The following is a 44403-nucleotide window of genomic DNA, read 5'->3' as shown; positions in this document are numbered from 1 at the left end:
TCAGAAAGAGCGATTGCTCATTTTGAAACATCTGACGAGAATTTTCATTCTCTTGATGAAATTTCAAAAGCGTGAAACACGCTGTGAAACTCATCCATTTTGGATTTTACTCTCGTAAAATCCCACTCACTCGTTGTTCAGTTTTCAAAGATCAATGTCTCGTTTGTCGCTCATTTTGTCTCAGCAGCGACCTTTATAATATATCACAGCACTCTCATTCTAGTCAAGCGTTTTTTTAATTTAACTTTTCGCTTTACCATCTCGGCAAGATATTCGAGAACATCTTGTCCAAAGGGCCGAAAACTAATATATCATATACTTTAAACTCCCGTCAACCCTTAAAACAATGTTATTTTAAGTCCCATAAGCATAATGACACCTGGTAAGCCAAGTATAGTTACTGTGCCGATGGTTACCGGGTTCAAAGGTACATGCACCCCACTGATTAATCCTGAGAAGTTCACTACATAAAGAGCTAATGCCGCCAGAACCAAGTGGGTGCCAAAGAGGCTGATCCAGCCCCACCCCAACCTTTTTTTCATCACTATAAATATTAGTAAGGCCGCTGATATAATCAATACACCCATCGCCGCTAGCTTCACGTTGTCCCCTCCCTTAAATAACTACCCTTCCTCCGACTGCATTTGACTGCGGTTCAACCCTAACAACTTGGCATGCTTTAAGTGGATCTGATATTTTCGTTCTGCCGCCTCAAGAATAAAGATGGCGTAATCAATCTGATCCTCTCCTGAAGCTTCATCAAACATTAGACGGGCTCTTTCCCACTCCCCTTGAGCTTTGCGCACTTCTAAGTATGCCCCCCAGTTATCGTCACTCATATGCTTCTGGGCTTCCCTGCTACTTCTACGCTTATAACTCCACCAGCCCATTTCGATACCCCCTTCAGATTGAACTCAACGATACTTGCATCGTTAATCTCATTCATATCGGGAAAGGGACAAACTTAGAACCAAAAAAAGAAGCCCCAATCCGGGCTTCTCTTCACAATTGATACTGCAAGCATTGTAAGAAATATATCTGTCAATGAATTCTAAGTAGCTAGATACTATTACGCTATCCGGTAGCACCTATTAAAAAAGCTCACGGCGACCTTCCAATGCCTTGGACAATGTAACCTCATCTGCATATTCAAGATCGCCCCCAACGGGCAATCCATGAGCTATTCTGGTAATCCTAATTTCAAAAGGTCTGACAAGCCGGGAGATATACATAGCGGTAGCTTCGCCTTCAATGTTAGGATTAGTCGCCATAATAAGTTCCTTCACCCTTTCATCACTTAGACGGGTCAGTAGCTCCTTTAGACGGATATCATCAGGTCCGATACCCTCCATAGGGGAGATGGCTCCTTGCAGAACATGGTAGTACCCGTTAAATTCCTTAGTTCGTTCTATGGCTACAAGATCTTTGGAATCCTGAACCACACAAATAACGGAAGGATCACGAGTTTTGTCCTGACACACGCGGCAGGGATCAGTGTCTGTAATGTTACAGCAGACCGAACAATAGTGGAGATTACGCTTAACACTTACGAGAGCCTTGGCAAAATCAATAACCTCGTCCTCTTTCATGTTCAGCACATGAAACGCCAGCCGGGCAGCCGTCTTTGGACCGATTCCCGGCAAACGTGTGAATGCATCGATCAGCTTAGCTAGCGGTTCGGGATAATACACTGTGGTGGTTCTCCTTTGGGTATAGCTTTATTGAGTACGGACTAGAATAAGCCGGGGATTTTCATGCCGCCGGTGAATTTACCCATGTCATTATTAGCAAGCTCTTCCGCCTGGGTAAGCGCATCGTTTACAGCGATAATTACTAGATCCTGCAGCATTTCTACATCTTCCGGATCAACAGCCTCAGGCTTAATTTGAATAGAGAGCAGTTTTTTATGACCATTTACTTGAACGGTTACTACTCCGCCGCCAGAAGTGCCTTCGATTACCTTGCCACCAAGCTCTTCTTGGGCCTTAAGCATTTGCTCTTGCATTTTTTTGACCTGCTTCATCATCTGGTTCATATTATTCATACATCATCTCTCCTCTGGAATACGCATTCGCGTGATAATATATTTTTCACTCTACTCTTTTATGATAACAAGGTCTTCCCCAAACAGCTGGATCGCCTCATCAATCCAAGGTTCTGATGTTCCGCCTGCCGCTTCATGCTCATGTTCCAGCCGCAGTTCTTCCTTACTTACTTGACTCACAGACTTAAGGGCAGCCTCATTCCAATCACGAAGCATTATTGTCACAAGTCTGTATGGCTTGCCTAAACGAGCCGCCAACACTCCTTCAATAACCTGTCTGTTGACAGGCTTCTCTGTAGTGTCACGGTGAATCGTATTTTTGAAGGCAACAAGAACTGCATCCTCTATAACAGACACTGGTTCCCCATCCACAAACCATGCATGAACGGTTACTTTCTCCTCTTTCACGGCTTGAAGCACAAGACTCCACTGCTTATAGACCGCTGCAAAATCAGTGCTGTCCTTGCCGGCAATGAAAAGATCCATATGAGGCGGCATTTTGCCTGGTGCCGATATACGAGGAGCAGGGGTTTGTGCTGCCCCGGATCTCGAAGGAGCCCCCGCTTCACGCCCGCCGCTAGAAATACTGCCGGATTGCATAGCTTGTTCCAGCTTTTTCTCCAGCGCAACGATCTGTCTCTTCAGGATAACCAACTCACTCTGATGAACAGCCGGAAGGCCGGCCGAAACAGCGACAGAGGCAGATGAGTCCATAGTAACAGGAAGATCACCCTGCCGCATACTGCACAGCTTCATAAGGGCTACCTCAAACAAGGTCTGCGGATGAGTCGCATATTTCATCTCACCAAGATAACGGTTCAGCGTATCAACGATCTCAAAGAGCCGCTCCCGGGAGAAAGCTGCCGCCATATCCTTGAACTCTGCTGGATTTAAGACTCGGTCTGTTAGTTGATCTGCCCCCGGAACCATTTTGATCATTAGCAGATCGCGGAAATAATGGAGCAAATTCTCTAGACATTTGTCGGCACTTTTACCTTCATGCATAAGCTGCTCCACCAACTCCAGAAGCAGCCCCATGTTACCTTCCAGTATGGCCGAAGCCAACCGGGCAAATTGCTCTGCAGGTATCCCACCTGTCATACCGAGCACCTGCTGATAAGTTACATGCCCATCGGTAAATGAGGATATCTGATCCAATATACTGAGCGCATCACGCATACCGCCATCTGACAGACGGGCAATATACTGTAATGCGTCAGGGTCCGCTTCAATTCCCTCTTTTTCGCAAATCTCACTAAGCAGACCTGTCTGCTCTTCAAGCGATACTCTACGAAAATCAAAGCGCTGACAACGCGAAATAATCGTTGCCGGCAATTTGTGGGGTTCGGTTGTAGCCAGAATGAACATTACATGCGGTGGCGGTTCCTCAAGAGTCTTCAGAAGAGCATTAAACGCTTCTGTAGTCAGCATATGCACTTCATCAATAATATACACTTTACGGCGTACCTCGGTAGGGGCATATTTGACCTTGTCCCGTAAGTCGCGAATTTCTTCTACACCCCGGTTGGAGGCTGCATCTATCTCCTGAACATCCATTACATTCCCCGCAGTAATCCGCAGACAAGAGGGACATTCATTACAAGGCTCTGAACCTTGTTGGCGCTCACAGTTGACCGCCTTGGCCAGTACCTTCGCAGCACTAGTCTTACCCGTTCCTCGCGGACCGCTGAACAGATAGGCATGCGAAACCCGCTGTTCACGAATAGCATTCTGCAGCGTTTGGATAATGTGCCGTTGTCCTACCATGTCTTTAAACGACTGTGGCCGCCACGCACGATACAACGCGATATGTTCCACTATGCTTTACCCTCTTTCAACTGCCGCATTCCCGGCGTTAATCGCTTATTTATTATACTATAATCCTTAGGCTTTGACCAAAAACAAAAAGCATCTTCGCTTATCGCAAAGATGCATTAATTATAAGTATAAACCGTGCACCTGTTATTGATAGCTGCGATCCAAGCGGCAACCCTACGCGACTGCTCGGACTAGGCAACCCTCCGGCACAAGAGTAACTTACTTATGGCTGCTTCCTTCCGGACCTGACCAGGTTCATAAGCACTCATTGCGGAGGACCCAATCGTCAACACAGCACGTAGGGACCAAGGCCTCACATCGACAGCACCTCTAACAGGAATTCAACCTCGCTACAGCGGATTGCGAGTTACAGGGCACCGCTACCTCCCCGTCTAGCACGGCGAACTCAAGTATAGCTCACACCTAAATAAAAATCAACCATATTGGGGAATCCAAAAACCCCCAACTATAAAAGTCGGGGGTTTGTGTTATTAAGCCGCAGAATGGCTAATTAAATTAGATACCGTATTTCTTCTTGAATTTATCGACACGACCACCAGCATCCAGGAACTTCTGCTTACCAGTAAAGAAAGGGTGGCAGTTGGAGCAAATTTCGACGCGAAGCTCTTGTTTAACAGAGCCGGCTTCAAAAGTATTGCCACATGCGCAGGTTACCTTAGTCAAGTTATACTTTGGTTGAATTGCTTCTTGCATTTGAATTTCACCTCTTTTGCCCTGGGCCTCATGCGGGCACAGAGTTATAATGAACAGATATTCACATTCTACCACGAAATAAATGAATCGGCAATATGTTTCAATTTTACATTTTTCGAGTGTTAAATATGGACGCTCCCTGATTTGATACGTGCCATATTTGCAGGCGGAATATGAGTATATGAGCCGATAACAACTTCCGGCAGTTCCTCACGAAAAATATCAAGCATCGTTTTCATGCCAAGTATTTCACCTTTGGCAGGAGGAATTAATCCCAGATAGCTCTCCGGGTCAATGTTCAGGTTACGCATCTGGATTAGCCTCAGTCCTGTACGTCTAACAAATTCAACCATAGCCTCAACCTCTTCTTCCCGGTCCGTTACTCCCGGAAACACCAGATAGTTAATTGAAGTATAGACACCTTGAGATACTGCGTACTTCAGGGACTTCTCGACATTAGCCAGTGTGTATCCACGCGGCTTATAATAAGCGTTGTAATGGTCATCCAATGCACTTATAGTGCTGACACGCATTAAATCAAGACCTGCATCAACAATTCCGCGGATATGGTCATTTAAGCCGGCATTTGTGTTGATATTGATATATCCCATATTTGTAGTGGCACGAACTTCACGCATAGCTTCAATAATGATCTTGGCTTGCGTAGAGGGTTCGCCTTCACAACCTTGCCCGAAGCTGACAATGGATTCCGGTGTCTTCAGATGCTCCAGCATAACTTGTACTAGCTCATCGACTCTTGGACGGAAGTCCATCCGTGTCTGCGGAGAGACAAAGCCGCTATCCTCCGGCTGATCGGAAATACAACCAAAACAACCCGCATTACAGGAATGGGAGACAGGTACAGCACCCTCCCAGCGGCCTAAAAAGCTATTGGAAGACGTAAGACATTCATACTCAAGCGCACAATTGGAGAGATGCTCGTAGAGGCGGTTCTCCGGGTATTTGGCCAAAAGCTCGCTAACACCAGCTTTTACACCCTTAGTATCACAATTGAGCGGATTCCATTTCTCTGGGTCATCCGTAAGTTCCGCACCTACGTAAAAACCCCCGTCCTTCCACACAACCGCAGAGTATCCGAACAGTGGAAGCTTATAAGATTTATCTGTCTTTACGTAACCGGGAAGGCACAGGCGTGTAAATCCTTGCGGCAAAAGCGCACCCACAGCCTGCGATCCTTCCGGCAAGGGCAGCATTTCACCCGTCTCAGGGTTCATGCCCGCCGCCCGTGTATTCGGCAATCCTACAAGCGTAGCGCCTTCCGGCAGCGGAATCAACTCTTCTTCTAATATTTCAACGATCATATCTCCACTGCGGGCCAAGCCGTACAGTTCGGGATGATCATAGACATTTCCTTGCTCATCAGCATATACCAAATACATGGTTAATCACCTCTTATCATTCTAAGTTGTAGGTATGGATGGGGTCTTTGGACGTGTTGTGCGCCGTGCCGCAGCACCGCTATTGGAGGTTCCTCCATTGCTGGCCGTACCGTTTGAAGATTCCTTGGAACCGGCAACATCAAAAGATGCCAAGAATTCAGCGTTCGTCTTAGTGTCACGCAACTTTTTGATAAACCCTTCCACAAAATCGTAGGATTCATTCATATTTTTACGAATAGTCCAAATCGTATCGAGCTCTTCCTTGGTAAGCAATACCTCTTCACGACGCGTACCTGAGCGACGAATATCTATAGCAGGGAAAATCCGGCGTTCGGCCAGTTTGCGATCCAAGTGAAGTTCCATGTTTCCTGTGCCTTTAAACTCTTCATAGATAATATCGTCCATGCGGGAACCCGTATCGATCAGTGCAGTCGCCAAAATCGTCAGACTTCCGCCTTCCTCAACATTCCGAGCCGATCCAAAAAACCGCTTGGGCCTATGAAAAGCTGCCGGATCAATACCGCCACTTAGTGTCCGGCCAGACGGCGGAACCACGAGATTATAAGCACGGGCTAAACGGGTTATGCTATCAAGCAGGATTACGACATCCTTTTTATGCTCTACTAGACGAAGTGCGCGTTGTAAGACGAGTTCGGCCACTTTGATATGGTTCTCAGGAAGCTCATCAAAGGTCGAAGCCACGACTTCACCCTTCACAGAACGCTGCATATCTGTTACTTCTTCAGGTCGCTCATCTATAAGTAGCACAAACAATTCAATCTCAGGATTATTAATGGAGATACTGTTGGCAATTTCTTTCAGCAGGAGCGTTTTCCCCGCTTTGGGAGGTGCTACAATTAAACCGCGCTGCCCCAGACCTACGGGAGCAAGTAAATCCATTATTCGGGTAGATAAATGGGTAGGGGATGTTTCAAGCGGCAGCTTAACTTGCGGATAAAGAGGTGTTAGTGCTGGGAAATGGAGACGTTCCGCTGCAGTGGCAGGATTCTCGCCATTTACGGCATTGACCTGTAATAGTCCAAAATATCGTTCATTTTCTTTGGGTGTCCGGCATTTCCCCGAGACAAGATCCCCGCTTCTGAGATCAAACTTACGAATTTGAGAGGCTGATATATAGATATCTTCAGCACTGGGCAAATAGTTAATCGGTCTTAGAAAACCATACCCTTCAGGTAGAATTTCCAGCACACCTTCCATAAACATGAGCCCACTCTGCTCGGCTTGCGCCCTTAGGATTGCAAAGATCAGTTCCCGCTTCTTCATCTGGCCGTAGTAGGGAATCTGGTATTTTTTAGCCAGTGTGTACAGATCGGTCAGCTTCATTACTTCCAAATCGGAAATTTGAAGATCCATGTAATAACCACCTATTCAATTTTTTATATGAGTTCATCTAGCAATCAATACATATGGTATATTAAGAGTCCAGTAAAATCCTCATTAGGATAGGATTACCCAAAAAAGAAGGAGATATGCAGTAAGTATGCAAATAAACTCCTCCTTTCTTGGGGGTATACGAATTTATTCGTTCTCACGCCATACTTCAGCGCCTAGCTGACGAAGGTTAATGACCAGGTTGTCATAGCCACGATCAATATATTCAACACCCGTCACCTCAGTAATACCATCCTCAACCGTCAATCCCGCAATAACAAGTGCAGCACCAGCCCGCAAATCAGTTGCTTTAACCTTTGCGGCATTAAGTTTATTGCCCTCGATGATCGCAGATCGGCCCTCAACACGGATCTTAGCGCCCATACGTACTAATTCAGGTACATGCTTAAAGCGGCTACTGTAGACAAAATCACTTAGTACACTAACACCTTCCGCCTGAGTTAGCAAGCTTGTCATAGGGGATTGCAAGTCGGTGGGAAACCCTGGATAAATTAGCGCTTTTACATCGACATGACCATATCGAGCCTTACCGATCACACGAATGCTCTCGTCTAGCTCTTCAATACCCACACCCATCTCCAGCAGCTTTGCCGTTAATGCTTCCAAATGCTTAGGAATTACGTTATCTATAACCACGTCACCGCGCGTCGCTGCAGCGGCAATCATATATGTTCCAGCTTGAATCCGGTCAGGAATGATAGAGTGACGGCAACCATGCATCTCCGTGACACCCTCAATTCGGATAGTTTCAGTACCGGCGCCTTTAATAACAGCGCCCATAGAGTTTAATAGGGTAGCTACATCTATAATCTCAGGCTCTTTAGCCGCGTTTTCGATAATTGTAGAGCCTTTGGCCCGTGAAGCGGCCAGCATAATGTTAATAGTGGCACCTACGCTGGATACGTCCAAATAAATCTTCGCACCGCGCAGTTCTTTTGCATAAAGGTGGATAGAGCCGTGTTCATTGGTAACTGTGGCACCCAGCGCTTCAAATCCCTTGATGTGCTGGTCGATCGGACGGGGCTCAAAATTACAGCCGCCGGGAAGACCTATGGTTGCTTCCTTGAATCTTCCAAGAAGTGCTCCCATCATATAATAAGAAGCCCGAAGTTTCTTGACAGGCCCGTTGGGCATAGGAATCGATAAAATACGTGAGGGATCAATTCTCATTTGGCTGCCTGACCAGGATACACTTGCGCCTAACTCTTCAAGGATCTCGGAATAGACGGCAACATCGCTAAGGATTGGCAAATTATCCAGAATAACTTCAGATTCGGCTAAAATCGCCGCAGGAATAAGCGCGATCGCACTATTCTTTGCTCCGCTGATGGTTACAACACCCTGCAGTGGACGTCCACCGTCAATCATTAATTTTTCCATATATTATCTGGTTCCCCCTACGTGTATTGCAACTGATCGACAATACGTGCTGTGGCTTTTTTGGTGATGAAAATGGAAAGACACCGTCTAGGCGGTGTGCTTTCCAAATGATACTATTTAATTAGACTGAGTTAAAGGACGTTTCCTGTGCATACAGACAGTTCTGTGTATGTATCCTGTGAGTATGTTCACTAGGATTAATGTGCAATTGGTAAAATCTATTACGCTTTGTTGTTAGAACCAAACTCACGAATTTTGCCAATAACGGTTTGTTTGATCGCTTCACGACCTGGTACGATGAATACGCGTGGATCATAAGCATCTGGTTTTGCAGCAAGAACTTCACGAACGGTTTTAGCAAACACGATTTGGTTCTCAGTGTTTACGTTGATTTTGGAAGTACCCAGGGAGATTGCTTTGTCGATATCATGTTTAGGAATACCTGTACCACCGTGCAGAACGAGTGGAACCTTAACAGCATCGCGAACTTCTTCCATTTCCTTGAATCCAAGGTTAGGCTCGCCCAGGTATGGTCCATGAACGGAACCAAGTGCAGGAGCCAGAGTGTCGATACCTGTTTCTTTAACGATGCGTACGCATTCGTTCAGGTCAGCATACATGATGCCGCCGATAACGTCGTCTTCCTGGCCGCCAACAGTACCTACTTCAGCTTCAACGGAAACGCCTTTAGCGTGTGCATATTCAACCACTTGCTTTGTCATTTCGATGTTCTCATCAATCGAGTGGTGGGAACCATCGATCATTACAGATGTAAATCCAGCGTCAATCGCAGCTTTACATTTGTCGAAGCTTGAACCGTGATCCAAGTGAATGGCTACTGGTACAGTGATTTTCATATCTTCAATAAGGCCTTCTACCATCTTTACAACAGTGTTAAAGCCGCCCATGTGACGAGCTGCTCCTTCAGAAACTCCAAGAATTACTGGTGACTTCTCTTCTTCTGCTGCACCAAGAATCGCTTGTGTCCACTCCAAGTTGTTGATGTTGTACTGACCTACTGCATATTTTCCTGCAAGTGCTTTGTTTAACATGTCTGTCATAGATACTAATGGCATGGTTTCAATCCTCCTAAGAATGTTGGGTTAACTCTATTTTTAAGCCGACATCACATACAGGATTATTATAGCACATCCTGTCTCAAATACTAAATAGGGTAAGCAAAAAAATGTCCCGGTGGGACGTTATTTACCCAACCCTTCCCGGAACTAGCCTGTATCAACGCAAATCCTCCTACTTGATAGCCATTAGGAGGATTTAATCGGACATATATTTCATTAAGTCGCAGAAACCTCAAAGATCATACTCCTAATTATAAAAAGTCAAAAGGACTCTGAGAACAACAGAATCCTGACTTAGCTGCACTGATCAGCCGGCTTAGCGTGGAGATGCATATTAACAGCTACCCGCATTTCATCGATATCAAAGGGTTTGGTGAAATGCATAAGAGCCCCTAAGTTTGTTGCTTCCTTTATCATATCGAGCTCTCCGTAGGCAGTCATCATGATGACCTTAATAGCAGGGTCAATTTCCTTCAGATGCTTCAAGATCTCCAGCCCATCCATTCCGGGAATCTTCATATCAAGAAGAACCAGGTCAGGTGACTCAGTACGCATAATCTCTAATGCCAATTTACCGTTAGCTGCTTGGAAAGTCGTGTATCCCTCACTGTTGAACACTTCCATAAGTAGAATGCGAATTCCGTTTTGGTCATCAACAATTAACACTTTCTTTTTCATACGCTAAACCCCCTAGAAATTTACGGCAAATTGATTACACCGCGCTCCCCACAGCAAACGGCTCTTCGGCAATTAAATCCATATCAGACTATAATTCGTGATTTGTATGCATATTCCTCCTATTTGGATAAAATTGCATAAATAAAAAGAGCCTCCAAAAGGAAGCTCTTCAAGGTGCAGTATTAGGAGTTGTTCAAAAAATTACAACTGTTCGGAATGTGTCAGCGAAGCCTTGACGAATTCACGGAACAAAGGCTGTGGACGGTTTGGACGGGATGTAAATTCTGGATGGAATTGAACGGACAGGAACCACGGATGACCCGGTAGCTCAACAATCTCCACCAAACGTCCATCCGGGGAAGCCCCCGAAATAACCAGGCCAGCTTTCTCAATTTCGTCACGGTATGCATTATTGAACTCATAACGGTGGCGGTGACGTTCGTATACAAGCTCATCTGCATAACATTCCATAGCTAAGGAATCAGGCAGAAGTTTACAAGGATACAATCCTAGACGCATCGTTCCGCCCATATCTTCAATATCTTTCTGCTCTGGAAGCAGATCGATTACAGGATACGATGTTGTCGGATCAATCTCGGAGCTGTTCGCACCTTCAAGGCCTACAATAGAACGGGCATATTCAATAACTGATACTTGCATACCCAGGCAAATCCCAAAGAATGGTATAGACTTCTCACGTGCATAACGGATCGCTGAAATTTTACCTTCAATTCCCCGATCACCGAAGCCTCCGGGAACCAGAATACCGCCAATACCGCGCAGCATCTCATCTACATTCTCATCGGTAATTTCCTCAGCGTTCACCCAGCGGAGTTTGACCTCAGCATTAGCGGCAAAACCGGCATGAGATAGTGATTCCACTACACTCAGGTAGGCATCATGCAGGGCTACGTACTTACCAACAATTGCGATCTCAACTGTTTTTTCAAGTTTTTGGATGCGTTCAAGCATACTTTCCCATTCCCGCATATCCGGTGCTGGAGTAGTAAGCTTCAAATGATTGACGACAATCTCGTCCAATCCCTCATCACGCAGGTTCAGCGGCACCTCATACAAGGTCGCAGCGTCACGGCATTCCACTACCGCATTAGCGTCAATATCGCAGAAAAGGGCTATCTTTGCCTTCATATCAGCAGATAGCTCATGCTCTGTACGACAAACAATGACATTCGGTTGAATACCGATACTGCGCAGCTCTTTAACGCTGTGCTGGGTCGGTTTGGTTTTAACTTCTCCAGCAGCCTTAATGTATGGAATCAAGGTTACATGGATGTACATAACATTCTCGCGACCAATGTCACTCTTGATTTGGCGAATAGCTTCCAGGAACGGAAGACTCTCAATATCGCCTACGGTTCCGCCGATTTCAGTAATCACGACATCAGAGCTGGTTTCGCGTCCAGCACGGAATACGCGCTCCTTAATCTCATTGGTAATGTGGGGGATGACCTGAACGGTTCCACCCAGATATTCACCGCGTCTTTCTTTGCTAATTACTGATGAGTAAATTTTACCCGTTGTTACGTTATTACTTTTTGACAAATTAATGTCAATGAAACGCTCATAGTGGCCAAGATCAAGGTCGGTCTCCGCTCCATCGTCTGTCACGAATACTTCTCCATGCTGATAAGGGCTCATCGTTCCCGGGTCAACATTAAGATACGGATCGAATTTTTGAATCGTAACCTTTAAACCTCTGTTCTTAAGCAACCTGCCCAAAGAAGCGGCAGTGATGCCTTTGCCAAGAGAAGACACAACGCCACCCGTTACAAAAATATACTTTGTCACTGTAAAACCCTCCTAATAAAGTTCCAGAAATTCAGGCGACGTTTGAGAAAACCGCGGCTACATGCCATTTAAAAAAACAAAAAAGTGACACCCGTAGACCCGGGGCACTTTTTATTGTTAGAAAAAAATATTAATCTTCATCATAAGCCCATGCAATAGTTTACTCTGACGCTTTCCCTCTGTCAAGGGCAGAATTATGCCATTGGAAATCTGCTTAATTATAGGTCGTCTTCGTCTTCGGCATTCTCATCGACGCCTTCGTCCGAATCTTCCTCATCGTCTCCATCTTCGTCAATGTCATCATCATCAATAACGACATCTTCGTCAACTTCCTCTTCGCTGTCGTCGTCAGAATAGAGGTCGTCACGATCGTCATCGATCACGTCGAAATCCTCTTCTTCAGCAGCGTAATTCTCTTCTTCTTCAGCAAAGTCGTCATCTTCTAAATCGTCATCTTCGTCATTGATAATACGCGGACGTTTAGAGTTACCAACTGGATCGTCGGAGCGTTCCAGAGGATACCAGCGTTTCAATCCCCATAGGTTGGTGCCGACACAGGCAAAACGCCCGTCAATGTTAATCTCGGTATATAGCTGGGCGATAGTATTGTTAGTTTGTTCTTCAGTCATACCGCGCAGCTTGGCCACCTCGACCATCAAATCACGGTAATAATACGGCGTATTTGCCGCCTTGAGCACCAGAAAAGCCAGATCCACCATCGGCATTTCTTTAAGTTTCTCCGGATCAAGCTTTAAATTGAGTGGCGTACTCACTAAGGACACTTCCTCTCACACAATGTTCACATTACTACATTTTAATTCAATATATCCTTTAACAAACCTAAGTAAAACCTATTTGGCTGCAAATTGCAAGTCAAAAGCAATAACTAAAGAACTGAACAAGGCTCACTGTTATCATGTTGTAAAGAACAGAACGGCTTGATCCGGCATTCAACACCTCGCAACAAGAAAAAGGCGGAGGAAAATCCTCCGCACATGACTGTATCCACGCCAAGGATCGGCTCCTTACGGGATTGCAAAGAGAGTAATTGATCTCTTCTGTTTATTTTATGTGTTCCGCTGTCTTTTGACACGATGGGGTGCCTATTTCGTTAAAAAAGGGCAAGTTCCCATTCGTCTCCTCCTCTTCATTCATACAATATGGCACACGGCACCAAGGAGGGGACGGCGAAAAACATGGATTATTACGGATTCTGGCAAAGTCTTCTGGAGGAGCTGTCAGTTGCCCCCAAACGTGGAGAGCGGCGCATCGTTACATTTTATGATGCCCGTGAGTATGCCGCAGCGCTCTCAAAGTGGAAATCCTTAAAAACAAAACAACCAGAGCTCCGAAAGGTACAAATATCCCCGATGATCCGGGCCTTCTTTGTACCTGCTGCAGGAGCTGAGAAGCTGATACGAAAATTCTCAGACACCATAAGCATCGAAGATGATTTAAGAATGCAAATCCATACCCTGCCTGGGGAGAAGACTGGAACGGTCATGCCTTGGGGGGTGAAAGCGATTCATGCTCCGCAGGCCTGGTCGAAATCAACAGGTGTCCATGTCAAAATAGGCGTTATTGACACCGGTGCTGATTACCGCCATCCAGATTTACGACACTCGCTAGCATCAGGTATAAACCTGCTTCATCGAGGGATGCTGCCCCTTGATGACAACGGACACGGTACCCATATTGCCGGCACGCTGGCGGCCGCTGGCGGCTCCCGAGGGATGATGGGCGTGGCTCCACGGTCGCTTCTGTATCCTGTCAAAGCGTTTGACCATACCGGCTCAGCATATGTCTCCGACATCGTACTTGGTATCGATTGGTGTGTTCAGAATAAGATTGACCTTATCAATATGAGCTTCGGGATGAAAACCAGAAGCAAAGCCCTGCACAATGTTGTTCTTAAAGCCTATCATGCAGGCATTGCCATCATCGCCTCATCAGGCAATGACGGGAAACGTGGCGGTGATTACCCCGCCCGTTATTCTGAAGCCATAGCCGTAGGCGCTGTCGACAAAAAACGTCAGGTCGCCGGCTTCAGTAATCGCGGCCCGTATATTGACGTATACGGGCCCGGTGAGGGCGTTCCCTCCTGCTGGCTGAGGGAAGGGTATAAAGAAATGAGCGGCACATCCATGGCGACCTCCCATGTTACGGGAGCCGCTGCTCTGCTGCTCGCCCTGCGACCGGGCCTCACGCCACGGGAGCTGAAGCTGCTCCTGCGGCGCACCGCCTCCCCAGTGCGGCTGCGCAAAGGTCAGCGCCGCGCTACGCTAGGAGGCGGAGCAGCGGACGCGCTGCGCTTGCTGCGGGCAGGGTCGCGAAACCAGCCACTCAAAGCAAACTCCGCCCCCCGATAACGGGAGGCGGAGGCCTTAGTTGCTGGATTAGCTGCTGATTCAACAGCCGCTTACATTTTGTCCGGTGAAGTTACAGCAATCAGACGCAGCACATTGGCGATCGTTGTACGCGTTGCGCCAAGCAATGCCAGACGCGCTAGTGTCTGGGCTCCATCCTCAGTAATTACACGCTCTGCTTTGTAATAGCTGTGGAAGAGCGCAGCCAAATCATAAACATAACGGACCAAGCGGTGCGGAGCATAACCCTCTGCCGCAACGGCAATCTCGGATGGAAGCTCACCGATTTTGCGAAGCAAATCATATTCATGTACTGCTGTCAGCTTGGTGTAATCTACCTGTGATAAGTCCGGCAGAGTTATGCCTTGCTCCTCAGCCTGACGGAATATGCTGCAAATACGCGCATGCGCGTATTGTACATAGAAGACAGGGTTCTCATTGGACGTCGAAATCGCCAAGTCCATGTCGAAATCCAGATGAGAGTCCATGCTCCGCATTGTAAAGAAGTAACGGATGGCGTCAATGCCAACCTCTTCCATTAATTCCTCCATCGTTACGGCTTTACCAGTACGTTTGGACATTTTAACTTTTTCGCCGTCCTGAAACAGACTTACCATTTGGGCAATCAGCACAACCAACTTGTCAGGGTCGTTACCCAGTGCAGACATTGCAGCCTTCATCCGCGGGATATAGCCGTGATGATCCGCACCCCATATATTAATCATTTTATCGTAGCCGCGGCCGTATTTATCGCTGTGATAAGCAATGTCCGGCGTAAGGTAAGTGTAGGTGCCGTCATTCTTGATCAGTACGCGGTCCTTGTCGTCGCCATATTTAGTGGTCTGCAGCCAAGTCGCGCCTTCTTCTTCATACACTTCTCCGCGTTGACGCAGTTCGTCCAGCGAGTTCAATACTTCTCCATTCTCATAAAGCGAGGTTTCGCTGAACCAGATATCGAAGGAAACGCGGAATCGACCCAAATCACGTTTGATTTTATCGAGCTCCTTCTCCAGTCCGTAGGTGCGGAAGAAAGCAGCACGGTCTCCCGGAGTCATAGCTAGCAGGGAATCACCCTTTTCAAGCACGAGTTCCCTCGCAAAGCCTTTAATATCCTCGCCATGGTATCCGTCTTCAGGCATTTCAGCCGGTTGACCAAGCTCCTGCAAATAACGCGTCTCTATGGATCTGCACAGATTAGCCACTTGGTTACCCGCATCATTAATGTAATATTCACGGCTAACCTTATATCCGGCAAAATCCAGTACGTTACACAGGGCATCACCCACCGCCGCACCGCGAGCATGTCCCAAATGCAGACTGCCTGTAGGGTTAGCACTTACAAATTCAACTTCTACCTTTTGTCCTTGTCCTATGCTGACACGACCATAATCTTCTCCCTGTTCGGCCACAAGGCTGATGACAGGATATAGATAATGCTTGGACAATGTGAAGTTAATGAAACCCGGTCCGGCAATCTCCGCTTTTTCAATCACAGCATGGCTTGAATCCAAATGTTCTACAATGGCCTCGGCAATTTGGCGCGGATTACGCTTGGCAATCTTGGTTAGCTGCATGGCAGCATTTGTTGCCAGATCTCCATGGGCTTTATCCTTAGGGACTTCCAGTGTAATCGCTGGAAGCTCTTCGCGTGTGACCAGACCGGCAGCAATTACTGCATCGGCAATAGCCTCTTTCACCCGTTCATTAACTAGCTCTAACGGATTTTGAATCGTTGTCATGATTTTGGTTCCTCCTGTATATGCAAACTAATAGCGAACTTTCCAGATAACTCTTCGTAAACGTACAGATCATAATCCAGCGATACCTTCAGGGAACGTCCATCACGTACAATATCAAGCTCCCGGGTTTCAGTCGCAAGATTAAATTGGGTATAGGGGGAACGGTAAAATCCCGGCAAACGCCGCCCTTCTTGAAAGCTCTGCTCGGATTCTACACCACCATGTCGGATAATCTTCAGCTCGTTACCTGCTATCTTTAGGGTTGTTCGAATAGAAACGTCTTCTCCCTGTGGTCCCTGCCCCGGTTCAACATACCGGATGTACAACTGGGATCCCTTGGCTATAACTTCCCCGGAAACGTTCAAAACACTCTGTTCGCCTTCATGAAGGCTTACGAGCGAAACGGAGACGCTATATTTGTCAGACGATAATTCAGGCATACTATGCTCCTCAATTCTGCAAGCCTCTGCACAAGAAGAAACGGCTGCACCATCCTATACAAGACGGCATCCGTTCTCGGAAAAATATACGGATACAAGTATATTTTTGAGCAAAGGCGTATTCGCTTTCCATTGTACTACTATATCCAGTTCAAGAGAGCAATTCAATTCTTATTGTTGATTTTCCTGCTTTTTGAAAGCGAACTTGATGTCTGATTGAATATCCCGACTCTTCCTTCCCCATAATGAAAGTAAAAAAGACAGACCGGTCTCTGCAAGTTCATACCATTCGTTGTCAGTTTTGAAAAGCGAGAAAAGGAGCATGGTGCCATGACGCGTCAATCAAATTCACCCATACCGAAACGCCGCTTCCCGCGAATACTCCGGCTGCTGGCTACCTTGATCGTTCTATTCCTGCTGGCAGCGGGGGGCTTGTTAGGGTACTTGTATCAAAAAGAGCTCCCGCCTGCCTCGGACGATATCCGCTCCAAGCTGTTAGACTCCAGAGGCAACGTTCTAGCTACCTTTTCCCCGGATGGCAGGAGTCGGGAGCCGGTAGCTCTCAAGGATATCTCTCCGCTAGTTATCCAGGCAACACTGGCTGTAGAGGACCGCAAATTTTATGAGCACTCTGGATTCGATCTTAAGGGCATGGGGCGTGCCGTACTGGTTAATCTTGAAAATGGAAGCCGCACACAGGGAGCCAGTACGCTAACCCAACAGCTAGCACGGAATCTCTATCTCTCCCACGAGAAAACGTGGACCCGAAAAGCTAAGGAAGCAGTCTATACACTGCAGCTAGAGATGAAATACAGTAAGGATGAAATTCTACGCATGTATCTGAATGAAATCTATTACGGTCACGGTGCCTACGGAATCGAGGCGGCATCCCAGATGTACTTTGGCAAATCAGCCGCTGATTTGAATCTGGCTGAAAGTGCTATGCTGGCCGGTATTCCGAAGGGTCCCACCTACTATTCTCCTTACAGCCATTTGGACAACGCTAAAAAGCGCCAACGAATTATTTTATCAGTCATGGCTGAGCTAGGGGAAATTACAAAAAATGAAGCAGAACAGGCCTCACAGGAGACACTGAATTTGAAGCCTCAGGGGAAGAAGGACACCCTTGTTACTGCGCCTTATTTTCGCGACTATGTCCGCACCCTTGTAACGAATCTTCTCCATATCACCAGCGATGAGCTGGATCAGGGCGGACTAAACGTATATACAACGCTAGATCAAGATATGCAGCGCGCAGCGGAAACTGCAGTGGAGAAAGAGATGGATGGGGATGGAGAGCTGGAAACCGCCTTGGTATCCGTAGATCCTCGGAATGGTTATCTGAAGGCTATGGTCGGGGGTAAAAACTACCGGACGAATCAGTTTAATCATGCTCTCTCTTCTACACGTCAGCCCGGCTCGTCTTTTAAACCGATTATGTATTTGACTGCTTTATCTACCAAGACAATGACAGGCCTATCGGTCTTCAACAGTCAGCCGACGCTTTTTCATTATGATAACAACCGAAAGACCTATCAGCCCCGCAATTTTGGGGACAAGTATCTTGGAGAGATTAATATGCGCCAGGCTATAGCAGCCTCGGATAATATTTATGCTGTAAATACGATTATGAAGGTAGGTGCGGATAAGGTAGCTGAAATGGCTGCTAAAATGGGCATCGACAGCCCGCTCCAAAGCGTACCCTCTCTCGCACTTGGCACTTCACCCGTCAGCCCGCTGGAGATGGCCTCAGCCTTTGCAGTGATCGGAGGCGGGGGGGTCCAAACGCCCATAACTGTAATCTTAAAGATTACTGATGCCAGAGGGGATACCCTCTACGAAGCCCCTAGGCCTCTGGGTAAGACTGTAGTGGAGCCGGCAGCGGCCTATGTACTGACTCGATTAATGGAAGGTGTGTTCGAAACAGGCGGCACCGGGAATCGTGTAGCTTCCATTATCAAACGCCCCGTAGCCGGTAAGACGGGAACTACCGACACCGATGCATGGATGGTGGGCTTCACCCCTGAACTCTCCACTGCAGTGTGGGTTGGCTACGATAAAGGTCGAAATATTACTACAGCTGATGGGCGACGTGCGGCCCCTATTTTTGCTCAGTTCACAGAAAAGGCACTTGAGAATGTACCGCCTAAAATCTTTCCCATTCCTGACGGCGTTGTCAATGTATATATCAATCCTGAGTCCGGTAAATTGGCCACATCAGGTTGCCCTACCAAGGAGCTGGATACCTTTATCAGCGGCACGGAACCCACTGAATATTGTGATCAGCATGGAAGTGACAGCTCAAACCCTGAGGGAGAAGGCTCCTCTACACCTATCAATCCCACCAAGGAGGATGGTTCCCTCTGGGATGATATTAAACGCTGGTGGTTGAACTAGCCTTTGTTGCCAATCGCATCTGCCATGGGATACCATGAGACCAACCCATGACTGGGTCATCTTATACCCATGCCCGAAGGGGGACCCTGCCATGAATGCTGACAACCATCCTCACCGTAAAAGATCTGCTTATCCCGACCTGCCACTCCCACGCCCATTCTATGACTATACCGCCCTGGAGGCCGCTCCGCGTCTGTTAGGGCAGCATTTAATCCGCCGTACAGAGGCGGGCGACATCGTCTGCCGCATCGTAGAAACCGAAAGCTACGGCGGGATCGAGGATAAGGGGAGCCATGCTTACGGGGGCCGACGCACAGCCCGCACGGAGATTATGTTCAAAGCCGGTGGCGCAGCCTACATCTATCTAATTTACGGGATGCATTACTGTCTTAATGTGGTGACCGCTGAGCCGGATAATCCCCAGGCAGTACTCATTCGGGGGGTGCAGCCACTCACTCCCGTTGATGCAGAATATATGGCCGCAAATCGCAATATCAAGATTAAGCGACCTTCTGACTTGTCCGGTGGGCCGGGTAAGCTCTGCCGGGCACTTAGAATAGATAAGAGTCTTAACGGCACACGTCTTGATGCTCCTGGAGGGGCGCTGTGGCTTGAACAGGGCGACGATCCTGTAAGTCTTGATATTGTGCAGTCACCCCGCATCAACATTCCTTATGCTGAAGAATATGTCTCTCAGCCTTGGCGTTTCTATATCAAAGACAACCCCTACATTTCTGTAAAAGAAAAGAATGAACAGGCTTTTACATGGACTTAAATATCCGCTTGGTGGTTTCATGGCTTAATAATTGGGTATAAAAATATAGAACCCTAATCAACCTCTCTCGCTGGAACTTATGAAGCCGGAGAGGTTTTCTTTTGCTAGTTAGAGTATCAGAATATTTAATATATGTATGCGCTTTCCCCTATGCTTTAAATTACATTTACTGTATACTTTATAATCGTAACGACCATCAAATCTTAAGATTAAATGAGGGACATGGAATGAAGGATACAGGCATGATCCGGAGTTTAGATAGTCTTGGACGAATTGTGGTTCCCGCTGAAATCCGCATGACACGCAATATTGATATTGGGGATCCTATAGAATTTTTTGTTCTGGATGAGAGTATTATTGTACTAAGAAAGTACACATCGACCGAATGTACGTTTTGCAGAAGTCTTGATAATGTCTCTTATTACAAGGATCAATTCATTTGCAGCCATTGTCTGAGTGAGTTGAGTCTTCCTGAGCATCATCTAGAGGATTCAGCACCGCTTAAGAACACCGGAGAACCTGCCTATGAGGCCAACAAGAAGAAAAGAGCTAGAACTGAAGAGATGAGGGTTCGGCTGGAGCAGGCCATAAAAGATCATCCCCACGCCAATCAAAAAGAGCTCGCCAATAGGCTCGGCATCAGCCAAGCAAGAGTAAGTCAGCTTAAGCGAAGGTTTACCCTTTAATACTATAGAATGATCTACTGATATGTTAAAAAAGGCTACGTTCTTCCTTCAGCAGGAGAGCGTAGCCTTTCTATGTTCTATTCTTCACTATTCTTTACTCTGAAAGTGCTGCTTTCAGTTCTTGAGGTGAAGCTGCCCACCATTCTGCATTATGAGCAATAAGCAGAGATTGCAACGCGGCTTTCTCTACGGTGCCCAACCCCTCTACGATTACCTTCCTCTTTAGGGAAGCATCAAGCTTATTCACATGATCGGCAAGAATCTTCCAGCCCCGCCGCGCCTCTGTATCTATCCACATTTCACAAGCAGTCAATCCGGCATAAAACTGGCCTTCCACTGTGCGATCGACAGCTACCCATACAAGCCACACTTGTCTGCCTGCAGGAACATCTTCTCGGTTGGTTGAGAATTTAATACCCTTCTCTACCTTACTTTTGGCGTGCATAGCACCAATATCAATTACTGCCTCTCCGCCATCAATAATAACAGGTGATACATTGTTCAGATCAATAGAGCCTGCTCCGAACCCTTTATGCTTGCTCTTGGCGTTCACAATATTCAAAGCAATCTGCTTTTTGCCCTCCGGCTGTACGTTATCCATGCTGCACGTCCCTTCTCCTGCGAATAATTTAATTTTAGCTAATAATACAGTGATTGCAAACATATACATCCCGTAGATGCTTGTCAACGGGAGGAATCACTGTATGAAGCTATGGTCACTACGGTTCAAAATCATAACAGGGACTCTGGCAGTCCTCTGTCTGCTGGGAGGAGGAATGTGGGCATTCTCCGGGCATAACCCCTTAAATGTAACCACCCTTGCTCCAGAAAAGGCCAAGTCCCCCATTACCGCTAAAGAAGGAACTCCTGCAAGCCCAATCACTCCGGAGCGCATACCACCTAAGACAGCCCAAGCCATGAGCCATAGAGTTGTAGAATATCACATTAATGTACGGTTTGATCCGGACACAAGTGTTTTAAAAGCATCTGAGACGGTGACCTGGACTCACCCCGGCTCAAAACCAGTCAATGATCTGTACTTCCATTTATACCCCAATGCCTTTTCTTCCATGGATACGACCTTTATGAAAGAATCGGGAGGCAAGCTGCGCAGTGATTCAATGCCGGCGAATGGGTTCGGCAGCATGACTCTGACCGATCTGCGTACGACTGAGGGGGTCTCATTGCTTCAAAGAACACAGTATGTACAGCCTGACGATGGAAATGTAAATGACAAGACCCTGGTAAAAGTACATCTTCCTCAGCCCGTAAAGGGCGGGGAGAGCATCACGCTTAAATTACAATATGAGGTAAAGATGCCCAAAATCTTTGCGCGTATGGGAACCTCAGGCAATTTCGTCATGGCTGGACAGTGGTTCCCCAAGCTTAGTGTTTATGAGCCGGCAGATCTCCGAGGGGTCAGAGAAGAAGGCTGGAACTTGCATCAATATCACGGCACTTCAGAGTTTTACAGTGACTTTGGCATTTACAATGTAACCATTTCCGTTCCATCCAATTACACCGTAGCCGCTACTGGATTTCCTACAAAAAATCCAAAGATTGTTCAAAACTATAAAACCTATCAGTTCTATGCCGACGATGTGCATGATTTTGCCTGGGCGGCTTCCCCCGATTTTGTGGTGGCCCAGCAGGCCTTCTCCTCGCCTGAAGTTCCGGGGGTACGCATTAAGCTTTACCTAGATCCGCTACACAAGGACTTACAAGAGCGTTATTTTCAAGCTGCCAAAGCTGCTCTGACTTATTTCAGTAAATGGTATGGACCTTATCCCTACTCTTCATTATCCATAGTGGTTCCGCCAGAACAAGGTAACGGGGCCGGAGGAATGGAGTATCCAACTCTCATCACAGCCTTCGGAGCCAACGGCACATCCCCTGACACCTCACTTGAGCGGACCGTCATTCATGAAATCGGACATCAATACTTCTACGGCATGGTTGCCAACAACGAATTTGAGGAGGCCTGGCTGGATGAAAGCTTCACCTCCTACGCTGAAGATAAGTTAATGGAAAAGGAATACGGTATCGCGCCTAACCTGGCCCTACAGGCAAGCCTCGTAGAAAAGCCTGAGCCATTGAACCAGGAAACCTGGAGATATAAAGGTAAGGGCGTATACACCCAAAATGTATACATACGGGGTAAATTGGTGTTGAAGGATATCGAGCTCAGAATTGGCTCCAAGGCCATGGATGCCGTTTTGTCCGCGTACGCCAAAAAGTACCGTTTCGGCCATCCCTCTACCTATGATTTTCAAAAGACGGTTGAACAGGTGACCGGAGAGTCTTGGAAAAGTTACTTCGATCACTATATCTACAGCGGAGGTACCCCCGACTTCTCGCTCGATCAGATATCAAGCATCCGTAAGGAGCGCCAAAACAAGAATGACACTTACCTTTATGAATCGCAGGTGAAGGTACGCAATAAAGGAACTCCTTATCCAAATGTAAATCTAAAGTTCACTTTTACTGACGGACATACCATGCAGCGGGTATGGGACGGACAGGGTACTGAAGCTACTTTTCAGTTACTTTATAGCGCTCCACTTCTATCGGCTGAAATCGATCCCCAGCGTTCCATCTTGCTTGAGAATAAACATCTTAATAATTTCAGAATGGCGGAGCTTGAGCGGGATACTGTTTCCCGCTGGACGCTCAGCGCAACAAAACTTATAGAAACTGTGCTTGGAACTCTGTCCTGGTGAGGTGAATGATCTTGAGAGTATCGATAACCCGCGGTTTTCACAGCATGAAAGAGCAGTTTTACATTCTAATATTGTTGTTCATATATCGGTTACTCTGGGGCTATTTTATGTATGGATTCGTACGGGATGCTATTGTACCTATTCTGATGCGTTATCCCAATCAGCAAGCTGGAGGCAGTGGAATGAGCAGACTGCTGTACTACATCGAGGGTCAATTCAGCCTGAGCAGCGATCCTGGCGTGCAACGTTGGCTGTGGATGCTGCTGGCAATAACCATACTGAAGATGCTGCTGTCTCCCTTTATTCGGGCTGGACTGATCCATGAACTGCATCAGGAGTCCAAAGGAACGCGTGGTCTTTTCTTCTTCCCCGGCATGAAGCTCTATGGCTTGCCTGTTCTGATCTTCAGCTTAGTTGAGTGGCTGCTGGCTCTTCTGCCTTTATACTGGCTAGCCCCGAGAATATACAAGTTGCTCTTGTCCTCATTTCTGGACTATTCGTTGCTGTTAAAGATCATCCCTTTTCTCCTAGTGTGGCTAATTTATATTTTCATCATCCGTTTGTGCCTGTTATATATGCAATTCGGTTACACCGGTGGTACTGGAATGTTCTACTCCCTTATACTCTGTTTGCGGCATATTATCCCTGCGGTAACCACTGCGGCTATCCTAGGGGCAGGCAGCTTTCTGGTTCTGCTCTTGTGTGGATTGACAGGAATTTTATGCCCCGGATTACCAGCACTCCTTATTCGGCAGATCTCCCCCCTTCCCTCTACCTTCTTCAAAATGTGGGGTTTGGCGGCCCAGTATCACCTATGGCAAAGCAAGCTTCCAAGTAATAATTAAGATGGCCTCTGGGCATATTTAAAGAGTCTTCGTTCCTAGAACTAGGAACCGAGACTCTTTTTAGGTTAGATCATTTGCAAAACGGTAAATCCTTTGTTACAATGATGCCTGTACTGATAGTAACAACTTTGTAATCTTTTAAGAAATTTCGTAACTTTTCAGTACAAAATTGGAGTACCTGTGGCTGTTGTTAGGTTTCGATTTAGGTGCACAAAACGCCAAATTCCTGAGCACCAGGAAGTGGGGGAACCATATTTTGGGTGAATTGATCTCCTTACAGAGGGATCATAGGGGGCCTTCCACCGAACCCTTAAGCTAACCTCGCCGGCACTAGGAGGAATACATCTTTGAAAAGTCATAACTTGAAGAAAAAATGCACCGCAGCAGCATTGGGACTTGTGATGGCATTCACTCTTGGAAGCAGCAGTGCTTTCGCTGACTCCAAAATGGATACAGTCATTGCTAAAACCATAGGAACGACGTATAAATTCGGTGGCACGAGTACAGCCGGCTTTGACTGTTCAGGGTTCACCAAGTACGTATTTACAAAAGTAGGTCTTACCTTACCTCGTACTTCAAAAGCTCAATTCAAAGTAGGTACCTCCATTGCGCGCAACCAGCTGCGTTCCGGTGACTTAATTTTCTTCAACACCTTCGGAAAAGGCGTGTCCCATGTTGGTATTTATGTCGGTAATGGTAAATTCGCACAATCTTCATCTTCACGCGGTGTAAATATTAGTTCGCTGAGCCAGTCCTACTGGGCCAACCGCTACGTTGGCGCTAAAAGAGTTATGAGCACTACAGCATACAAATCTATTGCTTTTGATTGATCTACCCTAACTAAATAACTAAATATACAATCGACTATTCAACCCGGAAATGATTATTGCCGTAATCATTTCCGGGTTTTTATTTTCCTTATTCTACCTTTTACACGTATAAAACGTTGCCGAAACGATTTTTGGATAAAAAATGCAAAAAAAACCTTAAAAACTTGTCTATTTAGCGCCACATCAGGATTTAACAGGCTATTTAGCTTTCAAATATCTCAATATTTTCATATTAATATGTTATAAGTGATTGCCAACTTGAGCTCTGTTTGTTACAATAATCGCAGTGAGTTTATAGTAACATTTTTGTAATGATTAGCTCGTCCTTTACGAACGTTTTGTCATGTATTTCATGTAAGATTATTCGCAACATCAGTACGTGCCGAGTTTCCTTAATAAAACAAGGAAAACGGGGGAACCACTTTGGGTGAATTGACCTCCTATTCTAAGAGGGGTCATAGGGGACCTTCAACCGAACCCTTAAGCTAACCTCGTAGGCATTTGGAAGGGGTTTACACTTTTGAAGAAAAAGTTAGCAGCCGCAGTACTTAGTTTTTCTATTATTTTTACAGCAATTGGAGCAGGAAGCGCTTTCGCGGATTCCAAGATGGACCAAGTCATCGATAAAACTATTGGAACTAAATACGTAGCCGGTGGAGTATCGACAAGTGGCTTTGATTGCTCTGGTTTTACCATGTACGTCTTCGACAAGATCGGTATTGATCTGCCACACCAATCTGGTTCTCAATATCAAATGGGTACTGCAGTTTCCCGTAATGAATTAAGAGCTGGAGATCTTCTATTCTTCAATACCAGTGGAAAAGGCGTTTCACATGTTGGCATTTATGTCGGCGATGGTAAATTTGCACATGCTTCATCCTCACGTGGTGTAACCATTAGTACGCTAAGTGACAGTTACTACGTCAACCGCTACGTTGGCGCCAAACGAATTATGAGCTCAAGCGCTTATAAGACCGTTGCAATTGATGCTCAAGAAGAAAATGACGATGTACAATAAGTAATACCGATAAGCTCTACTCCGCGATTTTTGCCGAAATCATGGGGGGGGCTTATTTTTTTGTCAATTTATTTTGGCTCTTTCTCGAAACCCGCTAATACTGAACGAAACGCCATCAATTTGAGATTAAATGGTAAATACCCGACATGGTTTTCAATATATATAGTTGCACAATGTACACTTATATTTCTCCCTTAGCACACTTTAGGGCTTTAGGGTGTTTAATTGCACTTTATACACTTATTTTTGGGTATTCCGGGGTTTAACCGGCATATTCATGTTTTTAGTTGCACAAAGTACATCTATCCATACATCCGAGCGCCATAGGCTAGAAATAAGTGTATAAAATACATCTATTTCACTGACTATCTCCGAGTTTTGGTAGCGTCAAGAAGTTTGTGTAAGAGAGTAGAAAGTAGTTTCTTGGGTGTTGTTTGTAGGTGTGGTACAAGGGAGTTGGCTGTTTCTTCCTTCCTTCCTGCGCGAATCACCCGTTCACCCAAACGTTCATTGTACTTTAATCTGTGTTATAAAACAGCCAGCGCCAGATCGAGTTCCTGCGCCGTGTAATTGGTCTTCAGCTTCTCTTCACCTGTCAAGCACTATCTTGGTGTTGAGCCTTTATTTTATTCATACTTATTTTTACCCTTTCCACCAACCGTAAAACAGCAAATCACCCCTTAATGCGTTTTTTCATAAAATATCTTTTTGTTTTTGTCAAGTTTTTCCCTTCAAAAAGTTCTTGAGTCGATTATGGCTCTTTTTGTATATAATTAGATATAGATTAATTTCCTGAAAGGAGGTCTTTGACCTATGATTAGTTCTCCTGTAACCTTTCATGTTGTTCCTATGGAAACCACACATGCAGAAGAGATCTGCCTTTGGAATTATGAACCCCCTTATAATATTTACGGATGGCAGCCCTGGGACCAAATGCAAGCTTTTGGCATAGAATTCGGAGACCCGGAGATACGCAGTCAACAATATGTATCCGTGGTAAATGATCAGCATGTATTTTGCGGTTTTGCACAACTCTTCCCCATGGAAGGTGTTGTTCGGCTAGGCATCGGTATGAACCCTGATTTCTGCGGACACGGATTAGGAAAGCTATTCGTGGATTCTATAGTTAAGTTAGCTTTGAAACGTTACCCTGAATGGGAAATTGATCTCGAAGTGCTCACTTGGAATCAACGTGCTATCCGAACCTATCGTAAATGCGGATTTACGATTACGGATACATATGAGCGGCGGACACCCACTGGAGATAAGCCATTTTATTGCATGGTCTATGATAAATAATACCTTGATACTTGTTTTTTAAGGAACGATCCCTAAATCCGTTCATTTTTTTGCCACAAGTGCTATGATACCGCTTCACCTTCCGTTATAATATAGGGAGTAGCTTACATAGAAGGGACGATTGCGGATGCAAAAATGGATTATGAGCGGTTTATTCTTTGCCGCCTGCGCCTTTGCAGTAATACTGATGTTCACTCTGCCAGGCAAAGAACAAGTTGCCGAGGAGAACAATCCGACAATGCCCGTAGTCCAACTGGACGCGGCAAAGGCTGAGGCGACGTTACAAAAGGCCCAATGTATCACTTGTCACGGAGATCAACTTCAGGGTGGAGTTGGCCCTAGCCTGCAGAACATAGGCAGCGAGCATGATGCCGAAGAGATTTTCAGCATTGTGGCCAAAGGCAGTGGGCAAATGCCTTCCTTCAAGGAAAAACTCGCACCGGAAGAAATTGCGAACATCGCGATGTGGCTCTCGGAGAAGAAATAATTCACTGATCTGAAATCATACTTGTCTTATTATCCATATACAAATACGCCTGTGCAGAGGAGTCTTCTCCTACATGCACAGGCGTATTTTTTGTTCAGGGCTCTCATTCTTGGATATACGGTTACCTAACGATTCTTCTCAAAGGCTTCATTAAATTCATGGGCTTCACGAATATCAACTGAAGTAATTCCGCCTTCATTATGGCTTGTAAGCCGAAGGATTACGGCTTTATAGTCGATCGTAATATGAGGATGGTGGTTAAATGCCTCTGAGATCGTGGCAACTTCATCCACAAATGCAATTCCCTTCATGAATTCATTGAACATGTATTTACGTACCATCGATTCATTATCCAGCTTCCAACCTTCGAGCTTGCCTACCTGTTCAAGCAATTCCTGTCCCGTAAATAACACTTTTTGTTTCCTCCCCTGTTAAAGGCTTTACTTTATTATAAGTAAAAACATCCCTTAGTTTCTTAGTCCAAGGGATGTACCAAAATCATGGCAATTTTCAGTTAGTGTATTCTTCCCTTGCAACAAATATAACTTAACTAAAATTAATTTTACCATGGGCTGGGAGACTCGGGCAAATTACACCCGGTTTGCAGCATCCTTAAACGAGTGGCACTGAGGCCAGATCTTCTTCCCCGACCAAAATGTTAATGCGGTGTGTCTCCTTGTCATAAATAACAACTCCGCCTCCTACCTGAATCACCGGTTCTTCCCCGAGGGCAAAGAATAGGTCCTCAGCCAAAGCCTCCCATACCTCAAGCTTTGATTCCTCAGGGAGCTCCATCCATTCATCCGGTTCCATCTCAAAAAATAAATAACCGTCCGATATACGTCCTACTGCTAACGATAATTCATCCAAAATATCAGCGTAATCTCTACCATGCTTTACACCCACGACAATCACTCCGTTTTCTTCACAGATGGATAATTACTTACTTATCCATTATAGCCGAAAAAATGACTTCACAAAAAAGGGAATCCTGTCGATAAATAAGAATATACGTTGGTCGTATCGCGCAAGTGTCCCGCCGCCGTTCAAGGATGATAAAAGCGGTATTGTCGGATCACTTCTTAAAACTCATGGACGAGGTGCATAATGGAAATTTCAACAATAATCGGTATAGTTCTCAGCTTGATTGCAGTACTATGGGGGATGGTCCTCAAAGGAGCCCCTCTTTACAGCTTGTTGGCCCCGGCAGCTTACGTAATTATCATACTGGGTACTGCAGCGTCACTCTTCATGGCCTTTCCAATGAGTGAAATGAAGAAGATTCCCAAGCTATTCAAAATCGTTTTTGTCAGCCAAAAGTTGATCAAAAAGACTGATTTAATCACTATGTTTATGGAATGGGCCTCCATTACACGCCGCGAGGGCTTACTTGCCTTGGAATCTAAGGTTGATGAAATTGAGGATGCTTTCCTTAGAAACGGTATGCGGATGATTATTGATGGTAACGATCAGGAATTTGTCCGCGATGTTCTTATGGAGGATATCCACGCTACAGAAGATCGACATAAAGCAGGAGCACTTATTTTTTCCCAAGCAGGTATGTATGCTCCGACCCTAGGGGTTCTGGGAGCCGTTATCGGTCTGATTGCGGCCATGGCTGATATGGGTGAGATGGAAAAGCTCGCTCATGCCATCGGGGGAGCCTTCATTGCCACAGTGCTTGGTATCTTTACCGGGTACGTGTTATGGCATCCCATTGCAACAAAGCTAAAGCGTTTGTCTAAACGGGAGATTGAAATCCGACTGATGATGGTTGAAGGCTTGCTTTCCATTCAATCCGGAGTTTCAACCATTGCGATTAATCAGAAGCTCTCCGTATTCCTAACTCCTTCAGAGCGTGCCAAGATGAACGAGAAGGAGGCTGGCTCGGGTGAGCAAAAAGACTAGACACGAGGAACACGAGGAGCATGCCGACGAATCTTGGCTGCTCCCTTATTCCGATCTAATGACGCTGCTTGTCGCCCTGTTCCTTGTTCTGTATGCCATGAGTGCAACTGACGCCAAAAAATTCGAAGAGATGAGTCAGGCTTTCAGCTCCGCACTTAATGGCGGAACAGGTATTCTAGACAAAAGCTCAGCGACACCCACCGATAGCAGCCTTGATCAGGGTAAAGGAAAGAAAATGGACAATATCGTCGAAGAAAATACCGGTGAGGCTGAGATTGCTAAGCTCCGCAAGCAGGAACAGCAAGATCTCGAGAAACTTAAGAAGCAGTTCGATCAATACATTAAGAATAACGGATTAACCGATCTTTTGAACACTAAGCTGAATCAATCTCAGCTTATGATTACGATTAGTGATAATGCTTTGTTCTCCTCGGGATTAGCCCTTGTCAAAGACGATTCCCGTCAATTAGCAAAATCTATATCGACTATGCTGCAGCAATTCCCGGATTATGAAGTACTCGTACAGGGGCATACCGACAATATCCCTATTTCAAACAGCAGCTATTCTTCCAACTGGGATCTTAGTGTGGACCGGGCACTACATTTTATGAAAATTTTATTATTGAACACCAACCTCAATCCAAAAAAATTCAGTCCTATAGGCTATGGGGAATATCATCCGATCGCCGATAATGCAACCGCTGAAGGACGGGCCAAAAACCGACGTGTTGAGGTCTCTATCCTTCGGAAGTACCAGGATCCCAATGCGGTAAATACAGTCTCAGCTTCCTCCAAATAATTGAACAGTTAAAACAATAAGAGCTATCCCCAAGGTCTCAATAGGCCTCATGGATAGCTCTTTTGCTTATATGTTATTGTAGCTCATAATTCAGCATATTCCCAAGATCCGCCTTCTCCTCCGGCGTCAAGTCACGCCACTCTCCCATTTGGAGCGCCCCCAGCCTGATGTTCATAATCCGGATACGCTGGAGCTTTCTAACCTCATAACCAAAGGCGCTGCACATACGGCGAATTTGCCTGTTTTTGCCCTCTGTTAAAATAATACGGAATACCCGATCTGTAATACGTGTTACTTCGCAGGGCAGAGTTTTCTCTCCCATGATCTTGACTCCCGTTGACATACCGGCAAGAAAAGAGGATGTAATGGGCCTATCAACGGTAACAACATATTCCTTCTCATGTTGCCCCTCCGCACGTAATATTTTATTGACGATATCTCCATCATTGGTTAATAGTATCAATCCCTCGGAATCTTTGTCTAGCCTCCCGATAGGGAATATACGATCATGGTGTCCTATAAAATCAACTATGTTCCCTCTAATATGCTCTTCTGTAGTCGAGGTAATACCGGTAGGCTTGTTGAGAGCAATGTAAACGGTCTGACTCTCCGTCTCTAAGGTCTGGCCGTCTATTCGGACATCATCACCTGGAACAGCCTGACTTCCCAGCACAGCGCGTTCTCCGTTGATGGTGACCCTGCCAGCCTCCACCAGCTTGTCCGCTTCCCGTCGTGAGCAGTAACCCGTCTCACTGATGAATTTATTAATTCTCACGTTATATTTCCACTCCGTTCTTCATAAAATGCTCTCTTGTGGAGCAGCTTCCCCGCTGAATGGTATTTTAATTGTAATCTCAGTCCCGCGGCCCACTTCACTTTTAATCTCCAGACTCCCTTTATGAGCCTGAATAATACGCTGGCTAATCATGAGTCCCAGCCCAGTGCCGGTCTCTTTATTCGTAAAAAATGGCTCCCCAAGCTTAGGCAGCACTTCCCCGGATATACCCTCTCCTTCATCGGTAATAACAATAACTACAGAGTCAGGATCATTATATTGTTCAATTAAAATCGTTCCCCCAGCCGGCATCGCTTCGATAGCATTCTTGAAGATATTAATAAATACTTGTTTCAGTTGATTCTCCTCGCAGTGAACGGATGCCGGATGCTCTGACATTTTACTCTCAAACTGAACCCCGCATAGATGCGCCTGACTATCTAACAAAGAGATAACATCACTTAAAATATACCGCAGATCCTTTTGTTGAAAATGCACCGCCTGCGGCTTAGCCAGTATCAAAAATTCACTGACTATTAAGTTAATCCGTTCAAGCTCAGATAACATCAAGTCGATGTGCAGCGGTATTAACAGCTTCTTCTCTTGCTGCAGCTGCAAAAACCCCCGGAGGGTTGTCAGTGGATTCCGAATTTCATGTGCCACACCGGCTGCCAGCTGACCTACAGTAGTTAGCTTCTCGGAACGTCTCAGCAACTCTTCCATTCGATTACGCTCCGTCATATCACGGGAGACGTGAATGAATGATAGCGGATTTCCTTCCTCATCACGAATCACGGAGGTGCTGACGCTGACCTCAACAACTGCCCCACCTCGCTTAAGTCTAACCGTCTCTAGCGGCGGAACAGCCCTGCCCTGCTTCAACTCATTCAGCCGGTCCTCTTCCTGCTGCAGGGCCGGAGCGGGTATCAGATAGGGAGCCTTCCCTATCACTTCGGCACCGCTCCACCCGTAAAGCTCTTCGAAGGCACGATTAATGCTGACAATCCGTCCATCCATATCCATGGTATGAATAGCGTCGGATGTACCGTTAATAACAGATTCAAGATGCTCCTTCACTGCCCGGTTCTCTTCGAGAGTCTGTCTCAAACGATTGGTATGCTGCATAAGATTATGAGTCATCGCGTTGATTCGGAGGGCTAACAATCCCAGTTCATCCCGACTGCGCACCTCCAAGGGCGGTTCAAACTCCCCCCGGGCAACATTGTTAACTTTATTTAGAATCTCCTGAATAGGACGAATTATAAACCCGGCCAACACATGGCTCCCCAGTAAAAAAGCTACTAGCAGCAATAAGGAAATAGAAATATTATTTAGAAGCTGTTCTTTGATAACCGAGGAAATAACAGAATAATCCATCACAACACTAAGCACATAAGAACCAATATCAGGCTGTATAACAGGTATGAAGCTTTTAAGTACTCTTTTGCCATGAATAACTGTATCTATTGTAACCGGTTTACCTCGATTCAGAGCATCTGCTATTGCTAATTTGTCCTGATCCACATTACCATAGATATAGGTTCCGTATTTAATCGGACGATTCCGAAGTTTTGTATTAACATCATCACTTCCGTCATCCTTCATTGTTACCGAACCAAATGTGTCTGGATTAAAGCCCGTGACTTCGAGAATGCTAGGATTTACGCCTTTGGTCTGCTTCACAATCTCATCGGGGCTCATTACTTTTACATAGTCAGTGACTGAGGTACTGCGGATATAAGGATCAATGATGTAATTACTGCGCCCATCATAATAGTATCCCCATTTCTCGATAAATTCAGGATTAGAGGAAGAGTATTCGAAAGGCCCTGACCAAAAATTGTCCATCTTCTGCCCTTGAGCTACGGAGACTGTACGTCCCTGGAACAGATCTAAAAAGGCGGTGTACCAAAATCCCCACTCTTTAGTAGATAAACCGAGCTCTTTGGGATCTGATGATTTAGCCACTACAATGTCATCTTTTGTCTTAACCAAAAGCGATATATTAGAAATCTCCAGCTTAGCAGCCAGATTCTTAAGTTCCTCATTTTCTATATTCTTAATATCCCGATCCAATTCATCAGAGATAAGCCCGGCAGCCATTCGCAAGTTCCGCGCTATCTGAGATTCGACATAGTTGGAGCTATATCTACTCTGTTCTACAGAGACGGCAATCTGCATAGCAACCATCTTCATATTACTTTCACTCGATTGGCGCAAATTATCACGGGTAGCATATAGGTTAAGTGTCTGATTCAGCGCTAAAATAAGCACGACTGAACCAAAAATAATACCTGAAAGTTTTGTTTGAATGGACAACCTAATTATTCCCCTCTTATCCGCTGGTAAATCCTAGCGAAGCGTTCAATAAGTATCATACCTTTTGCCCACCCATTTGGAAAGACAATTATAGGATGCCTTATTACAAGAAAGATTGAAAAATAAAATGTCTTTCTCTACAATGTATAAAGAATCATCCACACGTTATGCACATATAAACAAATTATCCAAACGCGATGTGCACAAAATTGTGTATAAGTCGCCTGTTATCCACAGACTTATACACAATTTGTTAAGAGCGAATATTTGTTCGTTGGACAATAGTTAATATAGAGGAGAAGATTGTTTTGAGTAATATAGAAGATAAATCGGTTAGTGAAGATCCCTTGCATGAATTCTGGATGAGGGAAGCCATTGTAGAAGCACGCAAAGCAGAAGCGCTGGGTGAGGTTCCTATAGGAGCAATCGTAGTCTGCCAAGGGAAAATTATCGGTCGTGGATACAATTTACGTGAAACCACAATGGATTCGACAGCTCACGCAGAGATGGTTGCTATACGGGAGGCGAGCAAAGCACTGAACTCGTGGCGTTTACTCGGTTGTCGGCTCTATGTAACCCTTGAGCCCTGCCCGATGTGCGCTGGAGCCATTGTACAATCAAGAATACCGTTGACGGTTTACGGTACACCCGATCCAAAAGCAGGCTGTGCTGGGACGTTAATGAATCTTCTGGAAGAACCGCGCTTTAACCACCGTACCGAAGTCATACAGGGAATCCTGCAAGAGGAATGCGCTGAGCTCCTAACTACATTCTTCAGACGCTTACGTCAAAAGCATGCAAAAATCAAAACGGCAGAAGAGGAGTAAGGAAAACTAATGCATTTAACTTTTTTTAATAAGCCCGTAGGCATATATATTTCACAGCTACAGATGGAAGACGCGGAGCAGCTGCTGGCGTTGCGCCTCAGTAACCGCAGGGCTCACCAACGGTATGAACCCATACACGATGAGGATTTTTATACCCTAGAAGGACAGCAGCAGCTTCTCAACCGCCGTACACTGGAGGCTCTGCAAGACAAGGCTTATATGTTTGGAATTTATCTCCTTGATGGAAGTCTGATTGGTCAAATTACTTTATCCAATATTGTGCGGGGCGTAGGACAGTTCGCTGATATAGGATACTTTATGGATCAGGAAGTGCAGTCTAAAGGGTATATGACAGCTGCTGTAGGCTTAATACTGCAATTCGCCTTCCGTGCTCTAGCGCTGCATCGGGTTCAGGCTGCGATTCTTGTTCATAATTCTGCATCACGCCGAGTACTGGAGAAAAATCATTTTCAACCCGAAGGGACGGCCCGTGGCTTTATCAAGATCAATGGGGAATGGCAGGATCACCAAACCTATGCCATTTTGGCTGACGAAGTTCTATAACATAAATTTATACTGATCAAAAAAATCCCGTTTGGGCGTAAAGTTTACGCTCAAAACGGGATTTTGCAATTTTAAAGATTAATATGAACCCATAACACCGAATTGTTCCTGCAGCTCTTCCATAGTCACTACATCATCACCTTGAGGAATACCAATCTTAAACACTGGTTTCTCATTGATCTTGCTGTACTGGTTGCTGCCGGTCATTGATATCCCTACATTTGTACCCTGTTCCGGATCACTCACTTTAATATCCATTACTAAGTCCTGATAAATCGGGAAATCATCTTTGTTAATCGCTGTATTGAAGTGGAATTGATTAATCGTCAAGTATTTGCCAAGATCAGCAAGACCTTTATCCATCTCAGCTCTGGTTTCACCGGACTGCAATTCAGTTTTGGCCTTAGCTAGATCAGCAGCGTCAATCTGAAGCATATCCTTGTATTCTTCCTTACCTACTATATCGATGATTTTTGGAAGGGCATCGTTAACAAGGATGGTGATAGCTTCTTTAATATTGACGTTAGTCACTTGGAACTGAATGACCTGTTTAGCGTCGACACCCTCTGGAAGTTTAGCATCCTTAACGTCTATATTCTTAAAGTACTTCGCCTCATCGTATTCAGCCATCAAGGTGTCTAGCACCTCATTGGAAAGCTTCTGGGCTTTCTGAGTATCCAGTGTAGCCGGGTTAAACTCTGTTCCTTCCTGTTCAGCCAGCGCCTTCAGATCAAGCTCCAGAAATTTACCCACAAGGGTCTCAGGAAGAGGGACGAATGGAATTGAAGGTATTTTGATAAACACCTTTTCCGGTGTAATAACCATAGGTACGGTAAAACTCATGGCCATATCGCCCTTCAGGTTCAGTACCATTGTCGCCTCGGTCTGCATCGGTTTTGCTTGATAGACACCGTCTACAGTAATCTCAGCATTCTTCAGCATGCTCAGAATCTGAGTCGTCATTCCGTCCGTCGCGCTAGCTCCCTCTTCTATGGTCAAATTATTCATAACAAATTTACTCTTCATCTCATACGATGTCATCGTTGTTGCTTTGGTGGCTGCTGCCTTCAAGGCCTCTTTAGGCTCTTGCTTGCTTGAACAAGCCGGTAGTATTACAGCTGCAGTTAACAACAAGGCTGCTGCAGATATCCCCCATTTTTTAAACATTATTGATCTCCTCTCCCATGTAAAAAAATATCTCTCCTCCTTAATGATAAACCATTTGTAAAAATAGGGAAACAATTTAGAAAGAATTTTTTATTTTTGTTTTTCTAACCTTCCGGATTAAGATGGCTTACATGGTTGGCCTGCTTCACCTTTTTTGAACCGGAAAGCGGCTCTGGCCCGGGTTTACGGTCCCTCTTCTGGTTTCCTCCAGAGGGTTGAGCCTCTGGTACAGGTATAGCTTTAGGTTTGGTCACTTTTTCACACCTCCTAGGGATTTGTTAGGCCTTGAAGGGCCTGTGCACACTCATGAATCTGCCGTGTATATTGCTGCGCCAACTCCTGTACGGTATCCGTGCGCTCATCCGTTTGATGGCCACTTTTCTCCACATCGATCAGATCAACGGCAACCTCCCGGCTATCTACATAAGTACAGCGAAAATCAAGTGAGTATTTCTGACGGCCTGCTGCATTGAAATGAATACGCAGTGTCTGCTCATCAGCTTCATCAGCTTGCACTGTAAAGCTGTCCCCATCATTCATTAAGGCAGGTAACTTTTCTTTCCAAGCATTAACAAGACTATGTTGGTCCAGTTGCATTTGTCGTTCCATATTATCATCAGCCTCCTTCCCCATTACATTGCGGAGAAAACAAGCTTTTTATTCTCTACTGGTTCAGGATCTCTATACGGTAGCACCATATTAAGTTACAAAAAATAAAAAAGCCGCTCCCCGAAGGGAACGACTTATATCTAATTTAAGTATATTTAGGATATGGCGGAGAGGGTGGGATTCGAACCCACGTGAGCTTGCACTCTAACGGTTTTCAAGACCGCCCCGTTATGACCGCTTCGGTACCTCTCCAATGCATCAAAATTTCACATGCAAGAGTATTGTACCATACAACAAAAGTATTGGCAAGTGAATTATAAAGATTTAAGTTGAATACATTTCACATTGCGCATATACGGTTGCAAGACTTCTGGAATTAAGACACTTCCATCTTCCTGCTGATAATTTTCAAGGATAGCGGCCACAGTACGTCCAACTGCAAGTGCTGATCCATTTAATGTATGAACGAACTCCGGCTTAGCCTTAGGCTCTGAGCGGAAACGAATATTAGCACGGCGTGCTTGAAAGTCCTCTGTATTAGAGCAAGAAGAGATCTCCCGGTACATGCCGCTTTCTGGCAGCCAAACCTCTAAATCATACGTCTTAGCAGAGGTAAAGCCCATATCACCTGTACATAGTCCCAGCACACGGTAGGGCAACTCCAACAATTGCAGCACACGCTCTGCATCTGCCGTCATTTTCTCCAACTCCTCATAAGAGGATTCCGGTGTTGTGAGCTTAACCAGCTCTACCTTGTTGAATTGATGCTGGCGAATCAGTCCGCGAGTATCACGACCCGCTGAGCCGGCTTCAGAACGAAAACAGGAGCTGTATGCCACATGATATTTCGGTAGATCAGCAGCAGTCAGAATTTCTTCCCGATAATAATTCGTTACCGGCACTTCTGCCGTAGGAATCAAATAATATTCGGTATCCCGTAATTTGAAAAGATCCTCTTCGAACTTAGGCAGTTGTCCTGTACCATACAGGCTGTCCTTGTTTACGATGTAAGGAGGCAGCATCTCTTCATAGTTATGTTCTCCACTGTGTAGATCCATCATAAAGTTAATAAGAGCCCGTTCAAGTCTGGCACCCAATCCTTTATAAAAAGCAAACCGGGATCCCGTTACTTTGGCAGCGGCTTCAAAATCTATGATATCCAAATTCTGAGCAAGCTCCCAATGGGATTTAGGTGTGAAACCAAATTCACGCGGGTTTGACCAGCGGCGCACTTCCACATTCTCTTCTTCTGATTTGCCTACAGGTACAGAAGCATGAGGAATATTCGGAATATTAAGCGTCAGTTCAGAAATCTGAGCCTCCAGCTCACGTACCTCATCATCAAGTTCTTTGATACGATCAGACACACTTCGCATCTCAATGATTAGTTCGTCTGCGGGCTCACCATTCTTTTTGCGCTTTGCCACTTCTCCAGATACGATATTACGACGATTCTTCAAGCCTTCCGTTTCCTGCAACAGCTCACGGCGGCGCAGATCCAGTTGTGGGAATTCCGCGATTAAATCAAGCGATTTGCCTCGGTTTGCTAATGCTTGCTCAACCCGGGCATAATCACTACGCAATACTTTAACATCTAACACAAAGGGTTCCCTCCTGAAAACAGCCTTAACTCTTTCAAGTTGCCGGTAACAGCTTTGAAAGAGTAAGGGTGTCTATATATACAGTTTTATTAAGCGGTTGTGCCGCTGGCTTCTACCATGTCGGTAAAATATTGATGCAGCCGGAAATCATCAGTCAGTTCCGGATGAAATGATGAAACCAGTAGATTGCCTTGCCGTGCGGTTACAATCTCGTCTTTGTAAACGGAGAGCACCTCGACCTCCGGTCCCACTTCATTAATCAGCGGGGCGCGGATAAAGACTGCCCGAATCGGCTCCTCAATCCCTTTTACATCCAGATCGCATTCAAAGCTTTCCCGTTGACGGCCAAATGCATTCCGGGCTACGGTAATATCCATCAGTTCCAAATGTCCCGGTTCGCCGCTAGCAATTTGCTTAGCTAACAAGATCAGACCTGCACAGGTTCCGAATATCGGCTTTCCCTGATTGGAGAAATCACGAATTGCCTCGATGAAGCCATACTTGCTCATAAGCTTACCGATCGTTGTGCTTTCTCCACCTGGGATAATCAGTCCTTCAACCTCTTCCAACTGCTCCACGCGCTTGATGGGCAGGCCTTCAGCTCCGGTCTTCTCTATACTGACAATATGCTCTGTTACAGCGCCTTGCAGCGCCAGCACTCCTATTCTCATCCGGTAACCTTCTCTCTATTAACGGCCACGCTCCGACATGCGTTCAGCCGGAGTCAAAGTCGCAATATCAATACCCTTCATTGGTGTACCCAGATTCTTGGATACTTCCGCAATCAATTTGTAGTCCGTGAAGTGAGTTGTAGCTTCTACAATCGCACGGGCAAATTTCTCAGGGTTGTCCGATTTAAAAATACCAGAACCAACGAATACGCCATCAGCTCCTAAATGCATCATTAAAGCTGCATCCGCAGGAGTAGCTACACCGCCTGCAGCGAAGTTAACTACCGGCAGTTTGCCAAGCTGGTGTACTTCAAGCAGAAGATCATAAGCAACACCCAGGTTTTTTGCTTCATTATAAAGTTCGTCCAAAGACATATTGGTTACTCTGCGGATTTGGCCGTTAATGACACGCATATGACGGACTGCCTCCACAATATTACCGGTTCCAGGCTCACCTTTTGTACGGATCATAGATGCTCCTTCGCCAATACGACGCAGTGCTTCTCCAAGATCCTTGGCTCCGCACACAAAAGGAACGGTGAATTCTCTTTTATTGATATGAAACACTTCGTCAGCCGGTGTAAGGACTTCACTCTCATCCAGATAATCAACACCTAGTGACTCCAGTACTCTCGCTTCTACGTAATGCCCAATACGAGCCTTAGCCATAACAGGAATGCTAACCACTTTGATAACCTCTTCTACAATAGTAGGATCGGCCATCCGTGCTACTCCGCCAGCTGCCCGGATATCAGAAGGTACGCGTTCTAGAGCCATAACGGCTACTGCACCCGCAGCCTCTGCAATTTTTGCTTGCTCTGCATTCATGACGTCCATAATGACGCCACCCTTTTGCATTTCTGCCATACCTCTTTTAACTCGCGTTGTTCCTGTTTCCATGTCCAAGCCTCCCGATTGATCTATCTTAATCTAACTTGTAATTTTACCGCAAGGCGGCTAAATATACAACCCACTTACTCGGAATTTCTACTGTTTTCGACAAGAAGGCCGATTAGAACAAGTTTTTGATTCCGTTAAATAGATCGCCTAAAAATTCTCCTATTGCTCTAAAGAGCAGCTTAAACCAGCCCGCCTTTTCCGCTTCATCCGAAGTAACCAGATTCACAGTCTTTTGCTGAGCTTGAGACATCCCTTCAGCCTTGTAGGAATAAGTGACCTTGCCTACTTTTGAGCCTTTAGCAATAGGAGCAACCAGAGTTGCTGGATCATTAATTTGGGCCGTGGCAGTGATTTGAGGAGATGTAGTTCCTTTGGGTACAATAAAAGTAACACCTGCATCGGTAACTACGGAAACCTCTTTATTCTTTCCTTTCAATACCGGCACCGTTTGATTGCTTTCTACAACGGACTTAGGGGCAATTACCTGCTTGATTTCAAAATTAGTGAAACCATAATCAAGCACCTTTTTCGTTTCTGTAAAGCGATGGGCTTCTGAATCAGCTCCCATAACGACACTAATCAACCGCACGCCATCACGAACTGCTGTACCTGTAAAGCAATTGCCTGCGCTGGCGGTATGCCCGGTCTTTAGACCATCCAGACCCGGATAAGCATATGCCTTAAAGTTGACGTTATTTTTGTTGGCTTCCAACATCCAGTTATAGTTAATCATCGGAGCTTTATCCCGTGGACGGAATTTGTACGATTGAATGGTCGTGAATTTTGTGAAATCAGGGTGATCTGTAACAATATATTTAGCAAGAATAGCAGCGTCCATTGCAGACATTACCGTTTCCTTATCTATATCCGGGCGGAATTCAGCAGGCATATCCTCGCGGCTTAATCCTGTAGAATTGACAAAATAGGCTGTTTTCATCCCCATCTTCTGCGCGGTATCATTCATCATGGCCACAAAGGCCTCTTCGGATCCTCCAACCAGTTCTGCAAGAGCTACTGTGGCATCATTTGCAGATCCAACAGCCATCGCTATGTACAGTTCCTCAACCGTATGTTCGTCCCCTTCAGCAAGAAAAATACGCGAACCGATCTGCAGAGAAGCATTTTTCTGAACGATGACCTTTTGATCCCAGGTAATCTTACCGTTCTTCACGGCATCCGCTACAATATATTCTGTCATCATTTTCGTCATACTTGCGGGAGGTAAAGGCTCATCTGCATTTAAGGATAATAGCACTTGCCCTGTTGTAGGCTCAATCAATACCGCTGATTTCAATTCCAGACCAAGAGTATCCACAGAAGGAATCTTTACGGCTGTTCCTTTTGCTGTAGCTGGAGCTACCGTACCTGTCTCCGTAGTAGCAGGTGTTTTTTCCCCTTCGGCCATAGCCGGAATAGCAGAAAACATTAGCATATTTATAAGAAGACCTACTGTAGCTGTCTTAATCACGAATTGTTTACTGTTAAATTGCTGCTTGTACTTCAATGATTTATACTCTCCTTTTAAACTTCATATCCCGTGCTTGTTCTATTCTAACACAGGGGTACCTGCAAAAAAAGACAGACAAGGCGAAATTCGTCCTGTCCGTCCGTAATTTAGTACTAAAGGTCGATTACAAGGAATAATTGGGTGCTTCCTTCGTAATTTGTACATCATGCGGGTGACTTTCACGCAACCCTGCCCCGGTAATGCGAATAAATGAGGTATCGTTTTGCAATTCCGAAAGTGATTTTGTACCGCAATACCCCATACCTGAGCGGAGACCACCAATTAACTGATGAACCGTATCAGAGAGTGGTCCTTTAAAAGCAACGCGCCCTTCGATCCCTTCAGGAACGAGTTTCTTATCATCATCCTGGAAGTAACGATCCTTGCTACCTTGCTTCATGGCACTCATGCTGCCCATGCCGCGGTAGACTTTAAATTTCCGGCCTTGATAAATCTCAGATTCACCCGGGCTTTCCTCTGTACCTGCAAACAAACTTCCCATCATCACGGCGTGAGCACCTGCAGCAATAGCTTTGGTGATCTCTCCTGAGTACTTAATTCCACCATCAGCGATGATTGGAATACCGTATTCACGAGCAACCGTTGCACAATCATAAATAGCTGTAACTTGCGGAACGCCGATACCTGCGATTACACGCGTAGTACAGATCGAACCTGGACCGATACCTACTTTGACTACGGAAGCACCGGCTTCAATCAACTCACGAGTCGCATCACCAGTAGCCACATTACCAGCAACGATCGTCAGGTCTGGATAGAGCTGACGCAGCTGCCGTACAGCCTCTATAATGTTGATATGGTGACCATGCGCAGAGTCAACGGTAATAAGGTCCACACCAGCTTGTACTAAAGCCTCAGCCCGTTCGAACGTATCCTTAGAGATACCGATAGCCGCCCCTACAAGCAATCGACCTTGAGAATCCTTAGCTCCGTTAGGGAACTGGATAGCCTTCTCAATATCCTTAATCGTAATAAGTCCCTTAAGAATATTGTTCTCGTCAACGAGCGGAAGTTTCTCAATCTTATGACGCTGCAAAATACCCTCGGCTTCTTGAAGAGTTGTACCCACAGCAGCAGTAACCAAGTTCTCATGGGTCATAACTTCGCTGATACGAATGTTATAGTCATGAATGAATCGCAAATCTCTGTTCGTCAAAATCCCGACTAATTTATTATCCTCGTCAACGATAGGTACGCCTGAAATGCGGTACTTACCCATCAGTACTTCAGCATCAGATACCCAGTGGTTTGCAGTAAGAGAGAACGGATTTGTAATGACTCCACTCTCGGAGCGCTTCACGCGGTCCACCTCTTCCGCTTGCTGCTCCACGGACATATTCTTGTGGATGATGCCAATGCCACCCTCACGCGCGATAGCAATCGCCATAGCTGCTTCTGTCACCGTATCCATACCTGCACTCATAAGTGGAATATTAAGCTTCACAGTCTTACTAAGAACGGTTGACAGGTCCACTTCCTTCGGCAAAACCTCAGATTTACGCGGCACCAGCAGTACATCATCAAACGTTAGTCCCTCTTTACCAAACTTATCTTCCCACACCTGGGTCATTCCTCCTCTAATATCTATTTCCGTAGGCCCACAAACTTTATAAAAGAAGAAACTCCGAGTCCAGTCCATTCACGACAGACAATTATAAGAGACGTGGAAGTTGTACCTAATTGTATCTTCATTAAAGGTTTGAGATGCTTGTCCAAAAATATATTATTGCCATCTTAGCAAAGGCTTTTTGCACTGTCAAGAATATTACACGTAGTAGTAAGGTATTCCTCGAACCTTTCTTGCGAAAGCGAATTCTTGGACAAGAGTCCACCTATGACGGACACTTTCAGCAATTTAAAATAAACAAAAAACCACTGTTGAATGAATCAACAGTGGTCTCATGTGCTTGGCAACGTCCTACTCTCCCAGGACCCTTCGGTCCAAGTACCATCGGCGCTGGAGGTCTTAACGGTCGTGTTCGGGATGGGTACGCGTGGAACCCCTCCGCTATCGCCACCAAACGGCGTTTTGAAATTCAATTCATCACCGAAGTGTAAATGAATATCAAAGCGTTAATTCAGGTATCAGCATCGCCAAATGCTGAAAAGCAAATCTTCATTCATGCGGCCACGTGGACCACAATCATTAGAATAGTTTTTTTATATTCCTAGTAATCCGTTTTTTAATATTAGCCTGAATAACTCATGAGAGGTTTATTTTTTTCCAATTAAAACATGCGTGGAGATCTACTCATTATGAGTGCCTCTCCCTACTAGATGAAAGAACATACGAGGATATCGGGATCAGTATGAATGCCACTCCCCTCTGGATGAACAAACAGGTGTGGAGATCTGCTCAGGATGAATGGGTAAGCTTAACGGACCCAGCGGACGCTATTTACTCCAAATACCTGGATTCCTAATCTATGCGGACTCAGAAGGCCTTATTTACAAGAATTCGGCTATAAATAGCCCAATATTCAGAAATAACGGCATCTGTGTCCGCATAACTTACTTATAGAGTAATTTATAGACAATAAGGGATCTGAAGTCCGCATAGCGTTCTTCACCCGATCTACCTTACTGTATATTTACTTTAGCTGCAATTTGGCTCAAGCTTAATTGCTAGTTTCATGTAGATAGTAATCAGATATTCAAATTCATTCATTATTGAATTTTTGCATAACAAAAAACCACTGTTGAAATCAACAGTGGTCTCATGTGCTTGGCAACGTCCTACTCTCCCAGGACCCTTCGGTCCAAGTACCATCGGCGCTGGAGGTCTTAACGGTCGTGTT

At 45.5% G+C, this 44403-nt stretch carries 42 protein-coding genes, 1 tRNA gene, 1 rRNA gene, 1 other RNA gene and 2 riboswitches; of the genes, 14 read left to right on the top strand and 31 right to left on the bottom strand.

Annotated features, from left to right (window positions below; genetic code table 11):
- Window positions 1–338: 338 nt before the first annotated feature.
- From J2T20_RS23370 to rpoE, 14 genes are all read right to left on the bottom strand, one after another.
- Complete coding sequence (locus J2T20_RS23370) at window positions 339–602, bottom strand: pro-sigmaK processing inhibitor BofA family protein (RefSeq protein ID WP_307592056.1); 264 nt, start codon at window positions 600–602, stop codon at window positions 339–341.
- A gap of 21 nt (window positions 603–623) precedes the next feature.
- A complete protein-coding gene (locus J2T20_RS23365) occupies window positions 624–890 on the bottom strand; it encodes a hypothetical protein (protein ID WP_307592055.1) in 267 nt (88 codons plus the stop codon).
- Window positions 891–1091: 201 nt separating this feature from the next.
- Entirely contained in the window at window positions 1092–1691 is a 600-nt protein-coding gene (recR, locus tag J2T20_RS23360) for a recombination mediator RecR (RefSeq protein WP_307592053.1), read from the bottom strand.
- A gap of 41 nt (window positions 1692–1732) precedes the next feature.
- Window positions 1733–2044, bottom strand: a complete 312-nt coding sequence (locus J2T20_RS23355) for a YbaB/EbfC family nucleoid-associated protein (protein ID WP_036651400.1) — start codon at window positions 2042–2044, stop codon at window positions 1733–1735.
- A gap of 51 nt (window positions 2045–2095) precedes the next feature.
- Complete coding sequence (dnaX, locus tag J2T20_RS23350; protein ID WP_307592051.1) at window positions 2096–3862, bottom strand: DNA polymerase III subunit gamma/tau; 1767 nt, start codon at window positions 3860–3862, stop codon at window positions 2096–2098.
- A 133-nt stretch (window positions 3863–3995) separates the two neighbouring features.
- An RNA gene (gene ffs, locus J2T20_RS23345) (signal recognition particle sRNA large type) lies at window positions 3996–4263 on the bottom strand.
- A 115-nt stretch (window positions 4264–4378) separates the two neighbouring features.
- Window positions 4379–4576 carry a 50S ribosomal protein L31 gene (gene rpmE / locus J2T20_RS23340; RefSeq protein ID WP_076106028.1) on the bottom strand — a complete coding sequence of 66 codons (198 nt, stop codon included), beginning with the start codon at window positions 4574–4576 and terminating at the stop codon, window positions 4379–4381.
- A gap of 122 nt (window positions 4577–4698) precedes the next feature.
- The gene (locus J2T20_RS23335) at window positions 4699–5976 is read right to left on the bottom strand and encodes a radical SAM protein (RefSeq protein ID WP_307592048.1); all 1278 of its coding nucleotides are present in this window, start codon (window positions 5974–5976) and stop codon (window positions 4699–4701) included.
- Between the two features lie 21 nt (window positions 5977–5997).
- Complete coding sequence (gene rho, locus J2T20_RS23330; RefSeq protein ID WP_307592045.1) at window positions 5998–7350, bottom strand: transcription termination factor Rho; 1353 nt, start codon at window positions 7348–7350, stop codon at window positions 5998–6000.
- 165 nt (window positions 7351–7515) lie between these two features.
- Window positions 7516–8769, bottom strand: coding sequence for a UDP-N-acetylglucosamine 1-carboxyvinyltransferase (locus J2T20_RS23325; RefSeq protein ID WP_307592043.1), 1254 nt, complete (start codon window positions 8767–8769; stop codon window positions 7516–7518).
- A gap of 221 nt (window positions 8770–8990) precedes the next feature.
- The gene (gene fba, locus J2T20_RS23320) at window positions 8991–9845 is read right to left on the bottom strand and encodes a class II fructose-1,6-bisphosphate aldolase (protein ID WP_307592041.1); all 855 of its coding nucleotides are present in this window, start codon (window positions 9843–9845) and stop codon (window positions 8991–8993) included.
- Window positions 9846–10142: 297 nt separating this feature from the next.
- Complete coding sequence (locus J2T20_RS23315) at window positions 10143–10526, bottom strand: response regulator (protein ID WP_307592039.1); 384 nt, start codon at window positions 10524–10526, stop codon at window positions 10143–10145.
- A gap of 201 nt (window positions 10527–10727) precedes the next feature.
- Complete coding sequence (locus J2T20_RS23310; RefSeq protein ID WP_307592037.1) at window positions 10728–12335, bottom strand: CTP synthase; 1608 nt, start codon at window positions 12333–12335, stop codon at window positions 10728–10730.
- A 218-nt stretch (window positions 12336–12553) separates the two neighbouring features.
- Window positions 12554–13108: a DNA-directed RNA polymerase subunit delta gene (rpoE, locus tag J2T20_RS23305; RefSeq protein ID WP_307592035.1), complete on the bottom strand. Its 555-nt coding sequence runs from the start codon at window positions 13106–13108 to the stop codon at window positions 12554–12556.
- Window positions 13109–13531: 423 nt separating this feature from the next.
- Between rpoE and J2T20_RS23300 the strand changes: the two genes are divergently transcribed.
- Window positions 13532–14704 (top strand): S8 family peptidase, encoded by a 1173-nt coding sequence (locus J2T20_RS23300; protein ID WP_307592033.1) that lies wholly within the window; start codon window positions 13532–13534, stop codon window positions 14702–14704.
- 50 nt (window positions 14705–14754) lie between these two features.
- On the opposite strand, the gene argS is transcribed toward J2T20_RS23300, so the two are convergent.
- Window positions 14755–16440, bottom strand: coding sequence for an arginine--tRNA ligase (argS, locus tag J2T20_RS23295; protein ID WP_307592031.1), 1686 nt, complete (start codon window positions 16438–16440; stop codon window positions 14755–14757).
- Complete coding sequence (locus J2T20_RS23290) at window positions 16437–16880, bottom strand: DUF1934 domain-containing protein (protein WP_307592030.1); 444 nt, start codon at window positions 16878–16880, stop codon at window positions 16437–16439. Before J2T20_RS23290 ends, argS begins: the two co-directional genes overlap by 4 nt.
- A gap of 330 nt (window positions 16881–17210) precedes the next feature.
- On the opposite strand from J2T20_RS23290, the gene J2T20_RS23285 reads away from it, so the two are divergent.
- From J2T20_RS23285 to J2T20_RS23275, 3 genes are all read left to right on the top strand, one after another.
- Window positions 17211–19277 (top strand): transglycosylase domain-containing protein, encoded by a 2067-nt coding sequence (locus J2T20_RS23285; RefSeq protein ID WP_307592029.1) that lies wholly within the window; start codon window positions 17211–17213, stop codon window positions 19275–19277.
- Between the two features lie 91 nt (window positions 19278–19368).
- Window positions 19369–20052 (top strand): DNA-3-methyladenine glycosylase, encoded by a 684-nt coding sequence (locus tag J2T20_RS23280; RefSeq protein WP_307592028.1) that lies wholly within the window; start codon window positions 19369–19371, stop codon window positions 20050–20052.
- A 227-nt stretch (window positions 20053–20279) separates the two neighbouring features.
- Window positions 20280–20738: an AbrB/MazE/SpoVT family DNA-binding domain-containing protein gene (locus tag J2T20_RS23275; protein ID WP_307592026.1), complete on the top strand. Its 459-nt coding sequence runs from the start codon at window positions 20280–20282 to the stop codon at window positions 20736–20738.
- Between the two features lie 94 nt (window positions 20739–20832).
- Here the strand turns inward: J2T20_RS23275 and J2T20_RS23270 are convergent, their stop codons facing one another.
- Complete coding sequence (locus tag J2T20_RS23270; RefSeq protein WP_307592024.1) at window positions 20833–21339, bottom strand: YwhD family protein; 507 nt, start codon at window positions 21337–21339, stop codon at window positions 20833–20835.
- A 103-nt stretch (window positions 21340–21442) separates the two neighbouring features.
- On the opposite strand from J2T20_RS23270, the gene J2T20_RS23265 reads away from it, so the two are divergent.
- The 6 genes from J2T20_RS23265 to J2T20_RS23240 all read left to right on the top strand — a co-directional run bounded on the left by J2T20_RS23265 (window position 21443) and on the right by J2T20_RS23240 (window position 27937).
- The gene (locus J2T20_RS23265; RefSeq protein WP_307592022.1) at window positions 21443–23458 is read left to right on the top strand and encodes a M1 family metallopeptidase; all 2016 of its coding nucleotides are present in this window, start codon (window positions 21443–21445) and stop codon (window positions 23456–23458) included.
- Window positions 23459–23469: 11 nt separating this feature from the next.
- Window positions 23470–24303 carry a hypothetical protein gene (locus J2T20_RS23260; RefSeq protein WP_307592020.1) on the top strand — a complete coding sequence of 278 codons (834 nt, stop codon included), beginning with the start codon at window positions 23470–23472 and terminating at the stop codon, window positions 24301–24303.
- 206 nt (window positions 24304–24509) lie between these two features.
- Window positions 24510–24648: riboswitch (cyclic di-AMP (ydaO/yuaA leader) on the top strand.
- Window positions 24649–24665: 17 nt separating this feature from the next.
- Complete coding sequence (locus tag J2T20_RS23255; protein ID WP_307592059.1) at window positions 24666–25133, top strand: C40 family peptidase; 468 nt, start codon at window positions 24666–24668, stop codon at window positions 25131–25133.
- Between the two features lie 370 nt (window positions 25134–25503).
- Window positions 25504–25648: riboswitch (cyclic di-AMP (ydaO/yuaA leader) on the top strand.
- 5 nt (window positions 25649–25653) lie between these two features.
- Complete coding sequence (locus J2T20_RS23250) at window positions 25654–26151, top strand: C40 family peptidase (RefSeq protein ID WP_307592019.1); 498 nt, start codon at window positions 25654–25656, stop codon at window positions 26149–26151.
- 813 nt (window positions 26152–26964) lie between these two features.
- Window positions 26965–27450 carry a GNAT family N-acetyltransferase gene (locus J2T20_RS23245; RefSeq protein WP_307592017.1) on the top strand — a complete coding sequence of 162 codons (486 nt, stop codon included), beginning with the start codon at window positions 26965–26967 and terminating at the stop codon, window positions 27448–27450.
- Between the two features lie 127 nt (window positions 27451–27577).
- Window positions 27578–27937, top strand: a complete 360-nt coding sequence (locus J2T20_RS23240; RefSeq protein WP_307592015.1) for a c-type cytochrome — start codon at window positions 27578–27580, stop codon at window positions 27935–27937.
- A 125-nt stretch (window positions 27938–28062) separates the two neighbouring features.
- Here the strand turns inward: J2T20_RS23240 and J2T20_RS23235 are convergent, their stop codons facing one another.
- Window positions 28063–28350 carry a 4a-hydroxytetrahydrobiopterin dehydratase gene (locus J2T20_RS23235; protein ID WP_307592013.1) on the bottom strand — a complete coding sequence of 96 codons (288 nt, stop codon included), beginning with the start codon at window positions 28348–28350 and terminating at the stop codon, window positions 28063–28065.
- A gap of 199 nt (window positions 28351–28549) precedes the next feature.
- Window positions 28550–28843, bottom strand: coding sequence for a hypothetical protein (locus J2T20_RS23230; RefSeq protein WP_307592011.1), 294 nt, complete (start codon window positions 28841–28843; stop codon window positions 28550–28552).
- 201 nt (window positions 28844–29044) lie between these two features.
- On the opposite strand from J2T20_RS23230, the gene motA reads away from it, so the two are divergent.
- Both motA and motB read left to right on the top strand, forming a co-directional pair.
- On the top strand, window positions 29045–29845 hold the full coding sequence (gene motA, locus J2T20_RS23225) for a flagellar motor stator protein MotA (protein WP_307592009.1): 801 nt from the start codon (window positions 29045–29047) through the stop codon (window positions 29843–29845).
- On the top strand, window positions 29829–30644 hold the full coding sequence (gene motB, locus J2T20_RS23220) for a flagellar motor protein MotB (protein WP_307592007.1): 816 nt from the start codon (window positions 29829–29831) through the stop codon (window positions 30642–30644). The genes motA and motB overlap by 17 nt, the downstream gene beginning before the upstream one ends.
- Before the next feature lie 73 nt (window positions 30645–30717).
- Here motB and rluF read toward each other — a convergent pair whose 3' ends face one another.
- Window positions 30718–31419 carry a 23S rRNA pseudouridine(2604) synthase RluF gene (gene rluF, locus J2T20_RS23215; protein WP_307592005.1) on the bottom strand — a complete coding sequence of 234 codons (702 nt, stop codon included), beginning with the start codon at window positions 31417–31419 and terminating at the stop codon, window positions 30718–30720.
- A gap of 21 nt (window positions 31420–31440) precedes the next feature.
- Complete coding sequence (locus tag J2T20_RS23210; protein ID WP_307592002.1) at window positions 31441–33738, bottom strand: sensor histidine kinase; 2298 nt, start codon at window positions 33736–33738, stop codon at window positions 31441–31443.
- A 308-nt stretch (window positions 33739–34046) separates the two neighbouring features.
- Here J2T20_RS23210 and tadA point away from each other — a divergent pair, with 308 nt between their 5' ends.
- Complete coding sequence (gene tadA / locus J2T20_RS23205; RefSeq protein WP_307592000.1) at window positions 34047–34565, top strand: tRNA adenosine(34) deaminase TadA; 519 nt, start codon at window positions 34047–34049, stop codon at window positions 34563–34565.
- Window positions 34566–34574: 9 nt separating this feature from the next.
- Entirely contained in the window at window positions 34575–35129 is a 555-nt protein-coding gene (locus tag J2T20_RS23200; RefSeq protein ID WP_307591998.1) for a GNAT family N-acetyltransferase, read from the top strand.
- A gap of 78 nt (window positions 35130–35207) precedes the next feature.
- On the opposite strand, the gene J2T20_RS23195 is transcribed toward J2T20_RS23200, so the two are convergent.
- The 10 genes from J2T20_RS23195 to rrf all read right to left on the bottom strand — a co-directional run bounded on the left by J2T20_RS23195 (window position 35208) and on the right by rrf (window position 43627).
- Window positions 35208–36296 (bottom strand): hypothetical protein, encoded by a 1089-nt coding sequence (locus J2T20_RS23195; protein WP_307591996.1) that lies wholly within the window; start codon window positions 36294–36296, stop codon window positions 35208–35210.
- Window positions 36297–36400: 104 nt separating this feature from the next.
- Complete coding sequence (locus J2T20_RS23190; protein ID WP_307591994.1) at window positions 36401–36550, bottom strand: small acid-soluble spore protein P; 150 nt, start codon at window positions 36548–36550, stop codon at window positions 36401–36403.
- 13 nt (window positions 36551–36563) lie between these two features.
- Window positions 36564–36905 carry a hypothetical protein gene (locus J2T20_RS23185; RefSeq protein WP_307591992.1) on the bottom strand — a complete coding sequence of 114 codons (342 nt, stop codon included), beginning with the start codon at window positions 36903–36905 and terminating at the stop codon, window positions 36564–36566.
- 163 nt (window positions 36906–37068) lie between these two features.
- Window positions 37069–37157, bottom strand: a tRNA-Ser gene (locus J2T20_RS23180).
- A gap of 62 nt (window positions 37158–37219) precedes the next feature.
- A complete protein-coding gene (gene serS / locus J2T20_RS23175; RefSeq protein WP_307591990.1) occupies window positions 37220–38506 on the bottom strand; it encodes a serine--tRNA ligase in 1287 nt (428 codons plus the stop codon).
- 89 nt (window positions 38507–38595) lie between these two features.
- A complete protein-coding gene (pdxT, locus tag J2T20_RS23170) occupies window positions 38596–39177 on the bottom strand; it encodes a pyridoxal 5'-phosphate synthase glutaminase subunit PdxT (protein WP_307591989.1) in 582 nt (193 codons plus the stop codon).
- An 18-nt stretch (window positions 39178–39195) separates the two neighbouring features.
- The gene (gene pdxS / locus J2T20_RS23165) at window positions 39196–40077 is read right to left on the bottom strand and encodes a pyridoxal 5'-phosphate synthase lyase subunit PdxS (RefSeq protein ID WP_307591988.1); all 882 of its coding nucleotides are present in this window, start codon (window positions 40075–40077) and stop codon (window positions 39196–39198) included.
- A 112-nt stretch (window positions 40078–40189) separates the two neighbouring features.
- Window positions 40190–41581 carry a D-alanyl-D-alanine carboxypeptidase family protein gene (locus tag J2T20_RS23160; protein ID WP_307591987.1) on the bottom strand — a complete coding sequence of 464 codons (1392 nt, stop codon included), beginning with the start codon at window positions 41579–41581 and terminating at the stop codon, window positions 40190–40192.
- Window positions 41582–41708: 127 nt separating this feature from the next.
- Window positions 41709–43166, bottom strand: a complete 1458-nt coding sequence (gene guaB / locus J2T20_RS23155) for an IMP dehydrogenase (RefSeq protein ID WP_307592057.1) — start codon at window positions 43164–43166, stop codon at window positions 41709–41711.
- Window positions 43167–43510: 344 nt separating this feature from the next.
- Window positions 43511–43627, bottom strand: a 5S ribosomal RNA gene (gene rrf, locus J2T20_RS23150).
- Window positions 43628–44403 lie beyond the last annotated feature (776 nt).

It is taken from the genome of Paenibacillus wynnii (genome assembly GCF_030812855.1).
GTDB lineage: Bacteria > Bacillota > Bacilli > Paenibacillales > Paenibacillaceae > Paenibacillus_AQ > Paenibacillus_AQ wynnii_A.
The sequence above is the reverse complement of the archived record's forward strand: the minus strand, read 5'-3'. Positions and strand labels throughout refer to the sequence as shown.

Coding starts and splice junctions, on each gene's coding strand:
- J2T20_RS23365 (WP_307592055.1), bottom strand. CDS start 890: ATGGGCTGGTGGAGTTATAAGCGTAGAAGTAGCAGGGAAGCCCAGAAG.
- J2T20_RS23355 (WP_036651400.1), bottom strand. CDS start 2,044: ATGAATAATATGAACCAGATGATGAAGCAGGTCAAAAAAATGCAAGAG.
- rpmE (WP_076106028.1), bottom strand. CDS start 4,576: ATGCAAGAAGCAATTCAACCAAAGTATAACTTGACTAAGGTAACCTGC.
- J2T20_RS23335 (WP_307592048.1), bottom strand. CDS start 5,976: ATGTATTTGGTATATGCTGATGAGCAAGGAAATGTCTATGATCATCCC.
- rho (WP_307592045.1), bottom strand. CDS start 7,350: ATGGATCTTCAAATTTCCGATTTGGAAGTAATGAAGCTGACCGATCTG.
- J2T20_RS23325 (WP_307592043.1), bottom strand. CDS start 8,769: ATGGAAAAATTAATGATTGACGGTGGACGTCCACTGCAGGGTGTTGTA.
- fba (WP_307592041.1), bottom strand. CDS start 9,845: ATGCCATTAGTATCTATGACAGACATGTTAAACAAAGCACTTGCAGGA.
- J2T20_RS23315 (WP_307592039.1), bottom strand. CDS start 10,526: ATGAAAAAGAAAGTGTTAATTGTTGATGACCAAAACGGAATTCGCATT.
- J2T20_RS23300 (WP_307592033.1), top strand. CDS start 13,532: ATGGATTATTACGGATTCTGGCAAAGTCTTCTGGAGGAGCTGTCAGTT.
- argS (WP_307592031.1), bottom strand. CDS start 16,440: ATGACAACGATTCAAAATCCGTTAGAGCTAGTTAATGAACGGGTGAAA.
- J2T20_RS23290 (WP_307592030.1), bottom strand. CDS start 16,880: ATGCCTGAATTATCGTCTGACAAATATAGCGTCTCCGTTTCGCTCGTA.
- J2T20_RS23285 (WP_307592029.1), top strand. CDS start 17,211: ATGACGCGTCAATCAAATTCACCCATACCGAAACGCCGCTTCCCGCGA.
- J2T20_RS23280 (WP_307592028.1), top strand. CDS start 19,369: ATGAATGCTGACAACCATCCTCACCGTAAAAGATCTGCTTATCCCGAC.
- J2T20_RS23275 (WP_307592026.1), top strand. CDS start 20,280: ATGAAGGATACAGGCATGATCCGGAGTTTAGATAGTCTTGGACGAATT.
- J2T20_RS23270 (WP_307592024.1), bottom strand. CDS start 21,339: ATGGATAACGTACAGCCGGAGGGCAAAAAGCAGATTGCTTTGAATATT.
- J2T20_RS23265 (WP_307592022.1), top strand. CDS start 21,443: ATGAAGCTATGGTCACTACGGTTCAAAATCATAACAGGGACTCTGGCA.
- J2T20_RS23245 (WP_307592017.1), top strand. CDS start 26,965: ATGATTAGTTCTCCTGTAACCTTTCATGTTGTTCCTATGGAAACCACA.
- J2T20_RS23240 (WP_307592015.1), top strand. CDS start 27,578: ATGCAAAAATGGATTATGAGCGGTTTATTCTTTGCCGCCTGCGCCTTT.
- motA (WP_307592009.1), top strand. CDS start 29,045: ATGGAAATTTCAACAATAATCGGTATAGTTCTCAGCTTGATTGCAGTA.
- J2T20_RS23200 (WP_307591998.1), top strand. CDS start 34,575: ATGCATTTAACTTTTTTTAATAAGCCCGTAGGCATATATATTTCACAG.
- J2T20_RS23195 (WP_307591996.1), bottom strand. CDS start 36,296: ATGTTTAAAAAATGGGGGATATCTGCAGCAGCCTTGTTGTTAACTGCA.
- J2T20_RS23185 (WP_307591992.1), bottom strand. CDS start 36,905: ATGGAACGACAAATGCAACTGGACCAACATAGTCTTGTTAATGCTTGG.
- pdxT (WP_307591989.1), bottom strand. CDS start 39,177: ATGAGAATAGGAGTGCTGGCGCTGCAAGGCGCTGTAACAGAGCATATT.
- pdxS (WP_307591988.1), bottom strand. CDS start 40,077: ATGGAAACAGGAACAACGCGAGTTAAAAGAGGTATGGCAGAAATGCAA.